Source organism: Leyella stercorea DSM 18206 (genome assembly GCF_000235885.1).
GTDB lineage: Bacteria > Bacteroidota > Bacteroidia > Bacteroidales > Bacteroidaceae > Prevotella > Prevotella stercorea.
The window spans coordinates 1-49182 of the sequence record NZ_JH379341.1 but is presented as its reverse complement, the minus strand read 5'-3'; the positions used below and the strand labels follow the sequence as shown (position 1 = coordinate 49182).

Annotated in this window: 48 protein-coding genes; 14 read left to right on the top strand and 34 right to left on the bottom strand. The window is 50.3% G+C overall.

Annotated features, from left to right (window positions below; all coding sequences use genetic code 11):
- The first annotated feature begins 473 nt into the window (after positions 1 to 473).
- The 9 genes from HMPREF0673_RS14000 (at position 474) to HMPREF0673_RS00475 (ending at position 4367) form a co-directional block, all read left to right on the top strand.
- Entirely contained in the window at positions 474 to 860 is a 387-nt protein-coding gene (locus HMPREF0673_RS14000; protein WP_009126113.1) for a hypothetical protein, read from the top strand.
- Positions 861 to 1021: 161 nt separating this feature from the next.
- The gene (locus HMPREF0673_RS00510) at positions 1022 to 1237 is read left to right on the top strand and encodes a hypothetical protein (protein WP_004291535.1); all 216 of its coding nucleotides are present in this window, start codon (positions 1022 to 1024) and stop codon (positions 1235 to 1237) included.
- 11 nt (positions 1238 to 1248) lie between these two features.
- Positions 1249 to 1470, top strand: coding sequence for a hypothetical protein (locus HMPREF0673_RS00505; RefSeq protein WP_004291534.1), 222 nt, complete (start codon positions 1249 to 1251; stop codon positions 1468 to 1470).
- 13 nt (positions 1471 to 1483) lie between these two features.
- Positions 1484 to 1900 carry a PcfK-like family protein gene (locus HMPREF0673_RS00500; RefSeq protein WP_004291533.1) on the top strand — a complete coding sequence of 139 codons (417 nt, stop codon included), beginning with the start codon at positions 1484 to 1486 and terminating at the stop codon, positions 1898 to 1900.
- Positions 1897 to 3228, top strand: coding sequence for a PcfJ domain-containing protein (locus HMPREF0673_RS00495; protein WP_004291532.1), 1332 nt, complete (start codon positions 1897 to 1899; stop codon positions 3226 to 3228). Before HMPREF0673_RS00500 ends, HMPREF0673_RS00495 begins: the two co-directional genes overlap by 4 nt.
- A gap of 24 nt (positions 3229 to 3252) precedes the next feature.
- Positions 3253 to 3510, top strand: a complete 258-nt coding sequence (locus HMPREF0673_RS00490) for a hypothetical protein (protein WP_004291531.1) — start codon at positions 3253 to 3255, stop codon at positions 3508 to 3510.
- 19 nt (positions 3511 to 3529) lie between these two features.
- Positions 3530 to 3763 carry a DUF3873 domain-containing protein gene (locus HMPREF0673_RS00485; protein WP_004304291.1) on the top strand — a complete coding sequence of 78 codons (234 nt, stop codon included), beginning with the start codon at positions 3530 to 3532 and terminating at the stop codon, positions 3761 to 3763.
- Positions 3760 to 4005, top strand: a complete 246-nt coding sequence (locus HMPREF0673_RS00480) for a DUF6956 domain-containing protein (RefSeq protein WP_004291529.1) — start codon at positions 3760 to 3762, stop codon at positions 4003 to 4005. Before HMPREF0673_RS00485 ends, HMPREF0673_RS00480 begins: the two co-directional genes overlap by 4 nt.
- 53 nt (positions 4006 to 4058) lie before the next feature.
- On the top strand, positions 4059 to 4367 hold the full coding sequence (locus tag HMPREF0673_RS00475; RefSeq protein ID WP_004304290.1) for a hypothetical protein: 309 nt from the start codon (positions 4059 to 4061) through the stop codon (positions 4365 to 4367).
- Between the two features lie 33 nt (positions 4368 to 4400).
- Here the strand turns inward: HMPREF0673_RS00475 and HMPREF0673_RS15005 are convergent, their stop codons facing one another.
- The 19 genes from HMPREF0673_RS15005 to HMPREF0673_RS00380 all read right to left on the bottom strand — a co-directional run bounded on the left by HMPREF0673_RS15005 (position 4401) and on the right by HMPREF0673_RS00380 (position 18729).
- A complete protein-coding gene (locus HMPREF0673_RS15005; RefSeq protein ID WP_004291527.1) occupies positions 4401 to 4790 on the bottom strand; it encodes a hypothetical protein in 390 nt (129 codons plus the stop codon).
- Positions 4791 to 4854: 64 nt separating this feature from the next.
- Positions 4855 to 5382 (bottom strand): glycoside hydrolase family protein, encoded by a 528-nt coding sequence (locus tag HMPREF0673_RS00465; RefSeq protein ID WP_004291526.1) that lies wholly within the window; start codon positions 5380 to 5382, stop codon positions 4855 to 4857.
- Positions 5379 to 5882, bottom strand: coding sequence for a DUF3872 domain-containing protein (locus HMPREF0673_RS00460; RefSeq protein WP_004291525.1), 504 nt, complete (start codon positions 5880 to 5882; stop codon positions 5379 to 5381). The genes HMPREF0673_RS00465 and HMPREF0673_RS00460 overlap by 4 nt, the downstream gene beginning before the upstream one ends.
- Positions 5879 to 6781: a toprim domain-containing protein gene (locus tag HMPREF0673_RS00455; RefSeq protein ID WP_004291524.1), complete on the bottom strand. Its 903-nt coding sequence runs from the start codon at positions 6779 to 6781 to the stop codon at positions 5879 to 5881. The genes HMPREF0673_RS00460 and HMPREF0673_RS00455 overlap by 4 nt, the downstream gene beginning before the upstream one ends.
- A 7-nt stretch (positions 6782 to 6788) precedes the next feature.
- Positions 6789 to 7364: a conjugal transfer protein TraO gene (locus tag HMPREF0673_RS00450; protein WP_004291523.1), complete on the bottom strand. Its 576-nt coding sequence runs from the start codon at positions 7362 to 7364 to the stop codon at positions 6789 to 6791.
- A gap of 2 nt (positions 7365 to 7366) precedes the next feature.
- Positions 7367 to 8353: a conjugative transposon protein TraN gene (traN, locus tag HMPREF0673_RS00445; protein ID WP_004291522.1), complete on the bottom strand. Its 987-nt coding sequence runs from the start codon at positions 8351 to 8353 to the stop codon at positions 7367 to 7369.
- Between the two features lie 34 nt (positions 8354 to 8387).
- Positions 8388 to 9740, bottom strand: a complete 1353-nt coding sequence (traM, locus tag HMPREF0673_RS00440; RefSeq protein ID WP_004291521.1) for a conjugative transposon protein TraM — start codon at positions 9738 to 9740, stop codon at positions 8388 to 8390.
- On the bottom strand, positions 9721 to 10008 hold the full coding sequence (locus tag HMPREF0673_RS00435) for a TraL conjugative transposon family protein (RefSeq protein ID WP_018697145.1): 288 nt from the start codon (positions 10006 to 10008) through the stop codon (positions 9721 to 9723). The genes traM and HMPREF0673_RS00435 overlap by 20 nt, the downstream gene beginning before the upstream one ends.
- A gap of 27 nt (positions 10009 to 10035) precedes the next feature.
- The gene (gene traK / locus HMPREF0673_RS00430; protein WP_004291519.1) at positions 10036 to 10659 is read right to left on the bottom strand and encodes a conjugative transposon protein TraK; all 624 of its coding nucleotides are present in this window, start codon (positions 10657 to 10659) and stop codon (positions 10036 to 10038) included.
- A gap of 31 nt (positions 10660 to 10690) precedes the next feature.
- Positions 10691 to 11695 carry a conjugative transposon protein TraJ gene (gene traJ / locus HMPREF0673_RS00425; RefSeq protein ID WP_007896737.1) on the bottom strand — a complete coding sequence of 335 codons (1005 nt, stop codon included), beginning with the start codon at positions 11693 to 11695 and terminating at the stop codon, positions 10691 to 10693.
- Positions 11696 to 11698: 3 nt separating this feature from the next.
- Positions 11699 to 12328, bottom strand: coding sequence for a DUF4141 domain-containing protein (locus HMPREF0673_RS00420; protein ID WP_004304283.1), 630 nt, complete (start codon positions 12326 to 12328; stop codon positions 11699 to 11701).
- Between the two features lie 23 nt (positions 12329 to 12351).
- Entirely contained in the window at positions 12352 to 12732 is a 381-nt protein-coding gene (locus HMPREF0673_RS00415; RefSeq protein WP_004291516.1) for a DUF3876 domain-containing protein, read from the bottom strand.
- A gap of 40 nt (positions 12733 to 12772) precedes the next feature.
- A complete protein-coding gene (locus tag HMPREF0673_RS00410; protein WP_004291515.1) occupies positions 12773 to 15277 on the bottom strand; it encodes a TraG family conjugative transposon ATPase in 2505 nt (834 codons plus the stop codon).
- Positions 15274 to 15606: a DUF4133 domain-containing protein gene (locus HMPREF0673_RS00405; RefSeq protein ID WP_004291514.1), complete on the bottom strand. Its 333-nt coding sequence runs from the start codon at positions 15604 to 15606 to the stop codon at positions 15274 to 15276. Before HMPREF0673_RS00405 ends, HMPREF0673_RS00410 begins: the two co-directional genes overlap by 4 nt.
- 10 nt (positions 15607 to 15616) lie before the next feature.
- The gene (locus HMPREF0673_RS00400) at positions 15617 to 15934 is read right to left on the bottom strand and encodes a DUF4134 domain-containing protein (protein ID WP_002560983.1); all 318 of its coding nucleotides are present in this window, start codon (positions 15932 to 15934) and stop codon (positions 15617 to 15619) included.
- Positions 15935 to 16135: 201 nt separating this feature from the next.
- Positions 16136 to 16864 carry a hypothetical protein gene (locus tag HMPREF0673_RS00395; RefSeq protein WP_004304280.1) on the bottom strand — a complete coding sequence of 243 codons (729 nt, stop codon included), beginning with the start codon at positions 16862 to 16864 and terminating at the stop codon, positions 16136 to 16138.
- 16 nt (positions 16865 to 16880) lie between these two features.
- Positions 16881 to 17234, bottom strand: coding sequence for a DUF3408 domain-containing protein (locus HMPREF0673_RS00390; RefSeq protein ID WP_004291505.1), 354 nt, complete (start codon positions 17232 to 17234; stop codon positions 16881 to 16883).
- A 2-nt stretch (positions 17235 to 17236) separates the two neighbouring features.
- Positions 17237 to 17677, bottom strand: a complete 441-nt coding sequence (locus HMPREF0673_RS00385) for a DUF3408 domain-containing protein (protein ID WP_004291503.1) — start codon at positions 17675 to 17677, stop codon at positions 17237 to 17239.
- 2 nt (positions 17678 to 17679) lie between these two features.
- Positions 17680 to 18729: a ParA family protein gene (locus HMPREF0673_RS00380; RefSeq protein WP_004291492.1), complete on the bottom strand. Its 1050-nt coding sequence runs from the start codon at positions 18727 to 18729 to the stop codon at positions 17680 to 17682.
- Positions 18730 to 19150: 421 nt separating this feature from the next.
- Between HMPREF0673_RS00380 and mobA the strand changes: the two genes are divergently transcribed.
- The 3 genes from mobA to mobC are packed head-to-tail and all read left to right on the top strand — an operon-like array spanning position 19151 to position 22854.
- Positions 19151 to 19579, top strand: a complete 429-nt coding sequence (gene mobA, locus HMPREF0673_RS00375) for a conjugal transfer protein MobA (RefSeq protein ID WP_004291488.1) — start codon at positions 19151 to 19153, stop codon at positions 19577 to 19579.
- Positions 19558 to 20805, top strand: coding sequence for a conjugal transfer protein MobB (gene mobB, locus HMPREF0673_RS00370; RefSeq protein WP_004291483.1), 1248 nt, complete (start codon positions 19558 to 19560; stop codon positions 20803 to 20805). Before mobA ends, mobB begins: the two co-directional genes overlap by 22 nt.
- 30 nt (positions 20806 to 20835) lie before the next feature.
- On the top strand, positions 20836 to 22854 hold the full coding sequence (mobC, locus tag HMPREF0673_RS00365; protein WP_004291482.1) for a conjugal transfer protein MobC: 2019 nt from the start codon (positions 20836 to 20838) through the stop codon (positions 22852 to 22854).
- 131 nt (positions 22855 to 22985) lie between these two features.
- On the opposite strand, the gene HMPREF0673_RS00360 is transcribed toward mobC, so the two are convergent.
- The 13 genes from HMPREF0673_RS00360 to HMPREF0673_RS00300 all read right to left on the bottom strand — a co-directional run bounded on the left by HMPREF0673_RS00360 (position 22986) and on the right by HMPREF0673_RS00300 (position 46391).
- Positions 22986 to 26240 (bottom strand): P-loop NTPase fold protein, encoded by a 3255-nt coding sequence (locus HMPREF0673_RS00360; protein WP_007896733.1) that lies wholly within the window; start codon positions 26238 to 26240, stop codon positions 22986 to 22988.
- Between the two features lie 16 nt (positions 26241 to 26256).
- Complete coding sequence (locus HMPREF0673_RS00355; protein ID WP_004291480.1) at positions 26257 to 27387, bottom strand: ATP-binding protein; 1131 nt, start codon at positions 27385 to 27387, stop codon at positions 26257 to 26259.
- Between the two features lie 301 nt (positions 27388 to 27688).
- On the bottom strand, positions 27689 to 28294 hold the full coding sequence (locus HMPREF0673_RS00350) for an RteC domain-containing protein (RefSeq protein ID WP_004304269.1): 606 nt from the start codon (positions 28292 to 28294) through the stop codon (positions 27689 to 27691).
- Positions 28295 to 28532: 238 nt separating this feature from the next.
- Entirely contained in the window at positions 28533 to 28955 is a 423-nt protein-coding gene (locus HMPREF0673_RS00345; RefSeq protein WP_004291474.1) for a dihydrofolate reductase family protein, read from the bottom strand.
- Positions 28956 to 29234: 279 nt separating this feature from the next.
- Complete coding sequence (locus HMPREF0673_RS00340) at positions 29235 to 30557, bottom strand: sigma-54-dependent transcriptional regulator (protein ID WP_004291471.1); 1323 nt, start codon at positions 30555 to 30557, stop codon at positions 29235 to 29237.
- Complete coding sequence (locus tag HMPREF0673_RS00335) at positions 30550 to 32868, bottom strand: hybrid sensor histidine kinase/response regulator (RefSeq protein WP_007896730.1); 2319 nt, start codon at positions 32866 to 32868, stop codon at positions 30550 to 30552. The genes HMPREF0673_RS00340 and HMPREF0673_RS00335 overlap by 8 nt, the downstream gene beginning before the upstream one ends.
- The gene (gene tet(Q), locus HMPREF0673_RS00330; RefSeq protein WP_007896729.1) at positions 32868 to 34793 is read right to left on the bottom strand and encodes a tetracycline resistance ribosomal protection protein Tet(Q); all 1926 of its coding nucleotides are present in this window, start codon (positions 34791 to 34793) and stop codon (positions 32868 to 32870) included. The genes HMPREF0673_RS00335 and tet(Q) overlap by 1 nt, the downstream gene beginning before the upstream one ends.
- Positions 34794 to 35450: 657 nt before the next feature.
- Positions 35451 to 41267, bottom strand: coding sequence for an N-6 DNA methylase (locus HMPREF0673_RS00325; RefSeq protein WP_007896725.1), 5817 nt, complete (start codon positions 41265 to 41267; stop codon positions 35451 to 35453).
- Positions 41257 to 41709, bottom strand: coding sequence for a DUF1896 domain-containing protein (locus HMPREF0673_RS00320; protein WP_004304266.1), 453 nt, complete (start codon positions 41707 to 41709; stop codon positions 41257 to 41259). Before HMPREF0673_RS00320 ends, HMPREF0673_RS00325 begins: the two co-directional genes overlap by 11 nt.
- Positions 41710 to 41871: 162 nt before the next feature.
- On the bottom strand, positions 41872 to 43959 hold the full coding sequence (locus HMPREF0673_RS00315) for a type IA DNA topoisomerase (RefSeq protein ID WP_004291456.1): 2088 nt from the start codon (positions 43957 to 43959) through the stop codon (positions 41872 to 41874).
- A 60-nt stretch (positions 43960 to 44019) separates the two neighbouring features.
- Entirely contained in the window at positions 44020 to 45591 is a 1572-nt protein-coding gene (locus HMPREF0673_RS00310) for a DUF3945 domain-containing protein (RefSeq protein WP_004291455.1), read from the bottom strand.
- A 20-nt stretch (positions 45592 to 45611) separates the two neighbouring features.
- The gene (locus tag HMPREF0673_RS00305) at positions 45612 to 45962 is read right to left on the bottom strand and encodes a helix-turn-helix domain-containing protein (protein WP_004291454.1); all 351 of its coding nucleotides are present in this window, start codon (positions 45960 to 45962) and stop codon (positions 45612 to 45614) included.
- Between the two features lie 3 nt (positions 45963 to 45965).
- The gene (locus HMPREF0673_RS00300; protein WP_004291432.1) at positions 45966 to 46391 is read right to left on the bottom strand and encodes a helix-turn-helix domain-containing protein; all 426 of its coding nucleotides are present in this window, start codon (positions 46389 to 46391) and stop codon (positions 45966 to 45968) included.
- A 138-nt stretch (positions 46392 to 46529) separates the two neighbouring features.
- Here HMPREF0673_RS00300 and HMPREF0673_RS00295 point away from each other — a divergent pair, with 138 nt between their 5' ends.
- Together HMPREF0673_RS00295 and HMPREF0673_RS00290 are read left to right on the top strand one after the other, a co-directional pair.
- Positions 46530 to 46829 carry a helix-turn-helix domain-containing protein gene (locus HMPREF0673_RS00295; RefSeq protein WP_004291426.1) on the top strand — a complete coding sequence of 100 codons (300 nt, stop codon included), beginning with the start codon at positions 46530 to 46532 and terminating at the stop codon, positions 46827 to 46829.
- Between the two features lie 31 nt (positions 46830 to 46860).
- On the top strand, positions 46861 to 47166 hold the full coding sequence (locus HMPREF0673_RS00290) for a helix-turn-helix domain-containing protein (protein ID WP_004291424.1): 306 nt from the start codon (positions 46861 to 46863) through the stop codon (positions 47164 to 47166).
- A 77-nt stretch (positions 47167 to 47243) separates the two neighbouring features.
- Here the strand turns inward: HMPREF0673_RS00290 and HMPREF0673_RS00285 are convergent, their stop codons facing one another.
- Together HMPREF0673_RS00285 and HMPREF0673_RS00280 are read right to left on the bottom strand one after the other, a co-directional pair.
- Positions 47244 to 47606, bottom strand: a complete 363-nt coding sequence (locus tag HMPREF0673_RS00285) for a hypothetical protein (RefSeq protein ID WP_004291423.1) — start codon at positions 47604 to 47606, stop codon at positions 47244 to 47246.
- A gap of 11 nt (positions 47607 to 47617) precedes the next feature.
- Positions 47618 to 48853 carry a site-specific integrase gene (locus HMPREF0673_RS00280; RefSeq protein WP_004291422.1) on the bottom strand — a complete coding sequence of 412 codons (1236 nt, stop codon included), beginning with the start codon at positions 48851 to 48853 and terminating at the stop codon, positions 47618 to 47620.
- Positions 48854 to 49182 lie beyond the last annotated feature (329 nt).

Here is a 49182-nt window from a genome sequence, read left to right as displayed (position 1 = left end):
CTTTGCTATACGAAGTTACGAAAAGAGTGTAATTTATTGGAAATGAGCGTAGGTTAATTGCTCTTGATAGTAATAGGTTACGATTTAGTTAGTTATCTACTGCATTATCCTTCTGCGCGTTGCGTAACCTTCAAAGAACTCTTCGTATGCAAAAGTAGCTATTTAATTCGAGATTTTGATATAAACTCCCGTTTTTTATCCCCTCATTCATAAGAATTTTCCGTAAAAGCGGTATTGTCCGTCGGCACACCATTGCCCAAAACGAGTTTGGAACAAACGTGTGCCGACTACCGCATAGCTGGAGAAAAGGGCATTGCCTCACGCCTAAACGATGTTTAGACAGATGAAGCAATGCCCCTTTCTTTTGCGCCTATGCCAAGAGGTGCTTTTACGGGTTTTCAAATGATTTTTCTTTTTTCGCTGTCTCTTTTGCCGGAAGCGGAAAGTGAATGCAGAGTGTGTCAGCCTGCCCCATGAATGAAACAGGCGCCCACACACAGCCGGACAAACCGGGAAGAATGATTGTTGCCACCCGGCTGAACAAGTTCCGTCGGATCGGAAACAATCATACTTCCTTTGTTGTGGTTTGCCCTTTTCACGCTTCCGGTGATGTCTTTTTCCTTTTGGTGATTCTTTTTTTTACGGATTTTCCCCTGAAGTTTTTTTCTACACAATCTGCCTCTGTTTTCGTTTACCTCCATTTTGCGCCTTTCAGTAAGCCGCATCAGTCAGTCATTTTCGTTCTGGGCGCAAAGGTAATTCCGGGATTGGACGGGAAAGCAAGGTCAAGCCTCCTGTTTTCGGTAAAAATCTCCAGCCCTGCGGGTAGTATTTTGACCGAAAAACCTTGCATTCCCTAATCCCTACCTTTTCAAGCACCCGAAACGAAAACGACCGATGCGACAGAAAGACGCATAAAAAAAATGTCGGATAAACGAGAGGCAGATAAGATAGTTTGAAACTCAACTCCCTCAGCTCTTGAATCCGCATTAAAAACAAAAAAATCAAAAACAGCGAAGATATGACGGCAACGGCAAATTTCAGACAAATGGCGCAACACATCGGGTTGGCGATATGCGGCTTGATGATGCGCACCGCCTTCGGGGTGTTCGGCATCCTTTGGGGCATCATCAGAGAGATTGTAAACGGAGTGTTCCGAGTGGCGATAGGTGTAATCGTGGCTATCCTTTCCACCATTGCCTTCTTTGGCTTCATCCTTTGGTTATTCACCCTTTAACCCTTACCGACATGGCAAAAAGAAACAGCAAGACGGCAGCGCAGCAGTGCAGATATTACGAGGTGGACAACATCTTCGTGTATATGGTGGAAACGTACATCAACGGCAATTTTGAAACTTTCCGAAGATTGTACCACGAACTGAACAAGGACGCACGGAGGGATTTCATGGACTTCCTTCTCAGCGAGGTAGAGCCGACCTATTGGAGAGAGATACTGAAACAGATAATCTAAAAATGACAGCGATATGAAAGGAACAGACCATTTCAAGAGAACGATATATATGTACTTGGAACAGCGTGCGGAGGAAGATGCGCTATTTGCAAAGAAGTACCGCAACCCTGCCAAGAACATGGACGAGTGCGTGACCCACATTCTGAACTATGTGCAGAAAAGCGGTTGCAACGGTTTCACGGACGGAGAGATATTCGGGCAAGCCATCCACTACTATGAGGAAAACGAGATAGAGGTGGGCAAACCGATGGACTGCCAAGTGGTTGTGAACCACGTTGTGAAACTCACGGCAGAGGAAAAGGCGGAGGCACGTCAGAACGCTGTCCGCAAATACCAAGAGGAGGAACTCCGCAAGTTGCAGAACCGCCACAGACCGTCAGCGAGAAAAGAAAACCAACCCCAACCCTCATTATTTGATTTAGGCTTATGAAACCGAAGACCAAGATACAGAAAGAGGTGGCAAGACTTTCCGCCAACCTTCGCCCCATATCAGCGACACAAATAGATTGGGCATACCGCCACTGCGTTGAGCATATCGGCTACCGCACCAAGAAAGGGAACATCACCTGTTCCGACTGCGGTCACGAGTGGCACAGCGACAGCGGACTATGCGACACCCTTGAAGGCTGCACCTGCCCCAAATGCCATGCCGAACTCAAAGTGCAGGACACACGCAGACGCATCTACAAGGAAACGCAGAATTTCAGCGTGATAACCACCTGCAAAGGGTATCAGGTAATCCGCGTGGCGCAGGTCAGATGCGAGAGCAGGAAAGGCGAACCGATGCGTTTCTACTGCCACGAGGTCGTGCAGCGTTGGATTTCACCCGACGGCAAGGTTACGGACATGGCGTTGCTCCGTGGCTTCCTTTTCTGCTATTGCGATGTGTGGGCATTAGGCAGCGATATGGAGGTAAGACCGCACAACAGCCTATACGATGATGTGGTGGCAAGAAGCTGTGCATATCCAAAGATGAGGATATTGCCCCAACTCAGACGTAACGGCTTCAAGGGCGATTTCCACGGCATCTCCCCCGTGCGTCTTTTCAAAGCCTTGCTTTCAGACCCAAGAATTGAAACCCTTATGAAAGGCGGTGAGATTGAGGTCATGAAACACTTTCTTTTCAATACCCGTACTGCCGATGAATGTTGGGCATCATATCTGATTGCCAAGCGTCACAAGTATCAGATAGACAACCTCTCAATGTGGTGCGACTATCTGCGTATGCTCAAAAAACTCGGTCAAGACCTCCGTAACCCGAAGAACATCTGTCCCGAAGATTTCATGGCGGCACACGACAACGCAACCCGAAAAATTGAAGCCATACACGAGAAGGAAAGAGCCGCAGAGCAACGCCGTTGGGAGATTGAAAGGCGTGAGCGTGAGCAACAGCGACAACTCCAACGAAAGAAAGATGCGGAGGATTTCATCGCCAACAAATCCAAATTCTTCGGCTTGGTAATCACGGACGAGGAAATAATCGTCAAGGTGCTTGAAAGCATAGACGAGTATTACAACGAGGGCAAGACGCAGGGCATCTGCGTGTTTGGCAGTGGATACTACAAGAAAGCCGACACCCTCATACTATCGGCAAGGATTGGCGATGAGATTATTGAAACCGTAGAGGTGGACTTGCGAACCCTCGAAGTGGTGCAGTGCCACGGCAAGCACAACCAGGACACCGAATATCACGAGCGCATCATAGACCTTGTGAACAAGAACGCCAACCTTATCCGTGAGCGGATGAAAGCGGCATAGCATAACCCCTAAAACAACATTGATATGGAAGTAAGAATTGAAAGTATGATTTGTGTGTGGGATGATGCAATCCCCACGATGTTCCTTGAATTTGTGAACCTCCTCACTCTCACAACGAGTGAGGGGGAATTGAGAAAGAGCGTAAAGGAGTTTGCCGAGAAGCACGAACTTGACAAGTTTTTCCTTTACGGCTTCGGCTCACACCATTTCTACCTGCACCAACGCTACACAAGCAACCCCGAAATGGTGATGAAGAACAGAGTTCTGTCAGTACATTTTTAACCATCTAAAAAGCAACATTATGACAACACGAATGACCATCAACGGAGTAAGCACCTGCGCGGAAGCAGGTACGGAGAAATACGAGCGTTTCCAATCGGGTATCGGAAGACGCAGGCGGACACTTGTGCAGTACGACTACCGCCACCCCATAGACAGAGAATTGTTCTCTTGTGTCAAACCCACGTTGGACGAGTGCCGAGCCGCACGGGACAAGTGGCTGAACGCAAAGAAGGGAAAGGAGGACAGACTATGAACACGACCTATCAAACGCTGATAGTCAAGTTCAGCGAACCTATCACGGCATTGGACGGTATCTTTGACGATACCGGAGCGTGGGGAACGGACACCCTCAAGGGGTGGATAGATGATTACGAAAGCACACGTTTCACCGCCACCGACAGCCATACGGCAGTCATCACGAGCGAGTACAATATGGAATGTGTGAAAGAGTGGCTACAACGGCAGACCCCCATTTCCGAAATGCGAGAATTTTGAACGGGATGGCGGTGTCCGCACCGCCAATACTTAAAACCCTAAAAACAAAAGATATGATAGCCAAGACGATATTACAGCAGATAGGCGGAAAACGCTTCACCGCCATGACAGGTAGCCGTGATTTCATAGATATGGGCAACGGCTTACGGATGAGCCTTGCAAGGAACAAAACAAGTGCCAACCGCCTTGACATCATCTATGACGAAGGGGCAGACCTCTACAATATGCGCTTCTACCGCAGGACGTTCAGCAAAAAGACCTTTGAGTGCAAGACAAAGGACATTGCCGTACACGAGGGTATCTATTTTGATATGCTGGAGGAAATGTTCACGATGGTGACGGGACTTTACACACGCTTTTGAGTGGCGGGGCGGCGAGAGCCGCCCTACTTTCTTTCAGTGAGCATGATGGCGGACAAAGAAAGTAGCAAAGAAACCTTTGTCCAATCTGCGATAACTAAAAAATCCGCAAGTAAAACTTGCGGAGGCTATATATTGGGTCGTTATTTTTTGGTGGAGGGGAATGATAATCTCGAACCGTTGAACTACACATTTCTGCTTCGTCTCCATTTCCCCCAACGATTTGATACGTTCAATCATTTTTGTTGTTCCTTTCTGAATTTTCCTAAATACTTTCTTCATAATTTCGCTATACTTTTTATGGTTAATAACTATGTTTTGTATTGCTCTCACAACACTTACAACTTGAAGTGTTATTTGGAAACCGATAGGCAAAAATGGCTCAACGATGTCAATTAACGAGAAAATCCTACGATAATCTATCAAGTGATAGAGCAAAAGACGTGCCAAGTTAAATATGGCACGTCTTTTGCCAGTTTTGTCAGTCCTTTTATGGGATATACAACAGCGCAAACTCCGCCTTTCTCCGTTTGAGCAGCATGGCGTGGCGTTTTCCTTTGTAGTTGCAGAAGGCTATATACTCACGGTAGATGTTCCTGTCACCAGCTTCCAGCTTCTTGATTAAGGTGCTTTTGGGGATTGTTTTGCTGCCTAACAGCTTCGCCGGTCCCACATTGTAAGCTAACGTGCCAAGCAAAATCGAATCAACCCCGAATTTACGGAACATGGCGACAAATTTGCGCAGGTCTTTCCGCAAAAGTTCATCCGCATCCCGTTTTGTCATGGTTCGTGCCGAATACTTCTCGTTTGGCAAAAGTTTGTGACCCCAACCGACGTATGGGTAGTGTTTTTCTGAGTGCCAGCCTTCAAAGTAGCGGCAGCATAAAAAAGCACGTTCCATAAGCGGCAGTCGGTAGATTGCCGCCTGCCCGTCCGTTCCCTCTTGGCGGCTGATCTGCGCGGACACAGAACAGACCGTCAGAAGTGAACAGAGCATTGTCATGAATACACGCATCATTTCAACAAGGGGCTGAAGTTGCCGATGGGAACGATGGTAAGATCGTCGTCCTTTACATTCCTGTTGTTGAAGTCAAATTCCAGTTCGTAGGAGTTGCTAAAGTTATCCTCCACCACCACGATGAAATTATGCGCCTCATCACCCGCCGCCGTGTAGTACAGGCGGAATTTTTCGTTCTCCAGCAGGTAGCGGTCGTTAGGCAGGAAGGTGATGCCGTTATCCATTTTGAGCGAGCCTTCCCCCTCGAACTGGAAATAGCGGATGGTATAGAGCGTACCCGAAAAGTCGCCCTCCTTTTTCAGTTCACAGCGGATTTCCACTGTCTGCCCCTTTACTACCTTGTTCGGCACGGGCATGACCTCCACCGTGAAGGGATAGGACTGCTGGATGTCCATGTCATCGTCACATGACACGAGGGTGAATGACATGGCGGCTATCAGGCATAACGCCACTGCCTTGAATATTGATGTTCTCTTGTTTCTGTTGTTCAGTATGTTCATTGTTCTTCGATTTTTAGATGGTTGTTTTTCTGTTTTTTCGTTGTCAGTTGCAGGTACTCGTTCAAGTCCTTGCAACCGTCATAGAGGGAGGAACGGTCGGTGACACGTTCCCCGTATCGCATGGTAAGTGCGGCAAGCGTCCGCCGTCCGGCTTCGTCACGGTCGAGGAAGCAGCCGATGCGCCCGTATCCGTCCAGCAATCCCGCCGCCTTCTCCACGTTGGCGACTGAGTTCAGCACAAGACAGTCAGCGTTACCGGTTACACCAAGCGTCACGGCAGAGAGAAAGTCCATGAAGCCCTCGAACACGAGGCACTCGTCAGCCGGGATGTCATTCGCCTTTACCAGTGATACAGACTTCGGAGGTATGCAACCCTTGAAATATCGGCTTCTGACTTCATAGCCACCTGCCATGTTCGGAAAGCCAACGGCAAAATACCGTTTCCCACGCACACCGTAGTTCAAGCGGCAGCAGTGACGGGATGCGATGGCGTAAGGGATGCCCCGTTCCTCTAAATACTCCGTCAGCAGTGAGCGGAGCAGCGGAGCGACCTCCACATCCTCAAAAACGGATTCGGTCGGCTTCGAGAGATAGACGGGCTTTTCCCATCCGGCAACCGTCATATTGGCGGCTTCCGCTATGAACTTCGCTTGCTTCATGAAGTCATCGCTTTGCAGAAACTCCCCGGCAAGCGTGAAGATGTCGCCGCCCTTGCCCAAACCGAAGTCGTACCAGAGCTGTTTCGCCACGTTCACACGGAAAGAGGATGTGCGCTCGCCCCTGTACGGGGCAAGATACCACAGCTCGTTACCGCTCCTTCTGACAGGCTCATGCCCCAGCCGTGCGAGAAAATCCGCAAGCGGCATCCTTCTGACAGCATCTATTTCCGTCCTTTCCATGCCCGTGTCAGTTGATGATGAACTTGATACCGACCCCGAACTGCGTGTGGAACTTCCGTGTGTCGCCACCCCAAAGGCAACGCTCCCGCAGGTTGGCAAGCAGGGCGATACGGTCTGCCACGTAACACTCCACATCGAGCGTCAGCGCACCGCCGTAGATGAAGGCGTCCCGGTCGTGCAGCGTGGAGCCGTCATGCAGCACCTTCTTCCCCCAATTTACCGCCTCATATCCGGCGAGAGCCGAAGCCCCGGCATAGACGAAAACAATCTTTCGGGCGTCCGACAGTATCTTGAAGTAATAGCCGCCCTCCGCCGTGAACTGCGCCACGGGTATCTTGGTGTCCTTGTAGGGATTGTTCTTCAACAGGTATTCGCCACCGAACACCCACTTGTTCCCCTTCTTCGTGTAGGTGGAGAGAGCCGCCCCGAAGCTGTACCCGCCGTCCTTGCCGCCGAGATTGAAGCCGTCCGCCATGTCCGCCCTCACCTCGATGCCCTGCATCTTCGGCAGACACCGCTGGGCGTGCGCCTGCCCTGTAAAAAGGGCAAGCGACGCGATGATTATTGCGATGTACTTTCTCATGGTCAGCGTACTTGAAGTTCGTTGATGGTACCCGCGCGTACCAAATCCTCGTTCTCAATCACGAAGGACTGGTGACGGCCGCCGTTCTTCTCGTTCAATTCCACCACGAGGCACTTGTCATCGGGGATGGTGAACTTCGCCATCGTGAAGACCGTGCGCTCGCTCTTTTTGCCCGGCACGAGGGTGGCGTAGTTCTGCGCGCGGAGCGGCAGAATAATCTGCTCCTGCACGGCAGTACGCTTCGCAACCTTCTTGTCCACGATTTTCCAAGTGATGTAGTCCACATCGAAAGGCACGTTGCTCTGGTTCTTTATCTCCGTGTGGAAATAAAGCAAGCCGTTGTGCGTGTAGATGCCTTTCAACAGGTATTGGATGCCGAAACGCTTGCAGCCGATATGCTTCACCTCGCGCTTGTTCTGTTTGTGGATGGACTTCATGATAAGGCGCACCAGCATCGGGCTTTCGCTGCCCAGCTCTTTCAGATAGATTTCCTGCGCGTTGTTCGGGCGGTTCACCGTGCTGCCGTCATGGATGAAGTCGCACATCTCCACGTTGAGCAACAGCGGTTCGGCGGCGTACTTCACGTTGAAGGTGTAGAAACTGCCGTCCTCCGTGATGACGGACATATTCGTTTCGTTGGGAAAATTCCTTACGGTAGCCTTCACACGGATGATGTTCTCCGCTCCGTCGGCTTTCCCGGCAATCAGGTCGGGCGAGCCTAAATCGACATAGCGCACCTCCGCCGGAAAAATGACGTGGACGGTCTTGTCGTAGGTCACTTCCAGACCGTGCGGCGGTATCATGCGGTCGAAGGTCAGCTTGCGTGACAGCCCGTGATATAGGTCGCCGTCCGCCTCCTTCTGCGGATAGACCTCCTTCGTCAAGGTCGGTTGTTCACTTCCGTTGGTCGTTTCAACGGTTACATTCTCCTGCGCGTTGGCAGTTATGATGCCCATAGCGAGGGCAAACATGATGATTACTTTTCTCATTACTTTTGGATTTTAGTGGTAATTTTTATTGTTTTCAATATTTTTCTTGGTAAAGCATGACCCTGTACCCGGCTTTCAGATGCACCTTGACGGTTCGCATCTTTTTGGCGATGTACTGGCTCGTGCCTTGTATCAGCCCCTTGCCCAAGTCGGAGGCGAGCTGCGCCCCGGCATTGGTGGAGATGTTGATGCTGCTTCCCAGCGAGCCGCCCATGTTGGCGGCGACCTCCCGGACGGCGTTCATCTCCATCGAGTTCGGGATGAAGATGCCGGGCTGTCCGTCCGTGTCATAGACCGCAAGCTCCACGGGGATAATCGTGCCGTCGTATTCCAGCGAGGTAATCTCGATGTCGAGCCGCTCACCCTGTATCTTGCCCGTGCCGACCACCACCGCACCCCGGGGTATTGTCCTGCCTGCCACCGCCATAGGCTCCAGCAGGCGCAGCCTTACCGTCTGCCCGTCCGTCACGCTCTGCGCCCCATGCACGCACGCCGGTATGGTGTTCCTGTCCAATACCTCCGCCGTGCCGACAGCCGTGTTGAAACCCCGGTTGCGTTCCTGCGATAAGGCGGCGACAAACTCCGCGTTACTCATAGGCTGTGAGAGTGAAGAAACTACTTGATGCTCCACCTGTCTGATAGGCATTGCCTTGTTCTTCTTCCCTTTCTGCACGGTAGTTGGCTCTGCCCTCTGTTCCGCCGATGGCTGTCCTCCGTTCTGACCGCCCATGTACTTTGCCGCCAGCTCGTAGGACTTCTCCATAAGAGCCACCTGCTCGTCCATAGAGGAAGCCTTGCCCCTCTCGCTTTCCAGTTCCGACTCCAGCGATGCGATGCGCTCCAACAATTCGTCCATCTCCGCATTGTCGTTTTTCGGCTGGTCGTAGAAGTTTCCGAGCGTGGCGTTCAGGTCACGGTAGGCGGCTGCGGAGGACTGGATGGTCTGCGGCGTGGCTGGCTTTGCCCTTTCTTCCTTGCCGCCCGGATTGGCGAGGTCGAAGTCCACTCCGTTCTCCGTTCCCGCTATCTCGCGGTCGAACATGTCGCCCAGCTGCCCGATGGCACGGTTGCGGCTCTCCTGACGCTCTTCCATCTCCCCATGCTCGTAGGCTTTCAGCTTGTCGCCGATAATCTGCCGGTTCGCCTTGTCAGCGTCGGGCATCTCGGTGTTGTATCCGTCCGTTCCCGGCGGTTGCTCCTTGCCGGAGGACGGGGCGAATATCAGCCACATCGCCCCGATGAACACCAACACCATAGCGGGCAGCACGATCATCTTCTGCCGTTTCAGCCGTTGCGCCTCTGTCAGCGGTTCGCGCTCCTTTTTCGGTTTCCCCGTTTCGGGAGCAGCTTTGTTCTCTTTCGTCGGTTCATTCTTTGTCTGTTCCATATAAATAAGGTGTTAAGTGATTGCCTGTTTCCGCCGGGGTCGGCAGTTCCACCCGTCCGGCGTGTCCCGTTTCCATATGTGAGCCGTCGTTCCTGCCGATGTCATAGACGGCTCTGCCGAAGGTGTAAAGGGCAAGCACCGCGAAGGCGGCGAACATCCCCAGCACGATGCGGCGGCGTGTTTCCGGCGGCAAGCCGTCCAGATACCCTTTGAGACTTGCCGCCAAGCGTTTCCGTTTGTCGTGGAGTTTCCAATACATGCCCCACATTGATTTTCTGATACTTTTCATGTCCTGTTACCGTTTGATAGTCTGTAAATCCTTGTTCTCAATGATGGTGAAACCCTCGATGGTAAAACCGTTCGGGTTGTCATCCGACCGCGATGCGTTCAGCAGGCGGCAGGTGGTCACGAGGCTGCGCTCGGTGACGTTGCTCTGCCGGATGATTTTCTGTGTGGCGTAGGTCACGGCACGGTAGGGATAGGCGTTGAAGTCGCACACCACGCTGTCCACCTTCAGCACTTGGTTGATGTTCCCGGCGATGATGCGGTTGTAGTACCCCTTCTCCGCGAAGTCCGAATAATAGTGGTACACGCTCTTGTCCGCCAGCAGCAAGGCACGTTTCACGTTGTGTTCAATCGCGCTTTTTTCAGGTGATAGCGTGAAGAACATCTCGTGGAAACGGCGCACATGTTCCCGTGCCTCCGCCGGGCGGTTCTGCGACAAATCCTGAGACAAGGCGAGCATCAGGCTCTTGCCGTTGTCCAGCACATAGATTTTCTCCCGTTGCTTCTCTGCGAAACGGTAGGAGTTCCACACGCTCCACACCGTCACCACGGCGCACAGCGAGAGGAAGACGATACCGAACAGGCGTATCTGCCTGAACGACGATTCGATGTTTCTAAGTGATTTGAATTCCATTTATATTTTCCAATTTATGATTGCACATTGATTATTTCAGCAATTTGCCGCCACGTCCGACTGCGTTTCCTGCGGCTGCACCCGCCACGCTGCCCGCCATGCTTCCGGCTCGTCCCGCCATCTGGTTCACGTTGCGACCGTAACCGCCCATGCCTCCGGCTTGGATAATCCAGCCCGCAACGGTGGGAATGGTAAAGTAGCCGATGATGCCGATGCAGAGGAATACGATATACACCCCGTCGCTCGAATCCAGCGAGAAGTTCGGGTCTGCCTGCATCCGCTCGATGTCGTTTTGCAGCATCAGAACCTGTATCTTCGCCAGTATGGTGCTGAACATGTCCGATACCGGTAGCCACAGAGAGACCTGTATATAGCGGCATATCCACTGCGTGAGCGTGTTTTGGAAACCGTCCCATACCGACAGGGCGAAGGCTATCGGACCGAGAATCGCCAGCACCACGAGAAAGAAGGTGCGGACGGTGTCTATCACGAGGGCGGCGGCTTGGAACAGCAGTTCGAGTATCTCGCGGAAGAAGTCGCGGATGCTCTTCTTCATGTTGTACATTCCCCGGTCGATATACATTCCCGCCATCGTCACCATGTCGGAGGGCGACCAGCCGAGTTCCTCCAGTTGCTTGTCAAATTCCTCGTTGGACACGAGGTAGGCGGTTTCGGGGTTGCGTACCATCGCCTCGTATTCCAGTTTGTCCTTCTGCTCCCGGTATCGGTTCATGTCCAGCGTTTCCGCCTCCAGCATCTTTGCCGTGCCCTGTACGACGGGTGAGAGGATGCTGTTTATCGTGCCCAGCACCACAGTCGGGAAGAACATGATGCACAGACCGATGGCAAAAGGACGGAGCATCGGGAATACGTCTATCGGTTCAGCTCTCGCCAGCGACTGCCATACCCGGTAGGCGACGTAGAACAGCGCACCCAGCCCGGCGATGCCTTTCGCCACACCAGCCATGTCCCCACACAGCGGCATCATCTGCTCATAAAGTGAACGTAAAATCTGATGAAGGTTGTCGAACTTCATAGGCTACCAGTATCTTTCGTTCATGTTCCCGTACAGCCCCATGATGCGGTCGAGGTCGTTCTTCTTTTTCGCACGCAGGTAACTCACGGAGATGTTCTTGTTCGTGTAGTAGCTCACGAGGTTGCGGTAACGCTTCATCTTCGAGTGGCAGCGTTCCACCACGTCCATGCGCTCCTTGTCGGTCATGGAGAGCGTGGTGATGTTCACCACGTTCCTGAGTTCCGTCAACACTTCGTTGCTTTCCTCCAGCAGTTTCGTGTAGCCGAAAGCGATTGCGGAAAGCTCTTCGGGTCTGAAATTCCCGTCACGGAGCATCCGTTGGAAACTGTTCACATAGATGTCTGTGATGTCGCCCACCATCAGGATGGTCTGCTGCACCTTGCGGGCGTCCTTGACCAGATTGTTCACCGATTTGAGGGCATCGTAATACTTCTTGCCCTGCTGATAGATTTTCACCGTCTCCTGAAAGTTGCTCACCATGTTCGTGGCGGTCTTGGAGGTATGGATGATGTTTTTGGAGGCATTGATGATGCCCTGCGCTAGATTGCCCGGATCGCTTACGACCCACTGTGCGCTTGCCCTGCCCGCGAAAAGCAGGCACAGGCAGATAATCATTGTTATTCTTGTTCTCATGTTACTTTGGATTTTAGTGGTTGTTATTCTTCGGTCGGATGTCCCGGCTGCGGCTTCACCCGCACATAGTCCCCGTTTGGCGAGAAAGTCAGCACATCCGTGGCCTCGTTGTAGGACACGTCGATGCGGAAGCCGGTGTTCATGAACAGGTTGCCGTTCTCCTCCTGCAAGAGATAGGTTTCCGGCTTGAGCTTGCGGCGCAGACCGCTACGACGGAACACCGTCACTTTGTAGGCTTCGCCCTCCTTGTAGATAAGCACGTCAGGTTTTCCCTCCACGCTCTCCCAGTTCCCGCACAGCATGTCGCGGCGGTTGTCGGCCACGTCGCAGGATTGCAGCATCATGACCGCCAATCCGATAAGGCACTTGCTGACTTGCAGCATTTTCACTTTTGGTAAATTCATACGCGTTTTTCTTTTTTGGTTGATACATTCTGTTTTTTAGTTATTCCTTGTTTCTCCGCCTTTCGGCAAGCTGCCGGATGGCGGCTTCGATGTCGTCGCCCAGCTTCTCCGCCAGACGGTAAACCTCCACTTTTTCCGTTTCCTCGGTGGTGTACGCCAGATACTCTTCCGCGCTGACCTCCGTGGCATAGACCGCCGACTGCGTGCCGCCCAAGCCTATCCACACCTCCTTGTAGAGCCGTGAAGGGTTGTTCGCCATGTTGATGGAGAGTATCTGCGACTTCTCCTTTTCCGTCAGTCCGAGCAACGCCTGTATCTGGTCGAACTTGTTCATATATTTCCTTTGGTCAAGCAGGATTTTACAATCCGAGTTGTTGATAATGCTCTCTTTGACCACCGGAGAACTGATAATGTCGTCCACCTCCTGCGTCACCACGATTGCCTCGCCGTAATATTTTCTGACCGTCTTATACATATAGCGCAGATATTCAGCCATGTTCGCCGATGAGAGGGCCTTCCAAGCCTCTTCCACGATAAGCTGTTTCCGCACGCCTTTCAGCCGCCGCATCTTGTTGATGAAGGCTTCCATGATGATGATGGTCACGACGGGGAACAGTTCGCGGTTTTCTTTAATCGAATCTATCTCGAAGACGATGAACCGCTTGCCGAGCAGGTCGATGTTCTCCGTGGAGTTGAGCAGGAAATCGTAACGCCCGCCCCGGTAATACTGCCGCATGGTGGTGAGCATGTTGTCGATGTTGAAGTCGGACTTCTCCACCTTGATGTCACGCTGTGCCAGTTCCTTGCGGTAGTCGTCACGCATATACTCGTAGAAGGTGTTGAACGACGGCACGATGCTACGGTCGGATTGGATGCGCTCAATATAGGCACTCACGGCACTGCCCAGCTCGCCGCTCTCCGTCTTTGTCACCTTGTCGTCCTCCGACTTCCAGAGCGTCAGCAACAGGGTCTTGATGCTGTCCTTCTTCTCCACGTCGAAGATGTAATCGTCGGTGTAGAACGGGTTGAAGCTGATGGGCTTATCTTCCGTGTAGGTGAAATACACACCGTCCGCTCCGCCTGTCTTGCGTCGGATCATGCCGCACAAGCCCTGATAGGAGTTTCCCGTGTCCACCAATACCACATGTGCGCCTTGCTCATAATATTGGCGCACGAGGTGGTTCATGAAGAAAGACTTGCCGCTGCCCGAAGGACCCAGCACGAACTTGTTGCGGTTGGTCGTGATACCTCGCTTCATGGGCAGGTCGGAGATGTCAAGGTGCAGCGGTTTTCCCGTGAGCCTGTCCACCATCTTGATGCCGAAGGGCGAGAGCGAGCTGCGGTAGTTGGTTTCCTCTGTGAACAGGCACACCGCCTGTTCGATGAAGGTGTGGAAACTCTCTTCCGCCGGGAAGTCCGCCGCATTGCCGGGTATCGCCGCCCAGTAGAGTGTCGGGCAGTCGATGGTGTTGTGGCGCGGCACGCATTCCATGCTTGCCAACTGGCTGCCCACGTCGTTCTTGATATGCTTCAGTTCCTCCGCATCGTCGCTCCACGCCATGACGTTGAAGTGTGCCCGTACCGAGGTCAGTCCGTAGGAATGGGCTTCGTTCAGGTATTGGTCTATCCACTCGCGGTTGATGCTGTTGCTCCTTGAATAGCGAGATAGCGACTGCATGTTACGGGCGGACTTCTCGAACTTCTGCAAGGTTTCCTCACTGTTGTCTATCAGCACATACTGGTTGTAGATATGGTTGCAGGAGAGCAGAAGCCCCACCGGGGAGGCGAATGACAGTCGGCAGTCACTCCGGTCGGTGGAGAGCTTCTCGTAACGGGTGTCGGTAGCCACCTTGCCCGGCAGGTCTTCCGCGTCGGAGAGGGTGTGCAGACACAGGCGGTTGTCGCCGATGCGCATCTCCCTTGCCGAAAGCTCGATGTCCTGCAAGGTGGTGTCACCTTCCGGCATGAGCGAGAAGTAGCGTTCAATAAGTCCCGTCTTTCCCTCAGTACCCACAATCTCATCGGTGGAGAGGCGGCGCAGCCTGACAAGCCCGCTGTCGTTCATGATGCGCTCGAACTGTTCGCAGGCTTCCAAGAACTTGGTCGTGGTTTCCCTGTCCAGCTCCTTCGGGATGATATGTCCCCGGCACAGCGTGCTGAAATTGCTCTGCATCCGGTTACGCTCCTTTGTTGTCTTGGTCAGGTAGAGGTAGCAGGTGTGTTTCAGGTACGGACGCTCGTTGAAGTGACGCTCGAAAGAGCGGCTTAAAAAGCTCATGTCGTCCTTCTGAAGCTCCGGTTTGTAGCGTTCCTTGATGAACCAGTCCTGTTTGTGGACGACGGAGTAGTCCGGCAGCACCTTGATAGCCTTGCACCAGCAACTGTGTATCGCCTCGTACTCCGCACCCGTCACGGTGTAAAGTTCCGGTAGTTCCACCTCGAAAGCCACCGTGATGTCGGCGTCCTTTGAGATGATGCAGCCATGCTCCACCGCTAAAAGTGGGAACCTGTTTTCCAGTGTTGTCATTTTCGATGTATTCCTCATTGTCTTTCTTCCTTTCGTTGTCGTTTGAACAGACGGGTTATCCGCCGCCGGTTGATAAGGTATCGGGGATGGCTCCGTGCCGCTCCTAATTTCATCAGCCCGTGTTCACCGTACCGGGCGTTCAGCGCGAAGGTCTGCCATACAAGGAGGGAGGACGATGCCGCGCCGAAGCCGATACATATCCACTGGTCGATACCGACCATGTAGAGGATGACGAACAGGACGAAGAGAGCCAGCAGACCTCCGCAGAAGATGAAGAGGTACTGTGCCTTCAAGCCCTTGAACTCTACCGGACGGCCGATACCCTTGTTGATTGGGTATTCAGCCATACATTATTTATTAAAGGAAGAATGAGCGCAGGATGGTGGCGGCAACAATCAGGAAGATGCACGCGCCGAACCACGAGGCGGCTGTCTTGCTGGTGTCGGGGTCGCCCGATGAAAACTTGCCGTACACTTTTACGCCCCCGATAAGCCCGACGACTGCACCGATGGCGTATATCAGTTTAGTTCCGGGGTCGAAATAAGAACTCACCATAGAGGTGGCTTCGTTGATGCCCGCGATGCCGTTTCCCTGCGCGAAAGCGGAGGCGGTTGCGGCGATGACAAGTGCCGCGGAGAGGATTGCTTTTCTGTTTTTCAAGATGTTCTTGTTCATAAACTGTTCTTGTTTTTTGCCGTCAAAAGGGTGGATGGTCCTTTGTCGGGCGGTTGATACTTTGTTTCTTTACTTTGGTTTTAGTGGATGCCCGTTTGTTTCCACGGACGTGGGCGTGTCCGTTGCGGATGGGGATGCGCCTTGCGTTTCCTCGCCGCGTGGGTTGATGTCATTCTTTCATGTTCATTTCTTTTATTGTTGTCATACATAGTTGCGAATGTCGAACTCCTCGATGTTGTCCGGCACGACGAACTCCTTTTCAGATTTCTTCAGCCGAATCTCGATAAGCCCCTTGATGCGGATGCCTATCTCCGAAGAGCCTTCCATCATTTTCTCGTACAACTCCGTGCCCTCCATGTCGGTGAACACCTTAGCCGCCTTTTCACGTTCCGCCTGTGTCGCGTCCGGGTTTTTGGCGGTCTTGCAGGCGTCGTCAATCTCGTCAAAGCTGCTGCCCGAAGCCCGTGGCGTGTCCGAGGCGTCCTCTTCCGGTTCGTCGTCCCCGTATCCCAGTTCCTCCGGCGGTATGCTCGTGAAGGTCTCATCGAGTTTTTCCTCCGGGACTTGTGCCGGGCGGGATGCGTTTCCCGTTTTTCCGTCGTCAAAAGTAGCCTCTTCCTCCGACAGCTCAATGCCTTTTTCAATAGTGGCGGCTTCTTGCGTCGGTATGGCAGCGGTTGTCCGGGTGGATGCCATCCTGAAACGGCTCTTGCCGATGATGTCCGCCTTTTCCGCAGGGACTTCCTCGTGTGCCGCTATGCGTTTAGCCTCATTCCCGTCCAGTGACCGCCATAATCCGACAATGCCCTTGAAGAAGCGGACAATCCGCGTGTCCATGATGCGCTCGTAAAGGAGCAGGAACAGGAACCAGAGGTTGCAGCCGACCGATACCGCCAGCAGAATGTCTGTCATGCTGATTGTGTAATTCATATCCTTCCGTTTTTGGTTAGAATACTGAATTGTAATTTCGGGCATAAAGGCTCTTTATCGCATCTTCGCACTGGTTGAAGTGGTGCGTCAGCACATGGTCGATGTAAGCGGACAGCGTAAGCCGGTCATGCCCGATTACACGGGTGATACGCATGATACGCTCGTGGTACTCCGGGCGCACATACGCCATCTTCCCCTCACGTGCCTTTACTTCCGGGTCGCGGATGAACAGGCGTTCATAGTCCTTCTCACTGCATTTGCCGCTTACCGGGACAGGCGACAGTATTTCCACACTCGCCTGCACTTGGGTAAACATACCTCCGCAGTCTTGCTGTGGTCTTTTTTCATTCGGTGTCATTTCTTTTTCCATTTTCAAATCAGATCTTCACGTTGTTTCTTGTACAGTTCGTTGATTCTCTCCTTGTGCTGTTCCAGATGCTGGCGCAGCACGGTATCCACATATCCGCCTACTGAGATTTCCCCTCCGGCGATGTCGTTCACGATTCTGAGGATCTTGCCGTGGACGTCACGGCTGATATAGACACATTGGCGGGTCTTTATCTCGTTGCGGCGCAGGAATAGCTCGTTGTAGTCCTCGTCCTGCCTTTTCCGGCGTCCACTTTCCCTCTGCGCTTTTTCCCGTGTTACGGGTTGCACAGGAGATGGTTCCGGTGCGGCGGTGTCCTCTTCGGTCGGTGCAGCTGCGGGTACTTCCTGTGCGGGGCGCAGTGTCCCGTCCTGTGTGCGCCGCCCGATGGAGGCTAACAGCAGTTCCTCGTCGATGCCTTCCGTGTTCACTTTCCTGCTGCCCATGCTCACTGCGGTCTGATGATGTCGCTTATCTCTTCGGAAAACTCCCGGATGCCACTCCCTTTCAGCAGTGCCGTGTCCATCGGGAAGATGGTGGAGCGGAAAACGCTCTTGCGCTCTTCCGAAAGGTCACGGCGGAACTTCTTGCTGTCGGGCAAGCGGGTGGAAAGTACCGGAAAGCCCATTTCGGCTATCACTTCCTCGTAGATGCCGTACAAGTCGTTCCTCTCCCTGCCGTCCACCATCGTCCAGAACAGATGCAGCCCCTTTGTTTTCGCCTGTCCGGTAGTCATCAGCCTGTCGCGGAACATCGTGACGAATTTCAGGGTACTCTCCACGACAAAGCGGTCGGCACTCAGCGGAGTGAAAATGTAGTCCATCTGCGAGAGCGTCTTTATCACGCCGTTGCTTCGGAGTGTGCCGGGCATGTCGAAGAACACCACGTCGGGTTTCACGTCCTCAGTGGCAATCATCCTCTCGGCATCGTCGAGGGCGTTCACCGCATTGCTTTTGACGATGGTGTAGGCGTTCTTTTTGATCCGGCGGAAATGGTCGCAAGCGAGAGCCTTGAAGTAGGTGCTGCTGTCGATAAGCCCCATTTCGTGTTCGCGCAGCCCGTGGATGCTGTGCTGCGGGTCGTCGCAGTCCACGACGGCGACATTGTAGCCTTTCACGTTGTGCAGGTAGCTGGCGGCAAGTGCCGTGACAGTGGATTTGCCGATGCCACCTTTCTGTGTTGCGAATGCAACGAAGATTTCCTTACTCATAGTTCCATTTATTTTAATTGTTGATGATTTGTTTTTCTGTTTCCATACGGATTTGGCTGTCGCACCATCCGCTTCCGTGACTACACACGCAGGCGGGTCGTCGCGTATCCGGTTCTGTGGTGAAGCGGTGCGTCGGACAAATGGTGATTGACGACATTGCGTCATGAAGTCATTGAATCCATACGTCACCGAATTGTCGGAGAACCGGGTTTCCGACGGTTCGGGTATCCGTTTCGGCAAGTATCCGAAGAAGCGGATTTCCGGGTATTTGAATGTTCCGTTTATCATATCTTCAAATCGTTCGTTTCTTGAATCATGCTGCAAATAAACAAGTATATTTTGGAACCTGTATCACTTCTCCGGCAAGTGGCGGCACGTTGCGCCGGTTGGCAGTCATTGACCGGGTCAAGCATCTGTCCGATACCGCTTTAAGGGCGTAACTTTGCACCCGGACAGCAGGGTTCGCCGATGACGCGCGGCCCGGAGTCCTGAAAGGTATTTTCCCAATCCGTCCCCTGACGGATTTTTATGTTCACCTGAACATAGCAAGATGTCTTTTCAGCCGCTCAAAATATTTTGAGCAGCCACGAAAAGCACTTGCCCTTGCAGGGGGCGGGCTTTCCCTCCGAAGTCGGGAAGCCTTTCAGAACTGCGGTGCTGTAATCCGAAGCGGCGGCTTATGCCGTCAATCCGCTAAATCCAAAGTAATATGAAAGAGAAAAGGAAAAGCAAATCAGGGAGAAATCCCAAACTTGATCCGGCGGTGTACCGGTACACCGTCCGTTTCAACGAGGAGGAACACAACCGTTTCCTCGCCATGTTCGGAAAATCGGGTGTCTATGCACGGTCTGTTTTCCTCAAAGCGCACTTCTTCGGGCAACCGTTCAAGGTGCTGAAGGTGGACAAGACGTTGGTGGACTATTACACCAAACTGTCGGATTTTCATGCACAATTCCGTGCCGTGGGTACGAATTACAACCAAGTCGTGAAGGAACTGAGGCTGCATTTTTCAGAGAAAAAGGCGATGGCGTTGCTCTACAAATTAGAGCAACACACCGTCGAACTCGTGAAACTGAGCCGCCGGATTGTGGAACTTTCAAGGGAAATGGAGGCAAAATGGTCGCAAAAATCAGTGTAGGAAGTTCGTTGTACGGCGCGATTGCCTACAACGGGGAGAAGATTAACGAGGCGCAGGGGCGGCTTCTCACCACCAACCGCATCTACAATGACGGTTCGGGAACGGTGGACATAGGCAAGGCGATGGAGGGTTTTCTCACCTTCCTGCCACCGCAGATGAAGATCGAGAAGCCGGTGGTGCATATCTCTCTCAACCCGCACCCGGAGGATGTGCTGACCGATATTGAGTTGCAGAATATCGCCCGCGAGTATCTGGAAAAACTCGGTTTCGGAAACCAGCCTTATCTTGTATTCAAGCACGAGGACATCGACCGCCACCACCTGCACATCGTGACGGTCAACGTGGACGAGAACGGGAAAAGGCTCAACCGGGATTTTCTCTACCGCCGCAGCGACCGTATCCGCAGGGAACTGGAACAGAAGTACGGATTGCATCCGGCAGAACGTAAAAATCAGAGATTGGATAATCCGTTGCGCAAGGTGGCCGCATCGGCAGGTGATGTGAAGAAGCAGGTAGGCAACACCGTGAAGGCTCTGAATGGGCAGTACCGTTTCCAGACGATGGGCGAATACCGTGCGCTCCTTTCCTTATATAATATGACGGTGGAGGAAGCGAGGGGCAACGTGCGCGGACGGGAGTATCACGGGCTGGTCTATTCCGTCACGGACGACAAGGGTAACAAGGTGGGCAACCCGTTCAAATCCTCGCTTTTCGGGAAGTCCGCAGGCTATGAAGCCGTACAGAAGAAGTTTGTCCGTTCCAAATCGGAAATCAAGGATAGGAAACTGGCAGACATGACGAAACGCACCGTCCTTTCCGTGCTGCAAGGCACTTATGACAAGGACAAATTTGTATCCCAACTCAAAGAGAAGGGCATCGACACCGTACTGCGCTACACAGAGGAAGGGCGCATCTATGGGGCTACCTTCATCGACCACCGCACGGGATGCGTGCTGAACGGTTCGCGCATGGGTAAGGAGCTTTCGGCGAATGCCTTGCAGGAACACTTCACCCTGCCATACGCCGGACAACCGCCGATACCGCTATCCATCCCTGTGGATGCTGCGGACAAGGCACACGGGCAGACCGCCTACGACAGTGAAGATATATCGGGCGGTATGGGCTTGCTCACTCCCGAAGGTCCGGCGGTAGATGCCGAGGAAGAGGCTTTCATCCGGGCGATGAAGCGCAAAAAGAAGAAAAAACGCAAGGGCTTGGGTATGTAATCAGAGTATCAACAATTAAAAAATCAATGTATGTCACAACAAGAAGACGATTTGAGGGCATTGGCGAAAATCATGGATTTTCTGCGTGCCGTGAGTATCATTTTAGTGGTCATGAACGTGTACTGGTTCTGCTACGAAGCCATCCGGCTGTGGGGCGTGAACATCGGCGTGGTGGACAAAATCCTTCTGAACTTCGACCGCACGGCGGGGCTGTTCCATTCCATTCTCTACACGAAGCTGTTTTCCGTCCTTTTGCTTGCCTTGTCCTGTCTGGGTACGAAGGGTGTCAAGGGTGAGAAAATCACTTGGGGGAGAATCTGGACAGCATTTGCCGTCGGGTTCGTGCTGTTTTTCCTGAACTGGTGGTTGCTGCCCCTGCCGCTGCCGCTTGAAGCGGTGACGGGACTGTATGTCCTTACCATTGGAACGGGCTATGTCTGCCTGTTGATGGGTGGTCTGTGGATGAGCCGCCTGTTGAAACACAATTTGATGGAGGATGTTTTCAACAACGAGAACGAGAGTTTCATGCAGGAAACGAGGCTTATCGAAAGCGAGTATTCGGTCAATCTGCCGACACGTTTCTATTACAGGAAACGCTGGAACAACGGTTGGATCAATGTAGTTAATCCCTTCCGTGCGTCCATCGTGTTGGGTACGCCGGGCAGCGGCAAGTCCTATGCCGTGGTAAACAATTTTATCAAGCAACAGATTGAAAAGGGCTTTAGTCAATACATCTACGATTTCAAGTATCCCGACCTATCTACTATTGCCTACAACCATTTGCTGAACCACCCGGACGGCTACAAGGTAAAGCCGAAGTTCTATGTGATCAACTTCGACGACCCGCGACGCTCTCATCGGTGCAATCCCATTCACCCGGATTTTATGGAAGATATTACGGATGCCTATGAGAGTGCCTACACAATAATGCTCAACCTCAATAAAACGTGGGTGCAAAAGCAGGGCGACTTCTTCGTGGAGTCACCTATCATTCTGTTTGCCAGTATTATCTGGTATCTCAAAATCTATCAGAACGGGAAGTTTTGCACGTTTCCCCATGCTATCGAGTTTCTGAACCGCCGTTACGAGGATATATTTCCGATACTGACCTCTTATCCGGAGCTGGAGAACTACCTTTCGCCGTTCATGGATGCGTGGCTTGGAGGGGCTGCGGAGCAGCTCATGGGTCAGATAGCGTCGGCAAAAATCCCGCTTTCGAGGATGATTTCACCGCAGCTCTACTGGGTGATGTCAGACAGCGAGTTTACGCTGGACATCAACAATCCCGAAGAGCCGAAAATCCTCTGCGTGGGTAACAATCCCGACCGTCAGAATATCTACGGTGCGGCTCTCGGTCTGTATAATTCCCGTATCGTGAAGCTCATCAACAAGAAGGGGATGCTGAAGTCATCGGTCATCATCGACGAGTTGCCCACAATATACTTCAAAGGGTTGGACAATCTTATAGCTACCGCCCGAAGCAACAAGGTTGCCGTGTGTCTGGGCTTTCAGGATTTCAGCCAGTTAGTGCGTGACTACGGGGACAAAGAGGCGAAAGTGGTGATGAACACTGTCGGCAATATTTTCTCCGGTCAGGTGGTGGGGGAAACAGCCAAGACGCTCTCCGAGCGGTTCGGTAAGGTGTTGCAGAAACGGCAGTCCATCTCCATCAACCGGCAGGATGTTTCCACCTCCATCAACACGCAGATGGACGCGCTCATTCCACCGAGTAAGATTTCCGGGCTTACGCAGGGAATGTTTGTCGGTTCTGTATCCGACAACTTCAACGAGCGTATCGAGCAGAAGATTTTTCATTGCGAGATTGTGGTGGATGCCGAAAAGGTGAAACGGGAAGAAAGTGCCTACAAGAAAATTCCCGTCATTACAAACTTCACGGACGAGGACGGCAACGACCGCATGAAGGAAACGGTGCAGGCGAACTACCGGCGCATCAAGGAAGAGGTGAAGCAGATTGTGCAGGAGGAACTGGAGCGTATCAAAAACGATCCGGTGCTGTGTAAACTGCTACCAGATAATGAGACTGTCTAACAAGTCCCCAAAATTGAAAATTATCCCTATCGAAGTTTGAAGTGACCCCCAAAAGTTGGATACAATTTTTTTGGGGGGCACTTCAGTTCTGACGGGTAAAATCGTAAAATTCGGACTTGTTAGACAAATACTTACGCGGTTTCAACCTCAGGTACTGAATCTATCGAATTGACAAATTTAACCAATTGCGGATCTGAATCTTTTTGTATGAGGTTTCGGAGACTCTTTTTCAATTCATAAGCATCATCCCCTGCTGTATTTATTAAATCCATATAAAAATCTTTGTTTTGCAGAATCAATGAACGGCATGCCCCATCGGAAATTACAGGTTTCACTATTTTATCAATAACGTCTCCAGCTTGACTTTTCAAATTACCATGCGATCTAAGCCATGTTTCGAAAAATTGAAACTTTATTGCATTGATAGTCTTTTTACCGATGCAGAAATCATTTCTTATATCGGTAACTGTCGATTTAATTTTTCGTTTATCCAATCTTTCAACTATATTCTTGAAACAATTAGGGAAAGGATTCAAACTTTGAGTTCCAGAAGCAATATCCATCAGAATCTTTTTGCCAAATTCAGTCAAGTTATCTGGCAAGGATTTGATTTTAGCCAGTAAATGTTTTATTGCGACAAACCAATAATATGATGTATGTGCTGTTCTTTGGGCGTATAATGTATCAACACTTATTTCAGACAACGCTTCGAACGCTATTTTATTGATATGATCGGTCAGGACATTGCTTATTTTAGTGGTCAAATCGTAAAAAGATGCGTCAGGAATTACATCTTTAATATTGTTCTTAGTGATATACTTATCCAAATCGGTATTCCACTCTGCTAAATGCTCGATAAATACCTCATCCGTTACACCTATTCTGTTCTTAATATCTTCAAATTGGGGCAATATGTCTGAGAGCAATAATTTATAGCCAAGTTTATGATTTACCATGTATTGTAGTGTTTCATTTAATAGCGGTATATTCCATCCCACACTATTTACTAATAAGTCTCCATGATCCACATAATAGTCCATGAGTTCTGCAACATATTTTATATCTCCACCCTCTATTAAGGAAACGGAATGACCATGTGCCAATTGCATGGCGACTAAATCGTAATATCCAGACTCTTTAATGTTTCGGCCATCAGTTTCTAATTCAGAATGCAACTGATTTATGTAGGTTGAATCTAACGTTACAGGTAAAGGTCTTTCTTCGTCAGATGCCAATAAACGATAGGTTGTAAATATAGCCCCTATATTATCTTTATTTACATTCTGTTCATCAATGCAATTCGTGATCGCTTGCAAAAGCGTTGGAAACGTATAGGTAGAATTATCTTTTAACGTTTTTACAATATCTGCATGGTCGAAATTATCGGGTAGTAAGTTTGCCAAATAATTATCGAGCGCCTCCGAATTTGTTGCTACTTGATAATATTTATATGCTTTAGTTGTCGCGTTATCCCGATAGGCAGCATCTGTTGCATTTGCAGCTTGAATATAATCGATAAATGTATTTGGCTTGACTGTTTTTGCTTCAATCAATGACGTAAAATCGCACGCCAACTTATTTTGCGCAATAAACCTGTCTATTGCATCTAACGTTTTGAAATAGTCGCCGCCATTGAAGTCATTGAACCGAACTATCTTCTTATATAATTGAGCAATCACATGGTTTTGGCTTTCCGTGTCTAAATGCAACAGCAGTTCTTGGTATTCGACAGGGAACACCTGCTTCTCTATGGATTCTTTTAATTTCAATTGTGCTATTCTTTGCCATACACGCAGAATAACATCGCTCTTTCGAGTTAATTTATGCAAACAATGTATAATCTTATCGATAAGCGCATTGTCCATACATTGTATAACTTCTTCTAATACAGTGTCAAATTGTTTATTAGTCTCTGCATATTGATTTATGTCGTGGTCTTCTTCTCCGTTGATGCAGCCTTCAATATATTTTTTCAATGGAATTTGTCGAGCATCTTCAACATCGACACCATATACCAAAGCTGCAATTTCGCGTTGTGTTTGCAGATCATTGTTAATTATTGTTTGAATGCCATTCAGATAGTCGCCGGACAATATTTGTTCTACTGGATTTGCCAGAATATCCGTCTTCTTCAAACAGAACAATGCTATGTTTATCATCAAAATTTCGTTACACCACTCTTGTTTAAGAGCGACCATCTCATTGATATATGATATAATTTCCCTAACATTGGCATTAGGATTTACCAATCTGAATATCCGATTTATAGTTTCTTTCGCTTCATTTTCTGTTTCTCCAAATGCTTCAACAAACAGTTTGTTGAATATACTTCGATAGTCGGTAATAACAGGAGGAGCAACACGATAAACAATAGGGAAAGTTTTATTGATAAAATACTTGGTCAGTTGTTTCGTTTGTTCGTCGGTCTCATCTCCGAATGCACAAGCTAAATGTGTTTCATCGAAAGGAATAACAGCCCAAACATTTTCAAAACCGCTATCGGCGAAGAACATATGGATAGAAGACCATAATTCTTTTACTTTTTCAGCGGGGAGACGATCCATGTTGTCAAAAACAAGGACTAATTTACGTTGTCCTTTTTCCTTGATAAAATCAGAAATGTCTTGCATCCATGTTTTGAACTCGTAAACCGTTGGTTCGTCTTCGCTCAAAGTCTCATAGCAAACGTCCTTTTCGACTTTATCTTGATAAATAGCTAACATATAACTCCATCCATATTTATGATCTTTGCTATATGCCCATTTCCAAACGCACAATGCAATAAGAACTGGCAGTGCAGCTATGATAATAGACAATAAAGAAAACCACCATGTTGTGGGTGTAGGTTTTACTGCATACGCAATAAATGTAAATATCGGAGTTAAAACTGCAACCAAAAATGCCGCAACCATACCATTACTGATAAGGGGATATTTTTCGGTTACGGTCTCCGTTTTACGGGCTAATAAATATTTCAGCTTTTCAGACCATGATACGGTTTTCGTACCTCCACCTTTGACTTTTATTGTTGCATTTCCAGATAGGATACCATCATCAATAAGTTTGCTTGTAAGCAATTCCAATATAGAGCGGCGTTGCAAGTCCTCTTGATGTCCCCATGCGTCATACTCAAAAAAGTAATAGTCGTCTGATAATTCACGTTCCAACATTTTAACCACGTTGGATTTTCCAGATCCCCAAATACCTTCGATGCCGATAATTCGAGGTAAAGTACATTCCTCATCCAATGAATCATTCTGACAAAAATGGCGAGCAATAGTTTTTGCCAACCTTTCTTGCGAACCTCCATCGAATTTGTCAATACCACACGGTTTATTTTGGATAAACCGCGGATATTGCTGTTTGGATTGTAGTTTTGTTTCCATATACGTAATTTATTGATTATACGAACTCCAAATAATTCTCCCGATTTACCACATGAAACTCGGCATAGGGATAGGCTTCTTGGAAGGCTTTCGGTGCGGCCGGCATTTTATTTCCCCACTTGAACTCCAAGGCGGTAAGACTGTCGGCACTCTCCTCAATCAGGTCGATTTCCTGTTTGTCGTAGGTGCGCCAGAAATAGAACTCCCTGTGCAGTCCCTCATTGAAGTTCGCTTTGCGCCGCTCTCCGATGATGTAGTTCTCCCACAGCGCACCGACATCCTGCCGAATGGCCAGCGGTGAGAAAGCCCCGATAATGGCATTGCGAATGCCGTTGTCGTAGAAGTACCACTTGCCAGCTTTTGTAACCTCCTTGCGTAGGTTACGCGAATAAGCCCCCAGACGATAGATAACGAAGACCTTTTCCAATAGGTCGAGGTATTTTTCAACGGTCGTCTTGCTCATGCCGAGTTGTTTACCTAACTCTTCGTAAGAAACTTCGCTGCCCAACTGAAAAGCTATCAATCGCAGTAGATCGCGCATCTTGCTCGAATTTTTTAAGCCGTCAATTGCTAAGATATCTTTAAGCAGGTATGCACCGACAATATCACGTAGGTAGTCTGTTTTACGTTCATAGTTCTCCATCATTACTACTTCGGGATAGGAACCGTAAATCAAGCGCGCTTCGAGGTTCTGGCGGGTTTCAAGTGCCGTTTCCGTCTGTGCGATTTCCCGTTGCGAGAATGGTGTAAGGAGAAATTGCGTACTGCGGCCGACCAACGGTTCACCAGTCTTATTCAGCAAATCGAATGACGAAGAACCACTTGCCAAGACACTTATTCCCGGTATTTCATCAACTATCAACTTCAGAATACTACCGATTTGTGGTATGTTCTGTGCCTCATCAATAGCCAGCAAATCAATACCATCCAATAAATGCCGATAATTGGCTATTGAGCGATTCTCCAATAGTGCTAATGTGTCGTAGTCTTCGCCGTTGAGCATCATCGTCCTACCTGAATAGTTGTCCACAATTTTACGCATCATTACCGTTTTACCAACACGGCGAGCACCAAAAATCAGTACTGCTTTATTGGGCGCGATTCGTGCTGTAATCTTCTCTTGAAGTATTCTATTTACTGTTTCCATACCTTATAAAATATAATGCAAAGATAATCATATTTTTTTAATTGGCGAATTTTACAAAAAAAACGGGCTATTAAATGGCGATTTTTACAACCACAATCTTATGGAAGTTGTTTCATTGTTTTTAGTAATGATATATGTTCATACTATGATGACTCAATAATTTACCAGACATACGTTTCTGAAATTTGTCCTTATAGGAATGAAAAACTCACATATATTGTGCTAATTAATATATAATTAAATGAAAATAAAAAGACAGGATACGAGTATTCCTGTCTTCTCATATGTAATGGATATTTTTTTATTTTCTCATCCGCTCCAACTCCTCATCACGCAACATTCTCTCGTTCAGTTTTTCCTGCATCCTGTCAATGAAATAGGTGCGGCTTTCGTTCTTCCGGCGTTTGATATCAGTGTAGAAGCGGTAGCAGTCTTTAGAATCAACCCCGAATATCTTATAGAGAAGTGGGGCGAGCTGTTTGAGCGGCATATTGCCGTTGTTGATGCAGCCCATCACGTCTATGCCGTAGATAAGTTCCACGAGGTCGATGGCATTGCCCGTCCATTGAAGAAGGCTGGCGGTGGTTTCTGTTGCGTTGTTGGCGGATATTAGTGGTGGCACTTGGGGCGTGGCAAGGAATTTCTGCATCTTTCTTACGAAAGACAGAGCCTTGCTGACGTAGGCGGCAATCTCTCTTTTTTCTTCTGACAGATTACGTACGGGATGGTGCTGCAACTCGATTTCGATGTAGGCAAGCGCGATGACGGTAAGGTTCATGTCCATGCCGCCGTTGCACAGTTCGATCACTTGGGTGGCGAAAGCCGTGTATGCCGTTTCCATATTGCAGTCGCCGGCTTCGTTTATCAGGCGGAAAAAGTCGGTTTCCGCCAGCAAGAAATAATTCATGGTTCTGTCAATTTTGAAAATTACACTTTGTTTTCTGCGTGCGCACATGAATATAATTGGCAAAAAACGCGGCAGAAAATAAAAAATCCAACACTCAATTTTACAAAGTGCTGGATTTCAGAGGTATAAAATTCAGTATTTTTTCACAAGGACAAATTATCTCCGACTTAAATTGTTTGTAATCGGAACATTTATTCTATTCCTGAAAATAGAAATGTATGCTTGCCGCACATTTTGGCTATCTTGCTTTTTTATCAAGGATATAGATAATGCGACATACACCGTTGGGATAGCTTTTCAAAGAGGAAAGCGTCCAGTGTTGCTCTGGCAGAGCCGACTTAAAAAAATGTCGTCCGCTTCCGGATATGAAAGGAACGGTGTATAGTATGATTTCATCCACAGCGTGCATCCGCAGCAGTCCGTTTATATAGTCTGCCGTGTCCGGTGTGGCTTCCGCGAGGTAACGGATGTTTGTGCAGTCTTTTCTCCATTCGTGCAGCATTGAAATGGAATAGTCCGGTGTCACACGGTAAAAGGCTTTCTTCCTGATTTCATCAAGACCGCAACGGTCAAGGCACAAATCCTGATGTGCTTTATCATATAACTCTGAAGAAAGACATCCGTCCATCGTCAGTACGGCGAGAATCTGAACTTTACCCATAATCGTTTCCTTTCGTTAGGCAAGGGTAAAAAAGTAGCGTGCAATTCACACTACCTTCAAGCGATGGCTCTGGTAAAGCCTTTACGGAGAGTACGTGAATGCACGCTATGCGTAAGCATAGCATAAGCATCACGCAATCGTCTCCGTAGTTCCAATTTACCAGATTTTCGCTTGAAACGCCTTGCGGTCTTATCCTATATGTTGGCGGCGAAAAGCTCCTGCCAATCGCCGTTTTTCTCAAATGTTATGCAAAGATAGCCAAATTCAGTGAATTACGGGCTATGATTGCTTGAATTTATATTTAAGTCCATACTCTTCAAGTTTGCTGTATAGTGTTGTCCTGCCTATGCCGAGCAGTTCTGCGGCGACACTCCGGTTGCCGTTTGCCTGTTTCAACGCACGCAATATCCGCTCCTTATCCTCCGCGTCATTGCGCAAGGCGAAGCTGACAGTAGAGGTCGGTTTCGTCACGGCAAGTTCCAGATGCTCTTTCATGACAACACCTTCCTGCGCCTGCAATACAGCACCCATAACTTTCTGCCGAAGTTCCCGCACGTTGCCCGGCCATGCGTGTGTCAGCAACGCTTTACGTGCTTCGGAACTGAACCCGCTCACGCTACACTCCAGCTCTCTGTTTGCCATATCACGGAAGAACTCTGCCAGCGGCATAATGTCTTCTTGACAGTCACGCAACGGAGGAACGGTTATCCCGAAGTCGTGCAGGCGGTACAGAAGATCCTGCCGAAAACGCTTTTCATTCACCGATACCTCCAAATCTTCATTGGTAGCAGCGATGATGCGGACATTGAAATTCCGGTCTGCCTTGTCTCCGACCGGGCGATACCGCCTCTCCTGTATGGCACGGAGCAACATCTGTTGGGTTTCCAACGCGAGGTTTCCTACCTCGTCCAGAAACAACGTGCCGCCTTCCGCCTCATGGAAATATCCTTTCTTGGCATTGTCCGCACCTGTAAATGCACCTTTGACGTGTCCGAAGAAAGCCGACGGTGCAAGCTCTTTGGAGAGTGAACCGCAGTCCACCGCCACAAATGGCTTGCCTGCACGTTTGCTCTTGTCATGCAACAGGTGGGCAATATGCTCCTTGCCCGTGCCGTTCTCACCAAATATCATCACGCTCATATCGGTGGCGGCTACCAGCCTTATGCGGTGCATGATTTTCTGAAAGGCGGAACCTTCACGGGCGAATATAGGCATACGGCGTTGTCCTGCCTGACGTTCTTTCAGTATGGAACGGATCAGGGGGACAAGTTTATCCTCCACAAGCTGTTTGGGAATATAGTCTATCGAGCCGAGTTTCATGCTTTCCACGGCGGTATTAACTTCGGCGTAGTCGGTCATAATGATGAAGGGCTGCATCTTTCCCTCCTTTCGCATCCAGCACAAAAGGTCTATGCCACTGCCGTCAGGCAGACGCAGGTCGGCAACCACGATATCATTATCTGTTGCCTGTTGCAGATGTTTCTTCGCGGTTGAGAGGTGGTAAGCCTTCATATTGCGGTAGCCCTCCCGTGACAGCATATTGCAGACATATTCGCAATACACGATGTTGTCTTCCACCACAATTATTTTTGTCTTATTCATCTTCGTATTTTCTCCTTTCCTCTTCTGCCAACCGTATTATTTCCACTCCCTTATCCAGCACGGCAGTCACGGCATGGCTTAACGCTTCACCATCCGGGAGAGCATCGCCACGAAGCAATCCGTAAAGTACATTCAGCGGTTGGTCGGCACGGAGCACCTCCCACGAACTGCGCAGGTGGTGGATCAGGGAATCCAGCTTTTGCAGGTCTTTTTCTTTTGCTGCATCCCGTACCGCCTGCATTTCCTTTTCTGTTTCAGTTATCAACTTTTCCAGCATGACGGCTTCATTGCCATAGGACAATAAGGCGGAAAAGTCCGGTTTCCCGTCCGGTGTCGCTTTTATGGCACACCTGTCGGAAACCTCCATCAGTTCCGATATGGAGAACGGTTTGAACAGGCATCCGGCAAAGCCTTTTGCCAATAGTTCCCCTTTGTTACAACTGCCCGAAGCGGTTGCCACAACCACCGGGATTGTTGGTGAATTGCCCACGTTGGACGAACGCAACAGTTCCAGCAATTCGAAACCGTTTATATCGGGCATATTCAAGTCTGTCAGCAACAGGCTGTATTCTTTCTGGCGTATCATTTCCATCAGTGCCGCAGCATCGGTGCAAGTGTCGCAGTGTATTCCTTCTTGGGAATACATCTCTTTCAGCATCAGAAGTAATACCTCATCATTGTCAATGGCGACAACATCATGGAATTTATTGTTATGATAAACAGGTGTATTGCTTGTATATCCAAGCTGTTCTTCAGCTTCCTGCATAGAAATTTCAACTGTGAAACGACTGCCTTTCCCTTTCTTGCTGTCTAAACGGATTGTTCCGCCAAGCATCGACACAATATTACGCATTATGGCAAGCCCAAGCCCGAAACCCTCCTTTGCGGCGGCATTTGATAGACGTTCAAACGCACCGAACGCTTGTTTCTGTTCCTCTTCTGTCATGCCTGTACCTGTATCTTCAACGACCAGTGTCAGAACTCCATTATCATATTCAGTAATCAAAGAAACACCGCCTTCTTCTGTGAACTTGACAGCGTTTGACAGCAGGTTATTCCCGATTTGTATTATTCGCTCTTTGTCGGTCAATACAATGGCATCGTGTCCAGTCTTCACGGACAAGGACAGCCCTTTGTTCACGGCAACAGGCATGAACTCCGTTTCAAGTGTGTGCGTGATTGCTGAAATCCGGCAGGGTGACAGACGGGGCTGTTCCTTGCCGTTGTCCAGGCGGAAGAAGTCAAGCAAAGTGTTAAGCATATCCCGCATACGGTCGGAGGATTGCAGTATGTTTTGGATATACTGCCCGGACTTATCCTCACACTGTTCTTTCCGTATCAGTCCGGCATAGCCTGTTATTGCTGTCAGCGGTGTGCGCAGTTCATGGGTGATAGTATGTACCGCCTTCTTCCTTGACGTTATCAGTGCCTCGTTCCGTTGTACGGATTGTTCCAGTTGCCTTATCAAATCAGTTGTCTTGTGCTTGTATTGTTTAATGCTTTTTGCATCACAATGTATGATGATGTAGGAAATTAACAACAATAGAAGAACGAATCCCATTAAACCGCCTACTTGCATAAATGACTTTTCACGCATGGCAACTATTTCGTTTTCCCGGCTTTGCAGTTCGGTTTGTACCTTTTCTTCTATTTGGCAAATCAATTCTTGCAGTTGTCTGTTAAGTTCTGCATTACGAGCTGCAAGGCTGTCGGCTTGTTCCGACAATTGGCGATCCTGCACTTTCTGTTCGCTGATTACGTTTCTATTGACCGAATGAAGGATAGTGGTTGATACTGCTGGAGTTACTTCCTTTTTTTTGCCGAATATGCCTAAGAAACCTTTTCGTTTTGGCTTTTTGGACTGTTCCTGCACACTTTTCTGTACAATAACCGGAATTTGATTGGCTATCTTCTTGTTAATAGATTGTTGTTCATCCATTAACCGGACTATCTGGAACATCTGTCGTTCCTTATCCTCTAAAAGACTGCGCACACTATCGATGCGCTCTGCTGGATAGGTGGCCTTGAAACGGCAGAGCATACTGTCCATTGCCATACGCCGTGCATGGTAATGCTCGATATCTTTATCGTTCCATTCCAGTATTGTTTCACCCAATAGAGAAAATTTTATCATTTGAATATTGATATTGTTTATTTCTTTTCGGAGCTCGTCTATTTTTTTATTGCCAAGTTCTAATGCTTCTATCTCCTGCCATTCATAGAGGCTATTATATGCCATACATCCGATAAGAATGGAGATAAGTATATATCCCAACCGTATTGCCTTATAGAAATTTCCTGACCGCTCCATTATTTTAATGACATTGATTTTTGGAACATGAATAAAAGTTTATCTTTTTCGTTCATGCGGATATTATCAGAATAACCGTCTTTTGTTATTTGATACCCACATGGCTTAACCATAAAAATGCCTAAGCCCTTAGTGTACGAACTTACTTCTGAGGCATAGTCTTTACTTGTATTTAATGGAACTTTCCCTTTAATATGACACCACTCATTATTACAACTGATGTCTTCAATCTCAGACATCAGTTTTTGCAAATCTGTAATAGCTTTGGAACTCGCTACTTGGGGTATCTGCAACTCAAAACAGAGCATCGGTTCGAGAATGTCCACACCTGACTGTTGCAAAGCCAGCCTGAAGACATAAGGGGTCAGCTGTCTGAAATCAGCAGGTGTACTTACCGGGCTATAATACTCGGCTTGAGTAAAAGTTACTTTCAGATCTGTCACTTCCCATCCATGTAAACCAGATTGGCAAGACATACGAATCCCTTCAAAAACGGCATTTTGAAAAGAATGGTTCAGATAACCATAGGAGATGTCACTTTCGATTTGCAACCCTGCCCCTAACGGTAAGGGTTCAAGAGTCAGCCCTATTGTGGCCCAGTAAGGGTTGGGTGGTACTTCGATCTGAATAATCTTATTGACCTTTTTTATAGGTCGTTCTTTGTAGATAGTCTTGATCTCATCAAAATGGACCTTTACGGAAAATCGTTCTTCCAGCAATGTCTGTATGATTTCCTTTTGGGTCAAACCATATAACGAGATTTCCAATTCATCACTATATGAGTTTATGGAAAAGGACAAAGACGGGTCTTCAATCCACAATGTATTCAGAGCGGATATCACCTTGCTTCTCTCTTCGGGCTTATTTGGCCGGACGGAGGATTTGAGAGCGGGATGCTGATGAGATAATCCTTGAATCAAACAAGGTTTAGCACCTAAATAATCTCCGATTCGAAAATCTTCTATATCTTCTACAATCGCGATATCATTGGCACCCACTTCATCAACATTTATCTCTCTGCCCTGATAAATAGTCTTTAGATTTTTAATCTTGATGAATTTTTCCGAATCGTTGATTCTTACAACGTCTCGAAGTCTCAGACTTCCGTCAATTATTTTAAGAAAACTTCTTTTATGCCCTTTGGGGTCATGCTCTATCTTATAGAGATAAGCTGAAAGTCTGTTTGAGACTGATGCCGGAGGAAGTATAAAAGAAGAAATGGCGTCCAACAACTCATTGATACCGATATTGAACATTGCTGATCCATGTAGCACCGGATAGACTTTGGCTTTTGCCACAAGAGCGATTATCGTATTCCAATAATCAGCCGGTGAAATTTCGCTATCCGCCAAATATCGTTCTAATATATCGTCGTCATGGTTGCATACAAATTCTTTGTATTCTTCCTTTATATATGTTTGGGAGCAAACCGGATAAACCGATCCATCGACAACAGTTTGCATAAACAGGACATCTTGCGACAGATTTGTTTTTATATCCATATACAAACGCTCCAAATTCACACCGGCACGGTCAATCTTATTGATAAATATAATTGTCGGGATTTGCAGCTTTTGTAAAGTACTGAACAGCAACGTTGTCTGCGCTTGTATGCCTTCCTTTGCGGATAAGATGAGGACTGCTCCATCAAGCATTTTGAATGTCCGCTCCACTTCCGCAATAAAATCCATGTGTCCCGGAGTGTCAATGATATTGCATTTCACTCCATTCCAGATAATAGATGTCGTAGAAGCCCGGACAGTAATTCCTCTACGTTTCTCTATATCCATAGAGTCCGTTATGGTGTCACCATTATCCACACGGCCGCACTTTTCCGTTGCTCCACTGGCAAACAGCAGATTCTCGGTTACGGAAGTTTTTCCTGCATCAATGTGAGCAAGAATTCCTAAATTTATAATATTCATTTGGATTAAGCAATAATATACTACAGTAGATGCATTGTCGAAACGCACCTTTTAATACCTCCTCGTAGCATATGAGAACTACAGGATTACTAACTCGTATTAATATGTATATTATTACTGCCGCATAACGATTACAAAATTACACAAAAAAATATATCTAACAAAAGTGGGAGGATTTTTTAACTTTTTACCATAGACATTTTATTAGGGAAGCGTAGGTTCAACTGGCAAGTACAAATAAGTAGAAATGTTTGAACAACACCGTTTTAGGAAGTTGAAAAATCAAGTTTCTCTCTCGGTATAGCGTTTATTTTGGCCAATATCTTCTTTAGTTTAGCATTTGTGTATTTCCCATTCGTGTTCTATTTAGCTCCTTATTATGAGTATGTAGCAAGTTACTTATCAAATTCAGCCTCTTTGAGGGTCAAATATGGTTTTGCAAATGGTGACTGACAAGACATAAACAAGGTCAGCAGGAATTTTTTACATAAATGGACATGAATGTATATAACCTAAAATAAGAATAAATTTTAATAAGGGCTGCCCAAAAAGAAAAAAATGCAGTTGCCATCCTATAGATACTTGCAGAAAGGATAAAATTTACTTTTAGACCTTTTGGGATAGCCCTTATTAATACTTCAGATAAAATTCCTTAGGTTATATTTTCAATCCTTTGGACCGGGTTTCCTCCTTGGCATACAGTCCCGGACGCCCGATTATGACATGGTTGGCAACGATACTATCCGCCGGACTGCGTATCTGCGGCGGTGCATTTTCGGGATATTGCGCCTGCCTGTTCCTCACATCTTCCGCTTCCGGCTTGAGCTGTTGCCCTTCATTCTCCTTTTCTGCGACTTCGGGCGTGGGTGGCGCAAGCTCCAGCTGAATTTTTCGGTCAAGGGCGGCAAGTTCGGACTTCAACTGCTTCAGCTCGTCCTCCTTCTTCCACACCTTACCCGCTATCTCCTGTAACTGCGGTATCTCCATCTCCAGCACCTCGTTCTTCGCCTTGTACTGGTCGATGATGGAGGGTATCCTCTCCATCGCGTTGAGGAAGTTGCGGGCGGCGGCCAACGGGTCAGCCATCGCCAGATGCCCGTTGTTGTAGGTGTACTTGTAGTTCCCCTCGACCACGAAGCGGTTGTCGGTGAACTCCAATCCCTCTTTGAGTATCCTTTCGCTCACCACCTTTATCGGAAAACCGTAAAGTTCACCGACCTGCGTGTACAACCCTCCGGTCGTGGCATTCTTGGCTATCTCCTGCAAACGCTTTCCGATGACCTTCTCATCGGCGGAATCCACTCCGTCCACCTTTATTATATTAAGGCGGTTGCCCTCCTTGTCGGTCTGCACCACCGACAGGAAGCGGTTCCAGTCCTCCGTCATGGCATCTATGAAAGCCGTGTTGTTGCGCAACTCGCCGGTCTTTGACTCCAGCTTGAACTCCGAATCACGCTTGCCCTTGTTGAACGACTTGCGTTCCCCTTCGAGCGATGCGATCCGCTTTTCCAGTTTCGCCTTGTCCAACAGGTCGGTATTGCCGGAGAGCAACGCCATGTATTCCGAGAAATTCATGCCCGATTTTTCGTCCATTGCCCCCTCGTCGATGGTACGCGCACCCATCGCACCGCTTTTGAGCTGGCTTATGAAAGTCTGCTTGCAGTGCAGGAGGTTGAACTTGTAGCTGTCCAGTGACTTCTCCACCGCGTAGATGATTACATCCACGTTGTTCCCGGCGAAATGTTTGGCAATCTCATTACCTGCCCTAACTCCGCGTCCGTCACGCTGTTGCAAGTCGGACGGTCGCCACGGCGTATCGAGATGATGGATAGCCACACACCGTTTCTGGGCGTTCACACCCGTTCCGAGCATAGAGGTAGAGCCGAACAGCACACGCACCGTCCCGGCGTTCATGGCGTCTATCACCGCCTTCCGCGCCTTGTCGGTCTTGCACTCCTGAATGAAGCGCACCTCGCTTGGCGGTATACCGTAGTCCTCCGTCAGTTTGCGCTTGATTTCCGAATAGACGTTCCACCCGTCGCCCGGCTGGTATGTCCCCAAATCAGAGAAAACGAACTGCGTGCCTTTCTGGGCGTCGTATTTTTGATAATACTCCGCGATCATCTTGGCACAGTGACTCGCTTTGTTGTCGGGATGATCTTCGTAATTCGGGTCTATCATGCGCATGTCGAGTGCCATTTTCCGGGCATAGTCCGTGGCGATGAGCATCTTCGCCTTTTCTTCCGTTTCCGAAAGCGGCAGCCTGCCCAACAAGGTGGCATCGCCCGTCTTGGCGAACTGCATCAGTTTCTGTATGAAGTCCTCCTGTTCCGGCGTGGGCGGTATATGGTGCAGTATCTCGTTCTTGGCAGGACGGTCAACGCCCACATCCTCCGCCGTGCGGTAGTCCGTGATTTCATTATAGAAGGCGGCAAGCTCCGGCACTTTGATGAAGTAGCGGAAACGCTCCTTCTGGACCACATTGTTCGTCACGTTAAATTCAAAATCCGTCGTCTTCTTGGCAAATATCGCCGCCCAAGCGTCGAAACACCTTATGTCCTGCCGTTCCAGCTCCTTCGGGCGCAGGTACTTGAACAGCAGGTACAATTCAGTCAGTGAGTTGCTGATAGTCGTGCCGGAGAGGAAGGTCGCACCCAAGTCTTTTCCTGTGCGCTCCTGTATGGTGCGTATGGCAAAGAGCATGTTAAGTGCCTTCTGGCTTCCCTCGCTGTTTCCCAATCCCGCCACACGGTCGTGGCGCGTGTTGAAAGTCAGATTCTTGAACTGGTGGCTCTCATCTATGAAGATGTGGTCGATGCCCATCTGCTTGAAATCCACCACGTCGTCCGTGCGTGACTTTATGGCGTGTTCCACCTTCTCCAGCTTCGCTTCAAGGTTGTGCTTGCGCTTCTCCAATCCTTTCAGCATCGCCCGCGACACGTTCTTTCCCTGCTGCCGTAGCACTTCGAGGTTTTCCTCCACCGTGTCAAGCTCTGCTTGCAGGATGCGCTGCTGCAATTCCGGCGACTGCGGTATCTTGCCGAACTGGTCGTGCGACATGATGACGCAATCGTAGTCGTTGTTCTTTATATTATTGAAGAAGCGCACACGGTTGGCGGTCGAAAAGTCCTTCTCCGAAGCGTACAGAATACGTGCGTTGGGATATGCCGCCTGATAGGTGGCTGCAATCTCCGCAACGTTGGCTTTCAGCCCGATAATCATCGGCTTGTGTGCCAAATTCAGACGCTTCATCTCATGCGCGGCGATGCACATTATCAGCGTCTTACCGGTTCCCACCTCGTGGTCGCAAATTCCGCCGCCGTTCTGTTTCAACATCCAGACGCAATCCATCTGTGAGGGATAGACGCTCTTGATACCCCGGCTTGCCAGCCCTTTCAGGTTGAGGTCGGGAAAGGTCTGATGGGAGCCGTCGTAGCGCGGGCGCACGAAACAGTTGAACTTGCGGTTATACATCGTCACAAGCCGCTCCTTGAACTGCGGCGACTGCTCTTCGAGCCATTCGGAGAAGCCGTTTCGTATCTCGTCAATCTTGGCGTTGGCGAGTTGTATTCCCTCGCTGTCGCGCATCTTGATGTCGTTGCCATGCTCGTCCTTGCCGATGGACTTCATCATGTCAGGGCAGGTGTTGTGCAGGGCGTGTTTTAGGAGGTGCATACCGTCATAGTTCCGGTAATACCCCTTCACCAGAAACTCGTCCGTGATTTTCATGGTGCGGTAGCCGCACACCACCGAAAACTCGTCCATGCTTGCGGAATAGGCGATTTTCACCTCCGTGTCGAACAGCCGGCTCATGTAGGCGGCATAGACACCCGTCGGAATCCAGCGTTCCCCGAAATTGAAGTCCAGATCCTCGAAGGCGATGCGCTGCGGCTCGGCATCTTTCAGAGCCTCCAACGCCTGCTTCACCTCCGGCATACGCTCATTTTCGGGATTGTCACCCATCCATGCCTCTATGCGTTCCGCTTTCTCTATGACATTTCCGGCGATGAAACGGTCTTTGATTTCGTAACCGGTCACGAGCGGATTGTAGTAGATGCGCCCTTGCAGGGCAGTGAGCAAATCCTCCGCCGTGCTGTCGGTTATCTCCCGCATATAGTCGAGATTGACCGTACCATATTTGTTGAGCGACGCAGACAGGGCTTCTTCGGGAGAGCCTACGTTGGCATGGCTCTCCACCGCGAAGGAAACAGGATGCTCGAAGATGTCCGCCTTGACGAACTTTCCGTTTTCCATCCGTTCCAGCGAAAGGATGTCGCGCCCGCCCGCATCCATCATCACTAACTTCACGTTCTGCTTGGCGTTGAGGTTGCCGTAGCGCATGACAAACTCATCGTAACAGGTATTCAGATGCTCTCGCCACGGAACATTTGCCTCGCGCCGGAGCGATTCATAACGGTACAGACGCTCGTAGGCGTCACGCAGCGACACATACAACAACGCCTTTTCCTTCTGGTATCCTTTCAGGTCGAGCGGCTGGAATGTCGCCCCGTATGGCGTGATGTCTTTCAGGTAGCCGATGTTATGACGCCCCCGGTCAGCCACCAGCGACCCTTCGCGCAGGTGCATCTCCGGCGTGCGGTGGTAGGCACGCGGAGAAAGGTCCACGACTTCCTCCTTCGGCTTTTCCGTTTCGATGTCGGGGAAAAGGAAAGTCCCCACCGCTTCCGATGGGGTATCTGTAACGGCAGGTGCGGCGACTGCCTCCGGCTGTGTTTCCTCCTGTCGTGGCTGCTCACGGGAAGTTTCCGGCACGGCTTTCACTTCCGTCTTTTCCGCCACTTGTTTCTCGTTATGCTGCCTTGCCAGTTCCCGAAGTTCTTTCCTACGCTCCGGCGTCAAACCCATCATCATTTCATAGAAACCGTTGATGGGAGGATTGGTATCCCAGTCCAGTGTGGCATAGATGTCGTCCGGGTCGGCAGGCTTGGCGGTGTTCTCCGCTTTCACCTCCTTATTCTCCATTGCGGGTTTTGCAGTTGGAGCTGTCGGTGTAACCGTGACTTTCGGTTTGGGCGGAGTGGACTTTGCCGTAACTGCCTTTTTCACCGTCTTTTTCTTTTTGGAGGTTTTCGGTTGGCTGACCTCTTCCGTCATCCCCCAGAGGTCAAGCAGGGTGAGCTGCACGCCTGCGGAATATTGCGGGCGCGGTTCTATCTCCGGCTTTTCATCTGCGGGTTGCGGCTTTTCTGTCGGAGTTTCCACCGTCTGCGCCGAGGATACTGTTTCCAATTTTATGGCAGGACGCTCTACTTTATTTTGAACGGCAACTTTTTCTTCCGTTCCTGCCTGCCGGATTGAACCCGAATACAAGCGCATGGCAAGCCTGTAATGGAAATCCTCGTCGAGCATACGGCGCAAATCCCCGGCGATGCCTGCTGCCTTGCCCTCGTGCAGATAAACCATAGCGGGCTTCCCGTAGGGGTCTGTGTCAAGTTTCGCCATCGTATGCACGATGCGTTCCGGGTGGTGGATGAAATAGGCGTTGTCGGTCAGGGCGGTTTTCGTGTCCGTCTGTATCACGGTCATCAGCCGCTCGTCCTGCGACATTTCCTTCTTGCTGAGGTTCTTTTGCAGGACAATCAGGTCACTGCCCACCTCCGTGCCCGCGTTGTCCGTGAACAGGTTGTTGGGCAGGCGTATCGCGGATACCAGATTGGCCTGACTGAACAGCTCGTTACGCACGGAGGTCTTGGTGCTATTCAATACCCCTTGCGAGGTGATGAACGCCACGATACCGCCGTCACGCACGGCATCCAGTCCTTTGAGAAAGAAATAGTTGTGGATGGTTTTCTGGGCGGAGCGTCTGCCGAAAGAGTCGCTCCGCTGAAACTCCGCGTCGAACACGGCAATGTCACCGAACGGAATGTTGGACACCGCCAAGTCGAAATAATTGTTGAACGGTCTTTCGATTTTCTCAAAACCGCAGGTGCGCATTTTCTGGTCGGGATAGAGATGCCTCAAGATTGTACCCGTGAGCAGATCCTTCTCGAAAGCCATCACATCCGCATTGGGGCTGTGCCGCAGCATGGAATCCACGAACACGCCGACACCTGCCGACGGTTCGAGCATACGGGCGGGGCGGACGCTGTAATCTGCCAGCACGTCCGCGATGGTGTCGGTTATCTCTTTGGGGGTGTAGAAAGCGGTCAGCACGGACGCTTTCAGCGAATCCACAAACCGCTTGTACTCTGTTTCGTCCTTGCTGTTCTCACGGATAAGCCTGTGCAGCTCCACCGTCGGGGCGAACAGTTCGAGGTCGGATTTCGCCCACCGGACGGCATCCGTCAGTTCCTTTGCAGGGTTGAGGATACATTTCAGACCGCCGAAACCGCAGTACCTTTGAAGTATGGCACGCTCTTCGGTTGTCGCTGTCCTATTTTCCCTGTCAAGGATGAATGCCGTCCGTATCGCCTCGATGTTGTCCCGCAGTTTCTGTTTGCGGTTAAACGCCATATTCGTCTAAGTAAAGGACGGTTGCTCCCGTCAGCTCCGTGTAGAGCAGGTCGTAATCGGAAGACAGGGCGAAATTGTCATCCGAGAGGTCATAGACGGAGAACACGTTGCCGACAAGCGGCAGCAGTTTCAGGACAAAGGCTTCACGCTTCTCTTCCGGCACTTCATCGGCAAACTCGTTTTCCACGACTTCGCGGAGGATGGCGTAACGGGAATAATGCAGCCCGCGCAGCAGCGTGTCCATCGCCAGTTCCTGCGCACCATCGGCGGGATAGCCTTCAAGCCGTGCCCTCTCATACGTTTCGGCGGCACGGTCGGCCCGTTCCCGTATGAAAGCGGTGTCGTCAGCCTGTTCAAACTTGTTCGTGCGGAGATAGTCCAGCAGGTACAGACCGTAATAGGAAAAGTCGGTCTGACCCTCGTTTTTCTTCTTGTTGTTCATTACTTTGGATTTAGCGGATTGATAATTAACGGGATAATCGGTTGGAAAAAGGAAGAAAAAGGCACTCGGTATCCCTCCGAGTGCCACCACTAAATCCAAAGTATGAGTGTAATCCGGTATCGAAGAACAATTCATTACTCTGAACAAGTGGCAAAGTTAATACTATTTCTTCCGTCCTGAAAATTTCTTGTCCTTTTTAGCCTCCGGGAACACAAAAGTCGTGTTATATTCCCCGTCAAAGGCGACAACAGCATCGAAACTCTTGCCCTGTTTGCTCTTGAACCCTTTGAGCAGCTTGGTATGCCCTTCGGTGAGCAGGTCTTTGATTTCATCGTCGGACAGGGTGCGTCCCGCTTTCAGCCGGAACACGGGCAGTCCGCACTCCGTGTTGTCGCAGCGTACCACCTTGCCGTAGAACCGCATCCTGCCCGTGCCACACTTGGGACACGCGCAGCCGGAGTCACGGCTGCCGAAGAGCTTGTCGCACGAGATCAGTTCGGAGGTTATCTCACGTGTGTACGCCTCTATCTCCTTGCGGAAGGTGTCGTCGGACAGTTCCCCGCGCTCGATACGCGCCAGCTCCTTTTCCCATTCGCCCGTCATGGCAACATCGGCGATGCGCATCGTCTTGACGACGGAATTGAGGGCAAGTCCTTTTTCGGTGGGAACAAGCGACTTCTTGCAGCGTTCCATGTAACCGCGCTTGAAAAGCGTTTCGATGATGGAGGCGCGTGTGGCGGGAGTACCGATGCCACAGTCCTTCATCGCCTGCCGCAGTGCGTCGTCCTCAATTTCCTTGCCCGCCGTTTCCATTGCCGAGAGCAGGGTGGCTTCGGTATGCAGCGGCTTGGGTTTGGTCTTTCCTTCGGTAATGGACGAGCCTTTCGGTGTCAGCGTGTCGCCTTCCTGCCAGCCGGGGATGGTAATTTCCTCTTTTTCCTCGCCATAGACGGCACGCCATCCGGTTTGCTTCACGACGCTGCCTTTTACGGTAAACTCCACTCCGGCACATTCCGCCGTGACAGTGGTCACATCCTTGACGCATTTCTCAGAGAATGCCTCGACCATGCGCCCGGCAATCATCTGATAGATGGTATTGTCCTCTTTGGAGAGGAAGAGCGGTTTCTCACCCGTGACGAGCAGGGCATGGTGGTCTGTCACCTTGCCGTCGTCCACGCTGCGGCGTGTCGGGGCGGCTTTTGCCCGCACCTTGTCTTTCCATTCGGGCTGTGTGCCGATGAAAGCGAGCAGTTTGGGAATTTCGGCAAACACGTCTTCGGGGATGTAGCGGCTTCCCGTTCTCGGATAGGTTATCAACTTCTTTTCGTAGAGTTTCTGCGCGATTTCAAGCGTCTGTTCCGCCGTGAAGCCGTGCTTGGCGTTGGCTTCTTTCTGGAGCGTGGTCAGGTCGTAGAGCAAGGGAGTTTCCTCCGTCTTCTCCTTGCGCTCGGCTTTCGTGACAGTGGCGCAACCTGCCGCCTTTACCTTATTATATAGTTCCATCGCCGGTTCTTTCTCTTTCCATTTCTCGGAGGATGAGAATTTCACGACTTCGCCGTCGCAACCGTCCGTTGCGATATGGAGCTGCCAGAATGCTTCGGACGTAAAGCGGCGGTTCTCCCAGTAGCGTTCACATACCATAGCCAACGTTGGTGTCTGCACCCGCCCCACGGAATACGTGCCGTGTCCGGCGGCGATGGATAACGCCTGTGTGCCGTTGATGCCCACGAGCCAGTCGGATTCGCTCCGCGCTTTGGCGGCGAGGTAGAGGTTGTCGTATTTGCTGCCGTCTTCGAGTTTCCGCAGTCCCTCGCGGATAGCTTTGTCGGTGAGAGAGCTGATCCACAGGCGCACGAAAGGAGTGGTGCAACCCGTATAGTGGTAGAGGTAGCGGAAGATAAGCTCTCCCTCGCGTCCGGCATCGGTCGCCACGATGATATGTTCGCTTGTGTCGAACAGTCTTTTGATGACTTTTATCTGCGACACCACGCCGCTGTCGGGCTTGTAACCTTTCTCCGTCCTGACCTGACGGGGGACGAGCGTGAATGTGTCGGGAATAATCGGGAGGTTGTCACGGACAAATCCGCGCACGCCGTAGCCGTCGGGCATGGCAAGCTGAACGAGGTGTCCGAATGCCCATGTCACGGCATAACCGCCTCCCTCGAAATATCCTTCCTCTCTCTTTGTCGCGCCCACGATGCGGGCGATTTCACGTGCCACGGAGGGCTTTTCTGCAATGATTGTCTTCATGTCTTCTTCTTTTTTGTTGATACTTTGGATTTTATTTTGGATTCAGTGGCGGACACGGGATTACATTTTCATGCCCTTGCCCGTTTTCTTCTGCGGCTTCTCCTGCTGCTGTTGCTGGCGGGCGTCCTTCGGGTTGGTCTGACCTTTCTGCAACGGCTCTCTCAGATTCTTTGTAGCCTCGTTGGTCTTGCCATCGTTGTTCACCGCCACCTGCGTGCGGCTCTCGTTGGACGGAGCAACCTGCTGTGCATTGTCAGGGTTCGTGTCGTAGCGGTACGGGCGTCCCTTCTCCGGGTTGAACTTGATATACATCGTGGCATGGAAGCCCTGCTTGTCGGTCACGTTCTCCAGCTTCACGGCTTTACCCGCCACATAGTCGGCTTTCTGCTGGTCGGTGAAGCTCACGCCGCTCCATTTGCTGATGGGGCGGATGCTGCCGTCCTCGTTCGTCCACGTGTTGCGGCGTTGCTCCTTCTTGGTCTGTGCGGCATTTTCCCCGCCCTGCGCCTGACTTTTCGATGTGTCGCCTTTGGTTTCCTGTGTCTGTGCGGTACGGGGCGACTTGCCGGTTCCCGGCACGAACTCCACGCCGCGCTGCTCCACGTTCACTTGCAGGGTGGTGACGAACTTTCTGCCGTCGTTGCGCTCGATGAGCTTGTCGCGTACGGGCAGTCCGGCGCGGAGCATGTCCCGCTCCTGCGTGGTGATTTCCGTCTTGCCGATGCGCTCCGGGATGCGCACCCTGCTTGCCGGAATGTCCGTGATTTCATTCGTCTTGCGGTCGATGCTGATGTAGGAGGGGATGATCTCGCCCGTTTCCCTGTCCACAATGTCCACAACCCTACCGAGATTGCCCGTTTCGCGGAGGTTCTTCCGGTCATTGTCGGAGAATTTGTGTTCCTTGTACTCATCCAGCTTCTGCTCCTTGCGGATGAAGTGCGGCACGAGGCTGATGTTTCCCTCACCGTCCTTCTTGAAGGAGAGGCGGGCGTCCAGCTCGAATGATTCGCCGCCGAAGGTCGGTTTGACCTTTACCAAGTCGGACTTGCCATAGTTGAGCATCTTCGTAAGGTCGCCGGACTTTTCAAGGTTGTCCCGCTTTACGCCCCATCTGTCCTCCAGCTCCTGCCAGTTGATTTTACTCTCGTCGATGGGCTGGTAGCCACGTTTGCCCTGCATCTGTTCGGATTTGTCCTGTTGCTGTTCTTTCCGTTGTTCCATGTTCTCCTGTTTTTGAGGTTCTTGTTTCTCTGTCTGTTGTGCTGCCATCTCTTCCTGCACCTTCTTCTCATAGTCGGAGGTGTCCACCTTGTGAGGGGCGAGCAGCTCCTTGTTCGCTTCGGGGTCTTTCAGCAGTTGCTTCATCACCTCTAAGAGATTTTCAGCTTGGTCTGCCGCAATGCGGTAGAAACCGAAGCGGCTGGGTTCCTTGCACTGCCGGAAGAAGTTCTTGAAGAAGTTGTCCAGCACGTCGCCATGTCGGTCGAATTGCAGGAAACTCTGCGCGTTCTCCGCTTTTGCGGGGGTGCGCTTGGGTGTGCCGTCCGCGTTCAGCCCGGCTACCACGCTGATCTCGCCTGTCTTCTCGTCACGGACTACCAGCACGTCCTTTTCGTCTTTTTTCTTTGCCATCTGAAAAATGTTTTAATGGGTTATTTATGAAAGAAATTATGGATACGAGCCTTGTAGAAGGCTATATCTTCCTTTTTGAAGTCCTTGATATGGTTGGAAAGGAATGTCAGCACGTCCTCCTCGCTGTAATAGGTCTTCTTGCCCAGCGTCTTGTAGGGCAATGCGCCTACGCTGCGGTAGCGTTGGAGGGTGCGTTTGCTTATCTGGAGCAACATGCACAAATCCTGATTGTCGAAAAGGCGGATGCTTTCCGTGATAGTGGGCTGTTTCCCCTCAGCCTTCATCGCCAGCAGCAGTTCGTCCTGACGGTCGAGCCGTTCCATCAGCTTCTGCATCCAGCCCTCGAAGTTGTTTCGTGTGAGCAGTTCCATGACCTATGTCCTCCTTCCTTTTGGTTTGCCGCCCGTGCGCAGCGTGTGGTTGTGGAACAGGGTGTCTATTGTCCCTTCCTCGTTCCTTACTGTGTTGTCCTCCAATAGCCGCAGTATCTCGGAAAGGCGGTAGCGGCAGCTTCCGCGTACCACCACATACTCGATACGGTGGTCGGTGCGCATACGCTGCATGGTGCGCTTGCTCACGTTGAGCATCTTCGCCGCCTGTGCCGTGTCAAGCAGCTTGTCTTCGGTTTCCCGCTTCCGTTTCTTCTCGTCCCTTGCCTCGCGGATGTACCCTGCGATGTTCGCAATCTGCGCCATCATCTCCTTGTAGGCGGAACTTTCCATTGTTATCACTTTCATGTTCAGTCCTTTCTTTTTGTTTCTGCGACAAAATTCGGCAATAAACAAAAGGGGCTTTAACAACTCACTACGTGACTCACGTAAGATTTTTGCGGAAGATGGCTCCGTAACCCGGTCAAACGGCGCAACAGGCAGCCTTTCAGCGGAAAACGATACGTCTTGTATGCCGTTTCGTTACCTTTGCGGCAAACTCTAAATGACATGAATATGGAAATAGTATCTATCGAGAAAAAGACTTTCGAGATGATGGTGGCGGCATTCGGCGCACTCTCGGAGAAGGTCGCCGCCCTGAGGCGCAAAAGCGACACGGGGCGCATGGAAAGATGGCTCACGGGCGAGGAGGTCTGCGGGCAGTTGAGAATAAGCCCGCGCACGTTGCAGACGCTGCGTGACAGGCGGCTTATCGGCTACTCGCAGATAAACCGCAGGTTCTATTACAAGCCAGAGGAGGTGAAGCGGCTGATACCGCTTGTCGGCACGCTCTATCCGCACGGCAGATGATTTGATTTATTCACCCACTGAATCCGAAGTTATGATGAACGAGAACAACGATGTTTTTACGATGGAAGACGAGCCGATAGCCTCTGTGGTGCAGGATATGCGCAAAGGCTCGAAATGGCTGTCCGCATTTCTGGAAAGCTACCGTCCTCCGCTGGACGGGGAACGTTACCTGACGGACGGCGAGGTGTCGGAACTGCTCCGTGTGAGCCGGCGCACCTTGCAGGAATACCGCAACAACCGCGTGTTGCCCTTCATACTTTTGGGAGGGAAGGTGCTTTACCCGGAAACGGGGCTGCGCGGGGTACTGGAAGCGAACTACCGCAAGCCGCTGGAGTGAGGCGGTTTCATGAAAAAGTAAACGGGTGACACCTTTTGTGGTGCTACCCGTTTACTTGTCTTATGGGGTATGTGCAATCAGCAATACCCGGCTTTTCCGTTCTGTATGAACATCACGTATGTCTGCCGTTTCTCTTGTGAGAGTGCCTTTCCCACCAGCCATGTGCGGAACAGGTGGGTGTTGTAGGTATTCACCCTGAAAGCGACCGGGATGATGATTTCAAGGGCGTACACGTCCGCGTGCAGCCCGTTTTCAAGCTGCATGTAGCGGCACACCTCGTAGTCGTTCAGCACGTCCGACTTGCGGACGGCTCTGATGGCGGCGTTCACTGCCGGGACGGTCGTATGGAACAATCCGGCTATTTCGGTGGCGGTCATCCACACGTCGTTACCGGTTACGCTGACTGCCTTGTCCTCGATGATGATTGTGTCACGTTTCATGGCTTTTCTTTTTAGATGGTGCAACCTGCAAATTCCTCGACGCCGTTCAATCTTGCGGCAAGGTTCTCCATGTCCTGATTGAGCTTCTCTTTGGTTATCTTTGCGTAAATCTGCGTCGTCTTTATGCTCTTGTGTCCGAGCATGGAGCTGACCGTTTCGATGGGAACACCGTTGGAGAGGAATATCGTCGTGGCTGCCGTGTGGCGGCTCTGATGCCACGTGATATGCTTGGTGATGCCGCAACGCTTGGCGACGGCACGGATACCGGCAAGGCACGTGTTATAATGCGGAACGGGAAATATCCTGCCGTCCCCGCACAGTCCCCGGTATTTGCCGATTATGCGGTTGGCGATGTCGAGCAGGCGGATGTTGGACACCACGCCCGTTTTCTGGCGGTTGATGTTTATCCACTCGTGTTCGTCGAAGTAGGTGCGGATATTCTCTTCCGTAAGGTTGCGCATATCCGCGAACGACAGCCCCGTGAAGGCGCAGAACAGGTAGAGGTCGCGGTACAATTCCTGTTTGGCGTTTTTCAGTTTCCCCTCCATCAGCAGGCGGATCTCATCTTTGGTCAGGAAACTGCGTGTTGTTTCCTCCTTCTTGATTTCATACTCGCGGAACGGGTCGCGCGTCAGCCACTCGTTGTTGATGGCGATGAATACCATCGTCCGTAACGGGCAGACGTACAGCCACACGGTATTGGTGCAGCAGTGCTTGTCCGTGCGCAGGAACATCTCGAAGTCGGAGATGAAAGCCGGGGTAAGCTCTTTTAGGGCGATGTCCTTCACATGGTAGCGGATGTCGAGGAACTCTTGCATGTGCTTGTAAACGGTGCGGTACTTCAGCAGCGTGCCTTTGGCTTTCATGCCTGCCTCCACCTGCTTCTCGTAGTCCTCGTTGTGCTGGCGGAACACCTGCATCAGCGTGTGGTAGCGGTGTTCCAGTCCGAGAAAGGCGTTCTTCACCTTCTCCGCCGTGACGAAGTTGTCACGCTCCATGATTTCCTGATAATGCCTGTTGATGCGTACCCGCATCTTGTCAAGCATACGGTTCGTTTCGAGTGCCGCCGTGCTTCTGCCCGTGACACGTCCACCTTTGGTGTCCCACAGTTTCGGATCGACAGTCAGTTTGCAGCTGAACTGTGTCTGGCTGCCGTCCACCGTGATGCGTCCCATGACGGGAACTGTCCCGTCCTTTTTCACTACCTGACGCTTGAGGTAGTAGATTACTGAAAATGTACTCTTCATTGTCCTTAATTTTTGGGTTTCAAAATTAGTTGGTGAAGAGTCCGGTGTTGGTACGCAAAACGGGGAGGAACGGCGCAATCTTTTTCCGTAACCTGATTTTTCGCATGAGTTATGGATAACTCACTATTCCTTAGAGCCTTGTTTCGCTATTCGTACCCGTTTGTCGCATTTTCGGGCATGGTTACGAACAAGTAACGTAGCGGCGTCAGGATTTGGCTTCGGCAGGGATTGTAATGGCTTCACGGATTATCGCCACTTCAACCAAAACCCTTGTAACTCAATTCTATCACTATATCTTTCCGCATTTCACTTTTTTGTAGTAACTTTGC

Coding starts and splice junctions, on each gene's coding strand:
- HMPREF0673_RS00310 (WP_004291455.1), bottom strand. CDS start 45,591: ATGGCAAAGAAAAAAGACGAAAAGGACGTGCTGGTAGTCCGTGACGAG.
- HMPREF0673_RS00480 (WP_004291529.1), top strand. CDS start 3,760: ATGAACACGACCTATCAAACGCTGATAGTCAAGTTCAGCGAACCTATC.
- HMPREF0673_RS00465 (WP_004291526.1), bottom strand. CDS start 5,382: ATGATGCGTGTATTCATGACAATGCTCTGTTCACTTCTGACGGTCTGT.
- HMPREF0673_RS00435 (WP_018697145.1), bottom strand. CDS start 10,008: ATGTGGGGCATGTATTGGAAACTCCACGACAAACGGAAACGCTTGGCG.
- HMPREF0673_RS00290 (WP_004291424.1), top strand. CDS start 46,861: ATGATGAACGAGAACAACGATGTTTTTACGATGGAAGACGAGCCGATA.
- traK (WP_004291519.1), bottom strand. CDS start 10,659: ATGGAATTCAAATCACTTAGAAACATCGAATCGTCGTTCAGGCAGATA.
- HMPREF0673_RS00350 (WP_004304269.1), bottom strand. CDS start 28,294: ATGAATTATTTCTTGCTGGCGGAAACCGACTTTTTCCGCCTGATAAAC.
- mobB (WP_004291483.1), top strand. CDS start 19,558: ATGGTCGCAAAAATCAGTGTAGGAAGTTCGTTGTACGGCGCGATTGCC.
- HMPREF0673_RS00355 (WP_004291480.1), bottom strand. CDS start 27,387: ATGGAAACAGTAAATAGAATACTTCAAGAGAAGATTACAGCACGAATC.
- mobC (WP_004291482.1), top strand. CDS start 20,836: ATGTCACAACAAGAAGACGATTTGAGGGCATTGGCGAAAATCATGGAT.
- HMPREF0673_RS00295 (WP_004291426.1), top strand. CDS start 46,530: ATGAATATGGAAATAGTATCTATCGAGAAAAAGACTTTCGAGATGATG.
- HMPREF0673_RS00500 (WP_004291533.1), top strand. CDS start 1,484: ATGAAAGGAACAGACCATTTCAAGAGAACGATATATATGTACTTGGAA.
- traN (WP_004291522.1), bottom strand. CDS start 8,353: ATGAGAAAAGTAATCATCATGTTTGCCCTCGCTATGGGCATCATAACT.
- HMPREF0673_RS00490 (WP_004291531.1), top strand. CDS start 3,253: ATGGAAGTAAGAATTGAAAGTATGATTTGTGTGTGGGATGATGCAATC.
- HMPREF0673_RS00390 (WP_004291505.1), bottom strand. CDS start 17,234: ATGGAAAAAGAAATGACACCGAATGAAAAAAGACCACAGCAAGACTGC.
- HMPREF0673_RS00475 (WP_004304290.1), top strand. CDS start 4,059: ATGATAGCCAAGACGATATTACAGCAGATAGGCGGAAAACGCTTCACC.
- HMPREF0673_RS00385 (WP_004291503.1), bottom strand. CDS start 17,677: ATGGGCAGCAGGAAAGTGAACACGGAAGGCATCGACGAGGAACTGCTG.
- HMPREF0673_RS00400 (WP_002560983.1), bottom strand. CDS start 15,934: ATGAACAAGAACATCTTGAAAAACAGAAAAGCAATCCTCTCCGCGGCA.
- HMPREF0673_RS00315 (WP_004291456.1), bottom strand. CDS start 43,959: ATGAAGACAATCATTGCAGAAAAGCCCTCCGTGGCACGTGAAATCGCC.
- HMPREF0673_RS00335 (WP_007896730.1), bottom strand. CDS start 32,868: ATGGAGCGGTCAGGAAATTTCTATAAGGCAATACGGTTGGGATATATA.
- mobA (WP_004291488.1), top strand. CDS start 19,151: ATGAAAGAGAAAAGGAAAAGCAAATCAGGGAGAAATCCCAAACTTGAT.
- HMPREF0673_RS00280 (WP_004291422.1), bottom strand. CDS start 48,853: ATGAAGAGTACATTTTCAGTAATCTACTACCTCAAGCGTCAGGTAGTG.
- HMPREF0673_RS00340 (WP_004291471.1), bottom strand. CDS start 30,557: ATGAATAAGACAAAAATAATTGTGGTGGAAGACAACATCGTGTATTGC.
- HMPREF0673_RS00305 (WP_004291454.1), bottom strand. CDS start 45,962: ATGGAACTGCTCACACGAAACAACTTCGAGGGCTGGATGCAGAAGCTG.
- HMPREF0673_RS00395 (WP_004304280.1), bottom strand. CDS start 16,864: ATGAATTACACAATCAGCATGACAGACATTCTGCTGGCGGTATCGGTC.
- HMPREF0673_RS00455 (WP_004291524.1), bottom strand. CDS start 6,781: ATGGAAAGGACGGAAATAGATGCTGTCAGAAGGATGCCGCTTGCGGAT.
- HMPREF0673_RS00380 (WP_004291492.1), bottom strand. CDS start 18,729: ATGATAAACGGAACATTCAAATACCCGGAAATCCGCTTCTTCGGATAC.
- HMPREF0673_RS00495 (WP_004291532.1), top strand. CDS start 1,897: ATGAAACCGAAGACCAAGATACAGAAAGAGGTGGCAAGACTTTCCGCC.
- traJ (WP_007896737.1), bottom strand. CDS start 11,695: ATGAAGTTCGACAACCTTCATCAGATTTTACGTTCACTTTATGAGCAG.
- HMPREF0673_RS00410 (WP_004291515.1), bottom strand. CDS start 15,277: ATGAGGAATACATCGAAAATGACAACACTGGAAAACAGGTTCCCACTT.
- HMPREF0673_RS00285 (WP_004291423.1), bottom strand. CDS start 47,606: ATGAAACGTGACACAATCATCATCGAGGACAAGGCAGTCAGCGTAACC.
- traM (WP_004291521.1), bottom strand. CDS start 9,740: ATGGAACAGACAAAGAATGAACCGACGAAAGAGAACAAAGCTGCTCCC.
- HMPREF0673_RS00420 (WP_004304283.1), bottom strand. CDS start 12,328: ATGAGAACAAGAATAACAATGATTATCTGCCTGTGCCTGCTTTTCGCG.
- HMPREF0673_RS14000 (WP_009126113.1), top strand. CDS start 474: ATGAATGAAACAGGCGCCCACACACAGCCGGACAAACCGGGAAGAATG.
- HMPREF0673_RS00320 (WP_004304266.1), bottom strand. CDS start 41,709: ATGAACAACAAGAAGAAAAACGAGGGTCAGACCGACTTTTCCTATTAC.
- HMPREF0673_RS00510 (WP_004291535.1), top strand. CDS start 1,022: ATGACGGCAACGGCAAATTTCAGACAAATGGCGCAACACATCGGGTTG.
- HMPREF0673_RS00450 (WP_004291523.1), bottom strand. CDS start 7,364: ATGAGAAAGTACATCGCAATAATCATCGCGTCGCTTGCCCTTTTTACA.
- HMPREF0673_RS00505 (WP_004291534.1), top strand. CDS start 1,249: ATGGCAAAAAGAAACAGCAAGACGGCAGCGCAGCAGTGCAGATATTAC.
- HMPREF0673_RS00415 (WP_004291516.1), bottom strand. CDS start 12,732: ATGAATTTACCAAAAGTGAAAATGCTGCAAGTCAGCAAGTGCCTTATC.
- HMPREF0673_RS00460 (WP_004291525.1), bottom strand. CDS start 5,882: ATGAACATACTGAACAACAGAAACAAGAGAACATCAATATTCAAGGCA.
- HMPREF0673_RS00345 (WP_004291474.1), bottom strand. CDS start 28,955: ATGGGTAAAGTTCAGATTCTCGCCGTACTGACGATGGACGGATGTCTT.
- HMPREF0673_RS00360 (WP_007896733.1), bottom strand. CDS start 26,240: ATGGAAACAAAACTACAATCCAAACAGCAATATCCGCGGTTTATCCAA.
- HMPREF0673_RS00485 (WP_004304291.1), top strand. CDS start 3,530: ATGACAACACGAATGACCATCAACGGAGTAAGCACCTGCGCGGAAGCA.
- HMPREF0673_RS00325 (WP_007896725.1), bottom strand. CDS start 41,267: ATGGCGTTTAACCGCAAACAGAAACTGCGGGACAACATCGAGGCGATA.
- HMPREF0673_RS00405 (WP_004291514.1), bottom strand. CDS start 15,606: ATGGCTGAATACCCAATCAACAAGGGTATCGGCCGTCCGGTAGAGTTC.